Consider the following 57,671-nt stretch of genomic DNA (forward strand, 5'->3'; position numbering starts at 1 on the left):
CCTCAACACCCCACCCCAGCCACACCTACCCCTGCCGGTACACCTCCACCCCGTCCTTCACCGTCGACAGCACCGTCAGCCCCGCCAGATCCTCGTGCGCACAGGTCAGCGGGTCCCGGTCGACAACGATGAGGTCGGCCCGCAGCCCGGCGCGGATCCTGCCTTTGTCCGCTTCCTCGCCGTACTGGTACGCAGCTGCGCTGGTCACCGCGCGCAACGCCTCGTAACGGTCCACCGACTGCTCCGGGCCGACAAGTGTGCCCCGCGAACTCCGCCTGGTCACCGCTGTTGCAACCGAGACCGGCATGTCCGGATCGGTGACCGGCGCATCCTGGTGGAAGGTGACCGCTACTCCCCTGTCGAGGGCGGAACGCACCGGGGAAATCCGCCGACCACGCCCGGGCCCGAGGTTGCGTAGGTGGGTGTCCCCCCAGAACCAGACATGTCCCACGAAGAATGATGCGATCATCCCCAGTGCCGGCATCCGGTCCAGCTGGTCGGCGCGTACCGTCTGGGCGTGGATCATCACCGGACGCAGTGACGCCGCCCCCGGATGAGACTCCGCCACATGGGCGTAGGCGTCGAGGAACTGCTCCGAGGCGGCGTCCCCGTTGCAGTGCGCGAGCACCTGATAGCCACTGTCCACCGCGCGGGCGATGAGACTGCCGACCTGGTCGTCCGGCAGTGCCGGATAGCCGCACTGGCACCGTCCCGGTTCCTCGTGCTGGTGGTCCGCAGCAGCTTCACTTTCAGCACCACCACCCGAAGCAACCTCTTCCTCCGGCTCATAGGGTTCCGACAGCCATGCCGAGCGAGCCTGCGGCGAGCCGTCGAGGATCAGTTTGCAGCCGCCCAGCCTGACCCGCCCCTCATAGCTGCCGATGCGCTCGGGATGAGCATCGAGGACGTCCAACCCACCGGTGGTGACGATCGGGTAGGCCACCACATCCAACGCGAGATCACCGTCCTCACCGGCGGCGATCAGGGCGTCCACCTCCTCGGGCGAGGCCGCGCCCTCCTGCACCGTGGTGATGCCTCGGGAAAGGTACTCACGCTGGGCGGTGAGAATCGCCTCCCGCTGGTCCCCCGGACTCCCGGGGCTCAGCAGCGACGGTCCCGTCTCCCCGTCTCCACCGGCGGCGGCGAGTCCCTCGGCCAGCACCAGCATCGCGGAGATCTCCTCTACGTACCCGTCCGGGGTCACGCGATCGTCCTCTCGACCGAACCGGCCGCCGTCGGGATCCGGCGTTCCGGACGTGATCCCCACCAGTTCCAGCACCACCGAGTTCACCACCAGCATGTGCGAGGAGCGGTGCACGGCGATGACAGGCACCGTGGTGCTCACCCGGTCGAGATCGTGCCGGGTGGGATGCCGGTAGCCGGGCAGATTGTTGTGGTCGTAGCCCAGACCGACCACCGGCGAGGCATCCTGTGCAGGACGCCCGACAAGCCGTTCGGCCAGCGCGTCGACGATACCGTCGATGTCCGTACAGTCGCGCAGATCGACCTGGCGCGCTGCCTTGCCGTAGCTCATGAAGTGCCCGTGGGCGTCAATGAATGCCGGCAGCAGGACACGCCCCGCCAGGTCCACCTCATCGACCTCGCTGCCCGCGTCCCCGAACCGCTGCCGGGCCGTGACGAGATCACCGACGTAGACGATCCGGTCACCCTCGGTGACCACGGCCTCCACCGGGGTGGCCGGTGCCTCCCCACCGGTCGCAGCGTCCTCATCCATCGTGATGACCGTGCCGGAGTGGTAGAGCGTCGCCATGTCAGTTGCCTCCCGTCGGTGCGGTGTCGGCGGCCGGTCGGCCCACCGTGGATGCCGCGTCGACCCCGGTCTCCGGGACGTCGTCTGCGACAGCCTCCGGTGTTCCAGCGTCCTTCGGCGTCCCGGTGAGACGGTAGGACGCCCGGTCGAAGTCCCCGGCCCAGTATGCCAGCAGCAGATAGCCGAGCAGACACACGGCGATGAGCACCACGGCCAACGGAGTGGACAGTGCCCCTGCGAAGACCGCCGAGACGATGATCACCACCGGAAACACCACCTGCTCCGGCAGGTTCATCAGTCCCATCTCCGCGCCGGTCGGCGTCCGCAGTGACGGGTCCACGATACGGACCAGCGCCAGCCCGGTCGGAGCTGTGCCCGTACCCGTGCCGAAGACCCCGAGAGTCCGCTCGAAATCATGGTCACTGCCGTAGTGCTTCCCGAGGTACACACTGATCAGTAGGGTGACCGCAGAGACCACGACCGTGACGACGAGGATCGGGACGATCCAGTCCACCACCACGGACAGCTGCACCGCCATGAACGCGGTGACCACGGTGAAGTCGCTGAACAGACCGGTGATCCGCCGCTGCAGCCCCGGGTCGATGATGTGGGCGGCCCCGGCCCTGCCCAACAGCCAGCGCAGCAGATAGGCGGCGAACAGACCGTTCATGAACATCATGCCGCTCATCGTCTCACCGACGAATCCGGGGATCAGTCCGAAGAGTGCGGAGATACCTGTGGCGCCGAGGTAGCAGACCCCGACGATGGACAGGGCGAAGCCGAGGGACTCGATGCTGCCGGAGAACGTGGTTTCCCGGCCCATGGATTCGGCGTCGTCCCCGGGGCCGTGGAGTCCCCGCTTCGTGAACCCGGTGATTCCCACCGTGTGGTGCGTCGCGTCACGGGAGATTCCGCGTTTGGCCAGTGGCACCCCGATGAGGAATGCGGCGAGGAAGCCGAGGGAGGCGAAGGTCAGCCCCACGCTCACCGCCTGGTCCCAGCCCTGGTCGGCGAAGATCGCCCCGAAGGTCGCGGCCTGGCCCGGCCCCTGGGCGAAGCCGAACGCGGCCATGAGCCCGTACTCCGCGGGCATGCCGAACACGCTGCCGAGGGATGCCACGACCCCGACACCGATGAGCTCCTGGACCGCGAAGAGGACGACCCAGGTCAGGCCCATGGCCCAGGCACCGCGCAGCAGCGGCGACTGGGGCACGAAGCGGCGCCGACCACGGCGACCCGTTGTTCCACTCCCCTGGTCCGGATCCGGGGACGCCGGCGCGGCGGTGAGCCCGATGGAGATGAAGGTCAGGGTGAACAGTTCGATGGTGATGTTGCCGAACAGGGTGGCGTCCACCCCGTCGATGGCCGACCCGAGGCCGGCGTTCATGACGACCGTGCCGAGTACACCGGCGATGACGATGGCCGGGACGAGATTGTTCCGGAACAGTGGTACCCACCGGCGCAGCAGCACCCCGGCGCTGCACAGTGCTCCGACGAGCGCGAGTGCGATGACCCCGCTCATGACGGCGTCGCCTCCGGATACGTGAATGTCATCGTGTGCCCCTCTCGTTGTCGGTGGGACACGGGTCGTCCGTGCCCTGCGTGAAATTCAGCGTGCCAGAGGCATCCGTCGAGACAGGCACGATACTTGCAGGATGAATCACTGTCTGGACGCGTCACGCTGCTACGCTCCATTTCATGACTGAAAGCACATCTCCGGCAGACAACCCTGCCCCCACCACCGTCGCCACCGGCATGACCTTCACCGAGTGCCCACGCTGGCACGGGGGCCGCTGGTACTTCGTCGACTTCTACAGCCACCGCGTCCTGTCGATGGAGGCCGACGGGGCTGACCTGCGCACCGAGCTCACCGTCCCCGCCCAACCGTCGGGCCTGGGTTGGCTACCGGACGGGCGCCTGCTCGTGGTGTCCATGAAGGACCGGAAGATCCTGCGCCGCGAGGCCGACGGCACCGTCGTCGAGCATGCCGACCTCAGCGACCTGGCCGCCTACCCGCTCAACGACATGGTCGTCGACGAGGTGGGGCGCGCCTACGTCGGCAACTTCGGCTTCGACCTCATGGCCGGGGAGGACGCCGCCCCCACCCCGCTCATCCTCGTCGACACCGACGGGTCGGCCCGGCACATCAGCGAGCCGCTGTACTTCCCCAACGGATCCGTCATCACTCCGGACGGTAAGACCCTCATCGTCAACGAGACCTTCGGCAACCGCGTCAGTAGCTTCGACATCCTCGAGGACGGTTCGCTGGGCCCGCGCCGCGACTGGGCGGTCTTCGGCCCGCTGTCGGAGAACCGGAACCTCGACGTCGTCGAGGCGCAGTCCGTGGTCTCCGCAGATGGCTGCGGTCTGGACGCCGACGGCAACCTATGGGTGGCGGACGCCCTGGGTGGCCCTACCCTGCTCGTCGCCGAGGGTGGCGAGATCCTCCGGCGCGTGAGCCTCGACTCCCCCGTCTTCGCCTGCATGGCCGGCGGGCCCGACGGCAGGGACCTCTTCCTCTGCTGCGCACCCGACTTCGACGAGAAGCGGCGCTCAGCGACTCCGGAGGCCACGGTCCGCCTCGCCCGGATCACCACTCCCCACGGCGGGCGTCCGTAAACCGGTCCCCGGCCCCGGCCCCCAGGCGCCGATGCGCCTGCAACAGGCCCCCGCCTACTCCAACCCCCAGTTCCACCCCGCCGTCGCGGTACGCAGGTGGGCGTAGGACCGCACCGTCCGCCCGTTGAACGGTGCGGAGGCCGGGGCCGTCCCGGGAACGGTCCAGGTCGGCGGCGCGTCCTCGCCGGAGAGCGTCCACGCCGCCTGACGGGCGGCACCCAGGGCCACGTACTCCGCAGGATCCGGGACCAGAACCTCCACCCCGAAGATCGAAGGGGCGATCGCCCGCACCGCCGCCGACCGGGCACCGCCGCCGATCAGCAGTACGCGGCGCACCTTCTCCCCCGTCGCGCCGACGAGCGCCTCCACCGCGTCCTTCATCGAGCAGAGCAGCCCCTCGACCGTCATCCGGGCGAAGTCCTCCCTGGTCGTGGCGGTGGTCAGCCCCTGGATGATGCCGGTGGCGTCCGGTCGGTTCGGCGTCCGCTCCCCGTCGAGGTAAGGCTGCAGAACAAGACCACCGGCGCCGGGAGCGGCGTCCAGCGCCAGCCGGTCGAACTCCTCCCAGTCCACGCCCAGCAGGCGGCGTCCCAGATCAAGGACGCGGGCCGCATTCAACGTCGCGACCAGCGGCAGGTACCTCCCCGAGGCGTCGGCGAAGCCGGTGACCACGCCGGCGGAATCGTGGACACTGTCCTCAACCACCGCAGACGCCACCCCGGAGGTCCCGATGGAGACACACACGTCCCCGGGACCGAGCCCCAGACCGAGGGCCGCGCCCTGGTTGTCCCCCGTGCCCGGCGCGATAACTGTCCCCCGCGCCGCAGCCCCGGCACACACCGACGCCGCGACAGTGCCCAATGCCTCGTTCGGCGCGGCGAGGTACGGCAGGTCGACGGGATGCCCCAGGGCACTCTCGGCGAGCTCCGGCAGCCACCGGCGCTCCCGGGTGCTGTAGTACCCGGTTCCGGACGCCTCCCCGTGATCGGTCGCGGTGACCAGCCCACCGGACAGGAATCGCGTGAGGTAGTCGTGCGGCAGCAGGACCGAGGCGGTGCGGGCGGCATTCTCCGGCTCGTGGTCCCGCATCCACCGCAGTTTCGTCGCGGTGATCGAGGCTACGTAGCGACTGCCCGTGAGATCGACGCAGGCCGCAGGCCCACCGAGCTCCTCGATGAGCTCCTCGGCGGCGCGGGCGGACCGGGTGTCGTTCCACAGCAGGGCGTCCCGCACGACCTCGCCTGACCCGTCCAGGGCGACCATGCCGTGCTGCTGGCCGGCGACGGCGACGGCGTCCGCCTTCTCCAGCAGTCCGGCGGTGGCGGTCTGCATCGCGTCAATCCAGGCCCGGGGATCGACCTCCGTGCCCTCGGGATGGGTGGCGCGACCCTCACCTACGACCTCGCCGGTGGCGGCGTCGACGAGCAGCGCCTTGCAGGACTGGGTGGAGCTGTCGATTCCCAGGACGAATGCCATCAGAGTTCCTTTCCGGTGGTGTCGGTGTCCCCGACGATGTGGACGTTCGCGCCGGACGCCCGCAGCCGTTCCCGGTCGGCCTCGGAGGTGTCCGCGTCGGCGACGATGTGGTCGAAGTCGCTGAGATCGGCGACCTTGAACAGTCCCGGGGCGTCGAACTTCGTCGCGTCGACGAGCAGGACCTTGACCAGGCCCAGTGCCACGAGGGCGCGCTTGGTGTCCGCGGCCTCGACGTCGGGGTGGAACAGGGCGGTGCCGTCGGCGGTGGCGCGCAACGAGGTCGTCGAGACGAAGGTGATGTCGGCGGACAGCTGGCAGAGCTGCTCATTGGTGCCGGCCCCGAGGAAGGAATCGGTCTCCGGGATGTACTGTCCGCCGCAGGCGATGAGGCGGATCCCGGTGACGCCGCTGCGGCGGGTGTGGTTGTACATCGCGGCCAGGGAGTGGGTGATCAGCGCCGAGGGGTGCCGGTCCGGAAGCAGGCCGACGAGCGGTTCGAGGGTGGTCGAGTCATCGACGGCGACCACGTCGCCCTCCCCGATGAGTTCGGCGGCCCGGGTGCACAGCGCCGTCTTGGTGTCCCGGCGTAGTTGGCGGCGCTGGCCGACCGCCAGCTCACTCATCGAGGGGCTGACCGAGCGCGCTCCGCCGCGGACCCGCTCCAGCAGATGGTCTGCGGCGAGGGTGTCGAGGTCTCGGTGGACGGTCATCTGGCTGACGTCGAAGTGCCGGGCGAGTTCCTCGATGCGGGCGGTGCCGTGCCGGGTGACGTAGGCGACGATGTTCTCCCGTCGTCGGTCGGGCCCGGCGACGCTGGCGGGTTGTGACATGGGGTACACGCTACCACGGCGCCATGTGATCTGACCTCACTTTTCAACATAACCATGTGATTTTGCGTGACTTTTCCACACATACGCGGTACATTTAGCCGCATTGCGCACCAAAAGTTGTGACGTGCGCCCCATACCCTCCCCTGGAGCACAGGAGAACACATGACCTCACCACAGCCCCTCCTCGACCGGCTCGGCATACCCCGCGCCCTCATCTGGGGATTCATCGGCCTCACCCTGTTCATGATCGGCGACGGGGTCGAGACCAACATCCTCGAACCCTTCCTCCGCGACGACCACGGCTTCTCGACCTCCCGGGTCGGCACCCTCGTCACCGTCTACGGCATCGCCGTCGCGATCGCCGCCTTCTTCGCCGCCGCGCTCTCCGACCTCTGGGGTCCACGCCGCGTGATGGCCCTCGGCGCGGTCGTCTGGGTGGTCCTGGAACTCACCTTCCTGCTCGTCGCCCTGACCACCTCGAATGCCCCGCTGATCTTCATCACCTACGGACTCCGCGGCTTCGGCTATCCGCTCTTCGCCTACGGTTTCCTCGTCTGGATCAGTGCCGTGGCCCGCCCCGAGGACCGGGCCACCGGCGTCGGCTGGTTCTATGTCGCCTTCTCCGCCGGCCTGCCGACCCTCGGCGCCCTCGTCGCCACCATCTCGCTCAATGTCATCGACCTGGACTTCTACCAGACCCTCTGGGTCTCTCTGGTCCTTGTCCTGGTCGGCTCCACCATCGTCTTCGTCGGGGTCCGCGAACCCCGTGGACGCCGTCCACTGGTCGACAACCCCGAGGAGGTCAGCGCGACGCTCTCACGTGGCGTCCGCCTGCTGGTCACCGACTCCCGCTTCCGCTATGTCACCGCGATCCGCACCATCAACTCGGTGCCGACCTACGCCATGGCGGTCTTCTTCCCCGCCTACTTCACCGACGATCTCGGCTGGCGACTCGGATGGTTCCTCATCCTCACCACGGTGATCTACGCGGTGAACCTCCCCTTCAACCCGCTGTTCGGACGCATCGGTGACCGCTACGGCTGGGCGCGCACCATGTTCTGGTGCGGCGCGGTGCTCTGCGCCGTCGCACTCGGGCTGGTCTACTTCACTCCGCTCGTCGGCCAGGCGCTCGGGCTGCCCGATCCGGTGACCTACGGCATCACCCTCGCCTTCGGCGCTGTCTTCGGTATCGGACTGGCCGGGTATGTCCCGCTGTCCGCCATCGCCATCTCCCTGGATCCCGAGCACCCGGGTGCCGCGATGGCGACCTACAACCTCGGCGTCGGCGCGGCGGTGGCCGTCGGCCCCCTGCTCGTCGCTGTCTTCCTGCCGCTCGTCGGCCCCACCGGACTCACCGTCATCATGATCGGCCTCTACTTCGTGTCCGCCTGGATGTCGACCCGTCTCAAGGGCACCCAGCCCGGCTTCGACGGCACCCCCGTCCGCGTCGCCCACGCATCCGAATCCACCTCCGCATCCGAACCCTCATCCGCACCCGACAAGGAGAACATCCAGTGAGCACCCCGACCACCTCCACCCTCCCCCACCTCGGCACCGCGACCCTGGACGCCGTCGCCGCGACCGGGGCGGCCGTCCCCGCCTACGACCGGGCCGCCGTCACCCCGGGCATCGTCCACATCGGCGTCGGCGGGTTCCACCGGGCCCACCAGGCGATGTACCTCGACCGACTGATGAACCAGGGCCAGGCACTGGACTGGGGCATCGTCGGCCTGGGCGTCATGCCCTCCGATGTCCGCATGCGCGATGCCCTCGCCGGCCAGGACCACCTCTACACCCTGACAACCAAAGCACCGGACGGCATCGAGGACGCCCGGGTCATCGGCAGCATCATCGACTACGTCTTCGCTCCGGACGACCCGGCCGCCGCCGTCAACCTGCTCGCCGACCCGCAGATCCGCATCGTCAGCCTCACCGTCACCGAGGGCGGATACAACATCGACCACGTCACCGGCGAGTTCCTCCACACCTCGGAGCACATCGCCCACGACCGGGCCGAACTGCAGGCCGGACGCCACAGTGACCTGCGGACCTTCTTCGGGCTCGTCACCGCCGCCCTGGCCGTACGCCGCGCCGCAGGGATTCCGCCGTTCACCGTCATGAGCTGCGACAACATCCAGGGCAACGGAGAGGTGGCCCACCGCACCTTCCTCGCCTTCGCGGCGTCCGTGGACGCGGAGCTGGCGACCTGGATCGAAGAGAACGTCGTCTTCCCCAACTCCATGGTCGACCGGATCACCCCGGAGACCACCGACGCCGACCGCGCCGACGTCGCCGGACACGGGTACACGGATGCCTGGCCGGTGGTGTCCGAGGACTTCACCCAGTGGGTGCTGGAGGACCGTTTCACCGCGGGGCGTCCCCCCTTTGAGAAGGTCGGGGTCGAGGTCGTCGAGGACGTCGTCCCCTACGAACTGATGAAGCTCCGGCTGCTCAACGCCTCCCACCAGGGTCTCTGCTACTTCGGTCACCTCGCCGGGCACCGGATGGTCCACGAGGTGATGGCGGATCCCCGCTTCGCACGGTTCCTGCTAGCGTACATGGAGAATGAGGCGACCCCCACACTGCGTCCGCTGCCCGGGGTGGACCTGGACGCCTACCGACACACCCTCATCGCCCGGTTCGGCAATGTCGCGGTGAAGGACACGGTCGCGCGGCTGTGCGCCGAGAGCTCCGACCGGATCCCGAAGTGGCTGCTGCCGGTCATCCGGGAGAACCTCGCTGCAGGACGCCCCGTCGACCTCTCCGCGGCGATCGTCGCCTCCTGGGCGCGCTATGCCGAGGGCACCGACGAGCAGGGCAGGCCCATCACGGTGGTCGACCGGATGGCCGACCGTCTCACGGCGTCCGCGTCCCACAACCACGAGGACGCACTGGCATTCCTGCGCGACCGTGAGGTTTTCGGCGATCTGGTGGATTCCCCCGACTTCACTGCGACGTACACCCGGACACTGGCATCGCTGCACACCGACGGAGCGGAGGCGACGCTGGACATGCTGCTGGGAAGCTAGACAGTGAGGAAGTGCACAGTGTTCATCCTTGTGTGACCGGCGGCCCCGGTAGTACGTTCAGGAACGGTCACCACCCGAAAGTGAAGGAAGCATTTCCTTATCCAACGCTTCCCGATCTTCCCCATGAACGTTCTGTCCATGCCCTCCCCACACTGAAAACCCACGAAGGATCTCCGTGCTTCTCCGCTCCCTCGCCCGCTCGACCAGTCCGCTACGCTCCCCGCGCACCGGCCTCACCGCCGTCGTCGTCGCCGCCAGCCTCGTCATCGCCGGCTGTTCCTCCGACGACGACAGCGACTCCAGCTCCAACACCTCTGCCGACGCTGATTCCGGCAACGACGCCTCCGAGGTCACCATCAGCCACGTCTACGGCGAAGACACCTACCCCACCAACCCGGAGACCGTCGTCGCCATCGGCACCGCCGTCGACAACCTCCTCGCCCTCGGCATCACCCCGGACGCCATCGTCGAACGCCCCGATGACAAGGACGCCGCCTGGAAGAACGACCAGCTCGAAGACGTAGAGCGTATCCCCCTGTCGGACCAGAACGTCCCGCTGGAGGAGATCGCCGCGCTCGAACCCGACCTCATCGTCGGCGACCTCTACCGCATTCCCGAGGAGGCGTACGACGCACTGAAGGACGTCTCCCCGGTCCTGCCCGGTATCGACCAGACCGCAGACTGGGAACCGCAGCTGCAGGCGCTCGGCAAGATCTACCAGAAGGAGGACGAGGCACAGCAGGTCATCGACGACGATGAGCAGGCTTTCGCCGATGCCCGTGAAGAGCTCTCCGGACTCGAGGGCAAGACCGCCCTGACCGTCCAGGACCGTGGTGGCCAGTTCGGCGTCATCGCCGACCCGGACAATATCGCCAACAGCTTCTACTCCCGGCTCGGCATGACGCTGCCCGAGGCCTTCACCGACGGAACCCTGCAGGTCGAGAACGGCCGTGTGATGATCTCCTACGAGCGGGTCGATGACCTCTCCGCCGACTTCATGGGCATGTACGCCACCGAGGGCATGGACAAGATCCGCGCGATCGCCGGCTACGACAAACTGCCCCAGGTCGAGTCCGGTGCCGTCGTCGAGGACGACAAGTCGGTCATGGCCGCGCTGAACATCCCCTCCTCGCTGTCCAACGCCTGGCTGCTGGACACCATCAAGGACCAGCTGAAGATCGCGGCGGAGGCCTGAGCCCCAGGCCTCTTCCTGGTTACTGGACGAGGCGTCCTTCCTGGTCGAACTGGTAGGTGCGCGCACCGGAGAGAATCATGATGAACTCGACGAACGCCCAGATCGCCACGGCGGTGATGAGGAGTCCGGCGGCGATAAGCAGCACGACACCGAGGCCGATGAGGCCGTCATTGTCGTCGTAGCGGTAGTAGCCGTAGCCGGAGGACGTGGTGACCCAGTCACTGTTGGCGTCGATACCGGCGCCGATACAGACGAAACCGACGATGAGGCCGACCCAGCCCACCACGGTCATGACCAGCTGGGCGACGGACTTGCCCGTCTTGCCGAAGTAGAAGTTGTGGGCACCGAGGCTGCCGAGGAAGAACGCCAGCAACGCGCCGACGATCTTCGTCTTCGGGGAGACCGGGACATTCGGTGGGAAACCGGGCCCCGCGTAGCCCTGAGCGGGGTACGCGCCACCGGGGTACCCGGGCTGTGCGTAGCCGGGAACGACGTAGGCGTTCTGCGGGTAGGCACCCTGCTGGGGATAGCCGGCCTGCTGCGGATAACCGCCGGGGTTACCGGACTGCTGGTCAGCCTGGAAGCCCCCCTCGTTCTGCACCTTCTCGAACTCGTCGGAGAAGGGCGACTGCGGGAACTGCTCGTCGTCCCGGTTGGTCGACGGTCCTGGATCAGTCACGGTGGGCTCCTCTGGGGTCACGTGGGTTCACTGCGGCGGGAAACGTGCGATGTGCCCGCTCATCGTAACGGATGGCACCGCCCCCCTGGGCCAGCATCGTCTAACGCAGCACAAGACCCTTGTCGTCGGTGGCGTACCCGGCCGATCCGGTGAGGATGAGGATGAACTCGACGAAAGCCCAGATGCCGATCGCGGGGAACAGGACGTAGAGCGTCCCGAAGATCATGATGAGGCCCATGGCGAAGAGAGCTTCGTTGCCGTTGTCGTAATAGTAGGAGGAGCCGGTGTCGTAGTTCGCGGCGAGGATGATGCCGACGACGATGAAGATCCAGCCGAGGATCACCAGCAGCAGCTGGGCCAGGGCCTTGCCGTTCTTGCGGAGATAGAAGTTGTGTCCGCCGGCCCAGCCGAGGAAGAACGCCAGCACCGCGGCAGTGGTCTTCGACTTCTCTGAGAAGCCGGGGTGCCCCGGGTACATGCCGTAGGCCGGGGCTGCAGCGTACTGGGGATACTGGCCGTACGGGGCATTCGGGGCATAGGGCGGGTAACCGGCGGGGACGCCCTGCGGCGGGTACTGCCCGTAGGCCGGCTGCTCCGGATACTGACCGTACTGCGGGTACTGGCCTGCCTGGCCTGCCTGGCCACCGTCGTCGGCCGGCCGACCGTCACTGCTGTTCCAGGTGCCCGGATCGGTCACGCGGTTCCTCCTGTGGTCCGGCACCGGCCGATGGGGGGGGGAGGCCGGCGCGATTGACCTGTAGCTTAGCGTCCCGGACTTCCGCTGAGAGTCAGCGCCACGTCAACCTCTGCTGACTGATCGCAGATGACGGATCCACCGTCATCACGAGGTGCTCGGGAACTGGCCCTACCCGGTTCAGTTGTAGTGCCGACAGGTCGCCCAGATCGACCCAGAGCGACTTCCCGCCACTACAACCGAACATGAAGAGGGTGGCAGAGGTGCGCGAACAGCGGCAGAGATGCTCATCGTCTCAGCGGGCTCCGGCCGACCGGAGAACCTGCCCTGCTGCACGGACCACCGCCGACTGTCCGGTCTACCAGACCGGGCCCCGCGACACAGCGGGAAAAGACGCACACTCTGTCGTGTAGCCCCGTTGACCCCCGTCGTTGACCCCCGTCGCCGCCGGGCGACAACCGAAGAAGAGAGGGCCGGGAAACCCGACCCTCTCTCCACATTCGTCAACCCCCTACCAAGGAATCATCCGAAAGGAGCCACCCGACCTCACGAGCCAGGCACTCAAGAAACAGTCTACACATATCTCCCCCTCAGTGCAGAGCGGCATTGGACACAGTTATTACCACATAGTCATTTATGAAAGTGACACCGTCTCACCCCCGGACCATCCCCCGTCTCCCCGCCGGAAAACTCCCACTGCCAGCGAACTGACAGAATTTCCATGTTTTTAACAGGTGTACGCTCCTTACCGCGCGAACGCCCTATACGCTGTCTGCTCATGGACACACTCAATGACTGGCTCGGCGACGCCGACTCCTTTGTCTGGGGCCCCTGGTTCCTCATCCCCCTGCTGCTCGGCACCGGCCTCATCCTCACCATCCGGCTGAGGGGGGTGCAGTTCCGAAAGCTCTTCCCTGCCCTCCGACTCGGCCTCCTCGACCGCAACGACGACGGCGGCGAAGGTGACATCTCCCAGTACCAGGCTCTGACCACCGCCCTGGCCGCCACCGTGGGCGTGGGCAATATCGTCGGTGTCGCCACGGCGATCTCGATCGGTGGCCCCGGCGCCCTGTTCTGGATGTGGATCACCGGTCTGCTCGGCATGGCGTCCAAGTACTCCGAGGCGTTCCTCGGTGTCCGGTACCGCATCGCGGACGCCAAGGGCAACATGTCCGGCGGCCCGCAGCGCTACCTCGAGCGCGGCATCAAGGGTCCCCTCGGCAAGTTTCTCGCCTGGTTCTTCGCCATCGCCGCGGTCATCGCGTCCTTCGGTATCGGCAACATGACCCAGGCCAACGCGGTCTCCGCGAACCTGGAGGAGTCCTTCGACATCGACCCGACGGTCTCCGGCATCATCATGTTCATCTTCATCGGTGCTGTCCTGCTCGGCGGAATCCAGTCCATCGGCAAGGTCACCTCGGCGTTCGTCCCGCTGATGATCGTCATCTACATCATCGGCGGCATCGTGGTGCTGTGCATCAACGCCGGCGAGATCCCCCACGCCTTCGGCCTGATCTTCTCCGACGCTTTCTCTGGGACCTCCGCGGTCGGTGGATTCGTCGGCTCCGGCATCCTCCTGGCCCTCCAGATGGGTGTCGCCCGCGGTATCTTCTCCAACGAGTCCGGCATGGGTTCCGCCGCTGTCGCCGCCGCGGCCGCGAAGACCACTCACCCGGTCCGCCAGGGCCTGGTCTCCATGACCCAGACCTTCATCGACACCATCATCGTCGTCTCCTTCACCGGTCTGGTCATCATCAGCTCCGGTGTCTGGGATCAGGGCGAGGACCGCGCCGGCCTGATGACCTCCGACGCATTCAAGGAGGCCCTCCCCGGCGACTGGGGTGGCCACATCGTGACCATCTCCATCGTCTTCTTCGCCTTCTCCACGATCCTCGGCTGGTCCTACTACGGTGAGCGCAACGCCCAGCGCATCTTCGGTTCCCACGCCACGGTCCCCTACCGTGCGATCTTCACCTGCGTGGTCGTCGTCGGTGCCACCATGGAACTCGACATGGCCTGGACCTTCTCCGACCTCGCCAACGGCCTCATGGCACTGCCGAACCTCATCGGTCTGATCATCCTCTCCGGACTCATCGCCCGCGAAACCAAGGCCTACCTGGACTTCGACCCGGAGCTCAAGGCGTCCGCCAAGGATGTCGAGAAGTTCCTCATCGACTCCAAGTCCACCTGGTCGATGCACAGTGCCATGGACAACCAGTCGATGCGCTGACCGTCAACAACTGACGCCAGAATCTGAGAGGCGGTGACCGGGTTTCCCGGTCACCGCCTCTCGTCGACCGGGGTGCGCAGCACGGTCAGCGCGGTGGCCAGACCCGCGTAGTTCGTCACCAGCATCACCAGTGCCACGCATTCCCGGTCACTGAGGAAGGATGCCAGGCGCCCCCACGCCGGGTCGGAGACATCCCCGAACTGGACGATCTCGTCGGCGACGTCGAGCATCGCTCCGCGTCGACCGTGGAATCCGTGACGTCCCGGTTCCCAGCCCTCGTCGATCCTGGTCGCCGCGGCGATGTCCCCCTCGATCAGCCCCGCCTTCTTCCCCAGTGCGGTGTGGTGGTCCATCTCGTAGTCACCACCGGAGTTGCCCTTCAGCGCGGCGACCCGCAGGATCACCAGCTCCGACTCCGCCCGACCGAGCGCCCCGAAGGGCATCATCGTCGCCGAGTACGCCAGCCACGGTGGCAGCATGCGCCGCACCCGGCCGATGGTGGCGAAGACTCCGAGGGACTTCCTGCCCTGGACCCTCGCCCCGATCCGCTCGACGGCGTAGTTCAGTGGTCCGAGTTCACGCAGCCCCGGCCGCTTCTCCCCTGGACGTCGTGGCTCATCCCGTGAAACAGTCATGCCCCGACGCTACCGGAGACTTACTTCTTCGTCTGGTCTTTCTCCCCCTCGCGCAGGGTGAGCACGTCCACGCCGTCCTCGGTGACGACCATGGTGTGCTCCCACTGGGCGGTCCACTTGTGGTCCGTGTTCTGCACGGTCCAGTCGTCGTCCCAGATGGTGTAGTCCAGAGCGCCGAGGTTGAACATCGGCTCGATGGTCAGCGTCATCCCCGGCTCCAGGACGGTGTTGTACGCCTCTTCGTCGTGGTGGACGATGATCAGTCCGTTGTGGAAGGTCGGGCCCACACCGTGTCCGGTGAAGTCGCGGACCACGTTGTAGCCGAAGCGCTTGGCGTAGGCCTCGATGACGCGGCCGATGATGCTGACCTCGCGTCCCGGTTTCACGGCCTTGATGCCACGCCACATGGCGGTGTAGGTCCGGTCAACGAGCAGCTGGTGTTCCTCGGAGACCTCACCGGCGGTGAACATGGCGGAGGTGTCGCCGTGCACACCGTTCTTGTAGGCGGTGATGTCGATGTTGACGATGTCGCCGTCCTGGATCACCGTGGAATCCGGGATTCCGTGGCAGACGATCTCATTGAGGCTGGTGCACACGGACTTCGGGAAGTGCCGGTAGCCCAGAGTGGAGGGGTAGGCGCCGTGGTCGCACATGTACTCGTGGGCGATCCGGTCGATCTCGTCGGTGGTCACACCGGGGGCGACGGCGGCACCTGCGGCAGACAGGGCGTCCGCGGCGATCTTCGAGGATTCACGCATCGCCTCGACGACCTCGGGGGTCTGCACCCACGGCTCACCGACGTTCTCCTGCACCTCGTCCTTCCAGGCGTACTCGGGCCGCTCGATGCCCGAGGGAACGGTACGGACAGGGGTGGGGACGCCGGGGGTCAGTGGTGCTCTAGTCATGGGCACCGAGCCTACTCGCCGTCGAGTGCGGCGAAGAACTGCCGGGTCACCTCGACCGAATGCTCGGATCCACCGCCGCCGACGATGAGGGTGGCGAAAGCCAGGTCATCCCGGTAGCCGGTGAACCAGGCGTGGGAACCGCCGTTGAACTCCGCCTCACCGGTCTTGGCGTAGATCTCGCCGGACCCGGAGATCGCCGAACCGGAACCGCTGGTCACCACGGCGCGCATCATGGACCGCAGGTTGTCCAGCACCACCGGGTCGAGGGGTTCACCGGGCTTGGCGTCCTTCCCGTCGGCGTCCTTCGTCGCACCCGCCTCGGTCTGCAGCAACGTCGGGACCGGAGTGCTGCCGTTGGCGGCGGTGGCCGAGACCAGGGCCATGCCGAAAGGGCTGGCCAGGTCGAGGCCCTGGCCGTAGCCGGCCTCGGTGCGGTCCAGGGGAGTCTCCCCCTCGGGCACGGACCCGGTGATCGTGGTCAGCCCGGGGATCTCGTAGTCGCGGCCCAGGCCGAAGCCCTCGGCGGTCTCCTTGAGCTTGCCCTCGGGCAGGTTCGTGGAGACCTCGGCGAAAGTGGTGTTGCACGACTGCGCGAAGGCGTTGGACAGTGTGGTGTTCCCCAGGGAGAACCCGTTGTAGTTGGTGACGTTGCGGCCGTAGAGGTTCAACGTCGACGGGCAGCCGACAATCGTCCCCTGGTCCAGGCCCTGCTCCGCCACACCGGCGGCCGCGGTGATGATCTTGAACGTCGAGCCCGGCGGGTACTGGCCGGACAGCGCGAGATCACCCTCCTTGTCCGCCTCCGGGGTCTGCGCGACGGCGAGGATCTCACCGGTCGACGGACGCATGACGACCATCATCGCCTTGTCCTCGGCACGGGTGTCCACCGCCTGCTGCGCGGCATTCTGCACCTTCTTCGACAGGCTGACCTTCACCGCGGACGCCGGGGACGCCGCCGAGGAGTCCACCGTGCCGACCGCAGCACCACCCGAGGTGGCCTTGACGATCTCCCAGCCGTCGTCGCCCTTGAGGTCATCACCGACAAGTTGGGAGACACGCGACATGATGTCCGGTGCGAAGCCCGGGTCCGGGCGCACCATCGCCGGTTCGTCGTTGAACTCCACCCCGTCGACCTCACCGAGGATGTCCCGGACCTGCGTGCCGACCGGGTCGGCGAGGACGGCGACGGAGTAGACGCCACCTTCGACCCGGGCGTCCTTCGCCACCTCGTCGGGGTTGATGGTCGGCACCGACTCGTCGCGGGAATGCGCCGATTCAAGGGCGGCGTTGATCTTGCGCATGGTGGACTGCAGGTCGGTGAGGCTGTCGTACTTGTCGGTGTCGACCTTGATCCGCCACTGCAGCCCCGGGGTGAGCAGCACCGCCCCGTCGGAGCCGACGACATCGGCGGTCGTCGCCTCAACCTTGCGCAGTTCAAGGTGCTGGCCGTTGCCGAGATCGGGGTGCAGGACCGAAGGCACCCAGCGCACCGACCAGTCGTCACCGGTCTTCGTGGCGGTGAGGGTGGCGTCGTAGGTGAAGTCGCGCTCGCCAGGCAGGTCCCAGTCGAGGGTGTAGGACGCGGTGGCAACCTGCCCGTCGGTGCTGACATCGTGCAGCGTGGCGTCCAGCGACTCGGCCTGCAGGCCGTTCCAGGTGGCGTCGATGTCGGACGCCGCGTTCTCCGTTGCGTCCGTGGCCCCGGACGCGCCGTCGACGTCGCGGTCTTCGAGAGCGTGGAGGAAATCACCGACGGTATCGTCGGCACTATCGGGACGCGGGGTGCAGGACGCCAGGCTCACCACCAGTCCCAGAGAGACGACGGTGGCGGCGACAGGAGCGGCGACCGTGGTCGTCAGGGCACGGGCCCGCCGACGGTTGCGGCGGGGAAAGCGGGTAGGGCGCATGCTCACCGAGATTACCAACGGGTCGCCGTGACCTCGGGATACCGCGCCGGTGGATCCGGTATGGGCGTCAGAACAACTGCACCGGGTTGATCACGTCGGCGACGATGACCGTGAGACCGAAGACGAGGAGGATCGCGGCGACGGCATAGGTCACCGGCAGCAGACGGGTGTAGTCGGCCGGGCCGCCGGGTTCCAGGCCCCGACGACGGCGGAACCAGTCACGGATCTTCTCGTAGACGACGACGATCGCATGGCCACCGTCCATCGGGGGCAGCGGCACAAGGTTGAAGGCGGCGAGGAAGAAGTTGAGGTTCGCCAGCAGCAGCAGGAACGCCATCCACTGGTCGTGCTGGACGAGCTCGCCGCCGGCGCGGGACGCCCCGACGACACTCACCGGCGAATCATCGGCACGGTCGGCGCCGAAGATGGACTCCACCACCGGCCAGTACCGTGCCGGCAGGTCGACGAGCGCCTTGGCGGTCTCGGTGACGATGTAACCGGAGTAGTGCACTGTGCCGGGGATCGCGGTGAGGACGTTGTAGTCCACCAGTTCCGCGTTCGGGTTGTCGATCCGCATGCCGATGGCACCGGTGAGCACGGCGTCGCCGGACTGCGTCTGGCGTTCTACGACCTCCACCTGGAGGTCAAGGCTGATCTCCTGACCGTTACGCTCGACGGTGGCCGGGACAGTGACCCGGTCGCCGGCGACGGCGCCGCCGGAGGCTGCGTCAGACCCGACGGTGTCGAGCTCCTCGACCATCGCCGGGAAGTCATCGACATCGACCCCGTTGACGGAGGTGACCTCGTCACCGACCTTCAGTCCGGAATCCGCGGCCGGACCCGCGCCCTCGCAGTGTCCTGCACCGTCGTCGGCCTTCGCGTCCTCGATGCTGGTCGGGGTGCACATCGTCTCCGCGACGACCGCGGGTGCCGGGTCATTGGAGGTCTGCGGCAGGCCCCAGGTCACGGCGACGCCGAAGATGATCGCCATGGCCAGCACGATGTTCACCGCGATGCCGGCGAGCATCACGAGGATGCGCTGCCAACCTGGCCGGTCGACCATGAGGTACGGCTTCTCGTCCTCGGTGTACGGGTCAAGGGCGGTCATGCCGGCGATGTCGCAGAAACCGCCGAAGGGTACGGCCTTGAAGCCGTACTCGGTGTGCCCCTTCTTCTTCGACCACAGGGTGGGGCCGAAACCGATGAAGTAGCGGCGCACCCGCATGCCGAAGCTGCGGGCGGCGACCATGTGTCCGGCCTCGTGCAGGGCGATGGACGCGGCGATTCCCACCGCGAAGAGGAGGACGCCTATCGCGTAAGCCACGACGCCATCCTTTCGTGTGCGGCGGCGCGGGCGGCACGCTCAGCCTCCAGCACATCGTCGAGGTCACGGGGTCGGGTGGTGAAGCGCGAGCAGTCGTCGAGGACGGCAGCGACGGTATCGACGATCCGCGGGAAGCTCAGTGTCCCGGCGAGGAACTCGACGGCGGCTTCCTCGTTGGCGGCGTTGTAGACCGCGGGCATGCAGCCCCCGGCCGAGACCGCGTCACGGGCGAGCCGGACGGCGGGGAACACGGCGTCATCGAGTGGTTCGAAGGTCCAGGTGGACGCCTCGGCGAAGCTCAGCGGTGTCTTCGCACCGGGCACGCGGCCCGGCCAGCCCAGTGCCAGGGAGATCGGCAGACGCATCGACGGGGTGGACGCCTGGGCGATGGTCGCACCGTCGGTGAAGGTGACCATGGAGTGCACGGTCATCTCGGGGTGAACAGTGACCTCGATCTTCTCCGCGGGCACATCGAACAGCAGGGATGCCTCGATGACCTCGAGCCCCTTGTTCACCATCGTCGCATTGTTGAGGGACTTCATCTGACCCATCGACCAGGTGGGATGGCACTTGGCGTCCAACGGGGTGACCGGTTCGAGCTGCTCGCGGGTCCAGCCGCGGAACGGCCCGCCGGAAGCCGTGAGGACCAGGGACGCCACCTCCTCGCGGGTACCGGCACGCAGACACTGGGCGATGGCGGAGTGTTCGGAGTCCACCGGCACGAGCTGGCCTTCCGAGGCGGTGTCCAGCACCAGATCGCCGCCGGCGACGAGAGACTCCTTGTTCGCCAGGGCCAGGCGCGCGTCCCCCTGGAGTGTGGCGAGGGTGGCGTCGAGGCCGAGCGATCCGACGAGGGCGTTGAGGACGACATCGCAGCCGTACTCCCCCGCCTCCTCGACAAGGGTGCGGGGCGAACGGGTGCCGCGGATGACGTGTCCGTCGAGTTCCCGGTCGAGCATGTCGGCTGCGACATCACTGGCCACCGCGACATGCGAGGGGTCGAGACCGAAGCTCCGAACCTGGTCGAGGAGAAGCTCCGGACGGGACCCCTGGGCGGACACACCGACAAGTTCGAACTGGTCGGGGTTCTCCGCGATGATGTCCAGGGCCTGGGTGCCGATGGATCCGGTGCTGCCGAGCACCACTACACGCGTTTTCACCCGGACCATTGTTCCACGGATGGCTGCCGGGAACCTGTGAAGGGGGCAGGTTGGCCGGTTGCCGCGCCGCTCTCCCCGGGGTTCTCCCGACTGTTCCCCGTGGTTCCCCGTGGTTCCCCCGTGGTGCCCCCGAAACGCCGGGTGGTGTTCGTTCCCGGGCCCGTCATGTGTAACAATAGGGGCACTAAATCTGGCAGGTGACTACTGCCACGTACTTCAGGAGGATCTCGAAGTGGCTGACCACGGCACTAAGGTCGAAGTGTACAACGGCGTTTCCACGGAGGATGAGCCCTCCGCCGCCTGGGGCTGGCACCAGTTCCCGCGCAAGACCACGATCATCATCGGTTACGTCGCCGGAATCTGCATGTTCGGATTCCTCTTCGGTAACCACCACGGCAAGGTCGAGGACATCTACATCGTCGTGATCGGCCTCGCGATCCTTCTCGGTGTGACGCTCTACGCCCGCAAGTCTTCCCCGAACTGGAAGCCCCGTGCCGCCCGCACGACGGTGACCTCCCACAACAAGCCGGTCGGCCACATCGAGCCGGTCTGGACCGAGGACCAGCGCAACCTCACCGGTCGCTACGCGGACCTCACCACTGCCGAACTGCGTTCCTGGAACCTCCCCGGCGTCGGTGTCGACGGTGTGGAAGACGTCCCCACCCCGCCGCACGGTCTGGCCCACCACAAGTAGGCCCCCGGATAGGCCGGTCGGTTCTCCGTCACCGGCCGGACCCCGTCACCCCGCCCGCTGCACTCCGCAGCCGGCGGGGTTTTTCGTGTGCCCCAGCCCCCACGACCAGACCTTATGGCTCTGTCCTGTACGGAAGTAGTGTCCACAGGTCGCTCCTACAATGCCCCGGTACGGAAGTAGTGCCGACAGGTCGCCCGGAGTCAGAGTATTCGCCCCCTCGGGACTACTTCCGGACACAGTGGACGCTTCCGGACACGGTGGACGCTTCCGGACACGGTGGGCTGATGGACCGCTTCCCCGACCCCGGATGCGGAATATCGCACCTGCCGATCACTCACTTCAGGTAAGTGTCCTGGTCACCTCGAGCGCGATCCAGGGGCAGGTGCGATACTCCGCTGTGCCAGCAGCATTCAGAGCAGCCGATGTCCGGGACGGACTACTACCGCTCCTCGGCGGCGAGCTGACCACAGGCCGCGGCGATCTCCTGGCCACGGGTGTCTCGCACGGTACAGGCCACACCCTGCTCATTGACGCGACGGACGAACTCGTCCTGCACCGGCTTCGGCGAGGCGTCCCACTCCGACCCCGGGGTCGGATTCAGCGGGATGAGGTTGACGTGGACCTGGTTGCCCAGCTTCTTCTTGAGCCGCTTTCCCAGCAGGTCGGCACGCCACGGGTGGTCGTTGACTTCCTTGATGAGCGCGTACTCGATCGAAACTCGGCGTCCCGACTTCTCCGCGTAATAGGCGGCGGCGTCAAGCACCTCCTCGATGGACCAGCGGTTGTTGACCGGGACGAGGGTGTCGCGCAGTTCATCGTCCGGGCAGTGCAGGCTGACAGCCAGGCGCATGTGCATGCCCTCGTCGGCCAGTCGGCGGATCGCCGGGGCGAGGCCCACGGTGGAGACGGTGATATTGCGCTGGGAGATACCGAAGCCCTCCGGCGACGGCGAGGTGATCCGCTTGATGGCGGCGACGACGCGCTTGTAGTTGGCCAGCGGCTCGCCCATGCCCATGAAGACAATGTTCGACAGTCGACCTTCGCCACCCTCGACATCACCGTCGCGCATGGCCTTGGCCGCGGCGCGGACCTGCTCGACGATCTCGCCGGTGGACAGGTTGCGGTCAAGTCCGCCCTGGCCGGTGGCACAGAACGGGCAGGCCATACCGCAGCCGGCCTGGGAGGAGATGCACAGCGTCGCCCGGTCGGGGTAACGCATGAGCACGGACTCGAGCAGGGTCGAATCGTGCAGCTTCCAGAGGGTCTTGCGGGTCTGTCCCTCGTCACAGGAGATGTGACGCACCGGATCCATCAGCGTGGGGAACAGGGTGTCCTTGACCGTGGCGCGGAGATTCTCCGGCAGATCGGTCATCGCCGTCGGGTCGCCCTCGAGGCGGCCGTAGTACTGGCGGGCGATCTGGTTGGCGCGGAAGCCAGGCAGGCCGGCGTCCTTGACGGCGGCCTTGACCTCGTCGTCGGTGAGGTCGGCCAGGTGGGTCGGGGGCATGCCGCGGGTCGGGGCGCGGAACTGCAGTTGTACGGGTTCAGCCATGATTGGCCCATTATTGCACCTCACCGTGGGTTCGGACACATCGTGGGATGTGCCGCACACAGCGGACCCCGCAGGACGCCTATGATGGGGCGCCATGAAGAACAAGGACCAGGAGCTGCCCGAGGGCCAGCCCACCGACGCTGACTTCACCGACTCCACCGTCTCCGCAGGGTCTCCCGACTCCCCGGAGTTCCTCGACGGCTCCAGGCCGCAGGACGCCACCGACCGGGACGCCACAGACGCCTCTGGGGCGGAGGCACCGGAGACCTCTGACACCGAGGATGCTACGCCTGTGCCGACAGGCCACGACGTGACCCGCACAGTCGCGGGGTCGACGTGGGTGGCTCTGATCATCGGTGCGGTGATCCTGGTTCTGCTGCTGGTGTTCATCCTGCAGAACGGTGACAGCACCGAGCTCAATGTCTTCTTCTGGACCTGGAACTTCCCGATCGGGGTCGGGATGCTCATCGCCGCGGTCGGTGGCGCACTGGTGGCGGCGAGTATCGGTACGGTCCGGATTTTCCAGCTGCGCCACCAGGTCAGGAAGGGAAAGTAACGCCCCTGCCCCGGGCGTCACGCACGGGTGTCACGCACGGGTGTCAGGACAGGGCGCTGAGCATGATCCAGGTCAGCATCGCGGCGGGCAACATGCCGTCGATGCGGTCCATGATTCCGCCGTGTCCGGGGATCATCGCAGACATGTCCTTGATGTCCAGGTCCCGCTTGAACTGCGACTCCACCAGGTCGCCCAGGATCGCGCACAGGGACAGTCCGGCGCCGAAGCCGAGGCCCAGCAGATAGTGCACGGGGTCGTCGTACTTCAGCAGGGTGACCATGACAATCACGCCGACGACCGAGGCGAAGATCACGGACCCGGCGAAGCCCTCCCAGGACTTCTTCGGGCTGATCGCCGGTGCCATGGGGTGGCTGCCGAAGAACACACCCGAGGCGTAGCCGCCGACATCGGAGGCGATGACGCAGAGCATGAACGAGACGATGAAGGCCCAGCCGGAGACGTCGTCGCGGGAGATCAGGGAGAGCATAGCCCCGAACCCTCCGCACAGCGGGATCCAGACGAGCACGAAGACGGAGATGCCGGCGTCCCGCAGCCAGTTCTCGGGCTTCACCGTCCGTCCGTGGTGGAACAACCGGGCGACGACGGTCACCAAGGCCGACACCCCGAAGGCGGAGAGCAGACCGGTCGCGTTGAAAGGCCAGGACAACCAGATCATCGCCTGACCGCACAGCAGCAGGACGGGGAACTGGACGTCGTAGCCGTTCTCACCGAGGCGTCTGGTGACCTCCCAGGTCGCCAGGCCCATGGCCACGGCGATGAGCGGGTACCAGGCGTAGGGGATCACCAGACAGGCGATCACCAGCGCGCCGAGCCCGACGCCGACACTGATGGCGACGGGCAGGGACCGTCCGGCGGAGTTCTTCGGCTGCGGAAGGTGGATCCGGCCGGAATCAGGATGGGAGTCCACTAGACCTCCATCAGTTCCTTTTCCTTCGACGATACGACCTCGTCGACCCGGGCGACGTAGCCCTGGGTGATCTTGTCCAGCTCCTTCTCGGCTGCCTGGACCTCATCCTCGCCGGCATCGCCGTCCTTCTGGATCTTCTTCAGGGCGTCCATGCCCTTGCGACGGATATTGCGGATGGAGATCTTGGCGTCCTCCCCCTTGCCGCGGGCGACCTTCACGAGATCCTTACGACGCTCCTCGGTGAGCTGCGGGATGGTGACGCGCAGCACCTGGCCGTCATTGGTGGGGTTGACGCCGAGGTCGGAGTTGCGGATCGCGTTCTCGATCTCCTGCATGACGGACATCTCGTAGGGCTTGATGATGAGCATCCGCGGCTCCGGGACGCTGATCGTGGCCATCTGGGTGATCGGGGTGCGCATGCCGTAGTACTCGGCGAAGACGCCGTTGAACATGGCCGGGTTGGCGCGACCGGTACGGATGGTGGTCAGATCCTCCCGCACATGGTCCACGGAACGGCTCATGTGGTCTTCGGCGTCGAGCAGGGTGTCGTCAATCATGGGATGGTCCTCGTCCTCGGTAAGATTTTCTACGGTGAATGTACCAGGTTGCCGGGTTCTCCCCGGCCGGAAGTGCGTCCGTCAGCCCTGTGCGGAGGGGGTGGAGACCAGGGTGCCGATGCGCTCACCGGCCACCGCGCGGGCGATGTTGCCCTCGGTGAGCAGGTTGAAGACGAGCATCGGCATCTCGTTGTCCATGCAGAGGCTGAAGGAGGTGGCGTCGGCGACCTTGAGGCCGCGCTCGATGACCTCGCTGTGGGTGATCTCGGTGAAGAGCTCGGCCTCCGGGTTGGTGCGGGGGTCGTCGGAGTAGACGCCGTCGACCGCCTTGGCCATGAGGAGGACCTCACAGCCGATCTCCAGGGCGCGCTGGGCGGCGGTGGTGTCGGTGGAGAAGTAGGGCAGGCCCATGCCGGCACCGAAGATGACGACGCGCCCCTTCTCCAGGTGACGCACGGCGCGCAGCGGCAGGTAGGGCTCGGCGACCTGCGCCATGTTGATGGAGGTCTGGACGCGGGTGTCGATGCCCTGCTTCACGAGGAAATCCTGGAGAGCCAGGCAGTTCATCACGGTGCCCAGCATGCCCATGTAATCCGAGCGGGCCCGGTCCATGCCGCGCTGCTGGAGTTCGGCACCACGGAAGAAGTTGCCACCGCCGATGACCACGGCGACCTCGGCGCCGGTGCGGGCGACCTCGGCGATCTGACGGGCGACATTCTCGACGACGTCCGGATCGACGCCCACGTTGCCACCACCGAACATCTCTCCCCCGAGCTTGAGCATGACCCGCTTGAAGCCTGGTCGTCGTTCGGAATTCTCGCTGGCAGTCACCGTGGGGTCTCCTTGGGGATCGAGGTCAGGATTGTGGGTAGGGCACATAGTCCGGTCGCCCAGTCTAGCCTGCCGCCGACCCACCCGTGCGACCGCCACCGGGGTTTCCGTGCATCCCTCACCGCATACGACAACGCCCGCCGCCCCCGGGTTTCCGGGTGGCGGCGGGTGTGGCGGAGAGCCGTCAGCGAACTACTGCTGGCCGACCTCGAAGCGGACGAACCCGGTGAGGGTCACGCCGGCCTCGTCGAGGACCTGCTTGACGGTCTTCTTGGACTCCGTGACGGAGGGCTGGTCCAGGAGGCAGACATCCTTGTAGAAGCCCTTGAGGCGGCCTTCCACGATGTTCGGGATGATCTTCTCCGGCTTGCCCTCTTCGCGGGCGGTGGCGGCGGCGATCTCGCGCTCCTTGTCCTTGACCTCGTCCGGGATCTCGGCGTCGGTCAGGTACTGGGCCTTGAGCGCGGCGACCTGCATGGCGGCGCCCTTGGCGGCAGCCTCGTCGTCACCGGTGTAGGCGACGAGCACACCGACGGCCGGCGGCAGGTCGGCGGAACGGTGGTGCAGGTAGACGGCCACGTTGTCACCCTCGAGGGTGACGGCGCGACGCAGCTGCAGCTTCTCACCGATCTTGGCGGAGAGCTCGTCGAGAGCCTCCTGGGCGGTCTTGCCGTCGACGGTGGCGGCGGCGAGCTCCTCAGCGGAGTTGGCCTTGGCCTCGGCGGCGGCCTCGGCGACGCGGTTCGCGAAAGCGATGAACTCGTCGGTCTTGGCGACGAAGTCGGTCTCCGAGTTGATCTCGACCATGGTGGCGCCGGAAACGGCGATCAGGCCCTCGGCGGCGGTGCGCTCAGCGCGCTTTCCGACGTCCTTGGCGCCCTTGATGCGCAGGATCTCGACGGCCTTGTCGAAGTCGCCCTCGGCCTCGTCCAGAGCCTTCTTGCAGGCCATCATGCCGGAGCCGGTGAGCTCACGGAGCTTCTTGACATCAGCAGCGGTGTAGTTCGCCATGTGCGGCGATCCTCCTTGTACGTGGTTGGAAGGTCGGGGTGACTGGTTTGTCCCCGACCGGTACTACCGGGTGGGGGGTACTACTCGGCGGAGGGGGTGGCCTCTTCGGCCTTGACCTCAGCCTCGGCGATCTCGGCGGCCTTCTCGGTCTCGGCCCGCTCGGCTTCGACGACGATCTCGGCGACCTCGGCGTCACCGGCGGTCTCCTTGGCGGCGGCGGCCTGACGCTCGGCGCGGACCTTGCGGCCCTCCTCGACGGCGGAGGAGATGACAGAGGTCAGCAGGTTGGTGGCGCGGATGGCGTCGTCGTTGCCCGGGATCGGGAAGTCGACGACGTCGGGATCGCAGTTGGTGTCCAGGATGGCGACGACCGGGATGTTGAGCTTCTTGGCCTCGGCGACCGCGATGTGCTCCTTGTTGGTGTCGACGATCCACAGAGCGGAGGGGACCTTGGACATGTCGGCGATACCGCCCAGGACGCGCTCGAGCTTGTTGCGCTCGCGGGTCAGCATGAGGACTTCCTTCTTGGTGCGACCGGCGTAGCCGTCCTCGGCGGACTCCATGGCCTGGAGCTCCTTGAGGCGGTGCAGACGCTTGGCGACCGTCTGGAAGTTGGTGAGCATGCCACCGAGCCAACGGTGGTTGACGTAGGGCATGCCGACTCGCTCGGCCTCGGAGGCGATGCCTTCCTGGGCCTGCTTCTTGGTGCCGACGTAGAGGATGTTTCCGCCGTGGGCGACGGTCTCCTTGACGAACTCGTAGGCCTCGTCGATGAAGGTCAGCGTCTGCTGGAGGTCGATGATGTAGATGCCGTTACGGTCGGTGAAGATGAAACGACGCATCTTCGGGTTCCAACGACGGGTCTGGTGACCGAAGTGGACGCCGGCGTCCAGCAGTTCGCGCATGGTGACAACAGCCATGTTGTGTCAGGGGAGCTCGCTGCCGTGGGGCACTGTGACAGTGCCTGGCGCCTCTCCCCTTCCTCGCTTTCAAAAGTTTGGGGGTGACGGTTTTCTCGGCCGGGTACGCCGCGTCCTCGTGACGTGGTCGTACATCGGCTGACCTGGCAGGTATCCCGGATTGTCCCCGCCCAGTAAACCCTCCTTGAAGCAGGAGGGCACCGTTGACGGACGGGCCTTGTTCGGATCACGCTGAACCTGCGCGATGTCAGTACACCTGGACCTGTGTCCGTGATTGGTGCGGTACCTGCGCCGACCGGCCTCTGCGTGTGAGGAGACGACCTGCGCGACAGTCCCGCCGACCACCGGCCGGGCATACTGCAGGGTGCGACATTACCTGGCTTCCCGCGATTAACCAAGTCCCGGTGACTGTCCTGTGGACGACGTCTCAGCGGTTGTCCACATTTCGCTGACCCCCTGGTGACGGGGGACGGCGGCCGCGACGATGGACGGATGACAACGAAGACAGTCGACACCGTACCTCGGCTCGCCGCTGCACTCCTCAGCACCGCACTGTCCGTGGGCCTCACCACCGTACCGACCGCCGCCGCGCCCGAGTCTCCACCGGGCTCTCCACCGGGCGCGAATCATCTGCGTCCGGCGCCCGGTGCAGTCCTGGTGCCGGCGGACATCCCCGAACAGAACTGGCTGCCCGGCCACCGCGGCGTGGATCTGGACGCCTCGCCCGGGCTACCGGTCCGGGCCAGCGCCGCGGGCACGGTGCGCTTCGCCGGGGTGGTCGCGGGGACGCCGACCGTGTCCGTCGACCACGGGAACGGCCTGCGCACCACTTATGAGCCCGTACTCGCCCAGGTACGCGCCGGTGAGCAGCTGGGTCGTGGCGACGTCCTCGGCGTGCTGGCCGGCAACTCCTCACTGCCGGAGACCGCCCGGCGTGATCCGGGCCTGCACTGGGGTGCGGTGCTCGGCCCACCTGCCGAGGACGCCGAGCACTACATCGACCCGATGACGCTGCTGGGCCCCGTGCAGGTCAGGCTCTGGCGCTGAACACCCTGGAGCCCTGACTCAGTCCTGGGACCCGGACCGCGGATGCGCCTGCTTGTAGACCGCGCGGAGCCGTTCGGTGCCGACGTGGGTGTAGATCTGCGTGGTGTTCATCGAGGTGTGCCCCAGCAGCTGCTGGACCACGCGCAGGTCCGCTCCACCGTCGAGGACGGCGGTGGCGGCGGAGTGCCGCAGTCCGTGTGGGGCGATCTCGGGGACGCCGGCCCCTCCGGTGGCCCGGTGGACGACGGTGCGGACCTGTCGGACGTCTATGCGTCCTCCCCGGGCACCGAGGAACAGTGCCGGTTGTGCTGCCCGTATTCCGCCGGTCGTCGGCAGCATCCCTGGGCGCACCGCCAGCCATTCACGCAGTGCGTTCTCCACGGTCGGGCCGAAGGGGACGACGCGGGTCTTGTCGCCCTTGCCGACCACCCGGAGACTGCGGGCGCCGGGATCGCCGTTACCACCCAGATCGTCGACATCGGCACCGGCGAGCTCGGAGACGCGGATACCGGTGGCGTAGAGGACTTCGAGCATCACCCAGTCACGGATGTCCTTCGGGGTCGGGCCGGTGTCGCCCTCGGTGGGTGAACGGTGGGCATGTGCCCTGGCCTGTTCCAGGACGCCGCCGACCTGGTCCTCCCGCAGCACCCGGGGCAGGGTGCGCGAGGTTTTCGGGGTCTGCAGTCCGGCGGCGGGGTTCACCTGCAGAGCCCCGGTGTGGACGAGCCAGGCGCCGAAGCCGCGCAGACTGGAGGCGATGCGGGCGAGGGTGGCTTTCGCGTCCCCGTTCTCCACGGCCCAGTCCAGGACGTCGCGGCAGTGGTCGAGGGTGAAGCCGTCGAGAGTCCCGACCCCCTCGAAGGCGGCACGCAGGTCAGCCCCGTAGGCGCGGACAGTGTTGGCCGAGCGCCCTTTGACCAGGTCGAGGTACTCCAGGTAGCCGTCGATGGCCCCGGCCATGTCGCTGCTCCCACTGGAACTCATGTCATCACAGTAGACCACTGATGCAGTCGGGATCGCCGTACCACCGTCGGAGGTTGTCCTCTCCGGTGTCGTAGCGGGTACTCATCAGCCCTCAGCCCTCCTTGACCTCGGCGTCCCTGTCATCCCTGGGTGTCGTATCCGTCGTAGATCATCCCGGTTGTGCTTCCCGGTTCTCTCCCCCCCATCCCCGTCACCTGTCGTTCTTCACCCACCGGTCACCGTTGCGCACGACGAGGCCCGTCCCCTCCAGTTCACCGACGGTGCGCACCACCGCCGCGACCGGTAGTCCGATCTCCGCGGCGATCTGGTCGAGGTGCCCGGTGTCGTCGGTGGCGATCCCGCAGGCGTCGAACACGGCTAGCTGGTCCCGGCTGAGCTGCTGGACGGGGCTGGCGGCGAACTCCAGGTCGAGCTGCCTGTCCGGGTCCACGGAACCGATCGGCTCGATGATCTCCCGGACTTCCGCGGTCGTGGTGACCAGCGTCCCCGCACCGTCCCGGATCCGCTTGTGACACCCGACGTACTCCGCACTGTCCACCGGCCCGGGCAACACCATCACCGGCCGGAGCATCACATCGGCCCAGTTGGCGGTGTTCACCGCACCGGAGCGGTGCCCGGCGGCGAGCAGTACCGTCCCACGGGTCAGGGCGGCGACGAGCCGGTTGCGGGTGAGGAACCGGTAGCGGGCGGGACGGGTCATCGGCGGGTACTCCGTGACGACCAGTCCGGTCTGCGCGATGCGGCGGAACAGGTCCTCATTCGACCGCGGATAGATCTCCCCCGGTCCACTGGCCGCCACGGCCACCGTCGCACCGGAGGCCTCCAGGGCACCGCGGTGGGCGGCGGTGTCGATCCCGACCGCCCCGCCGGACACGACCGTGTAGCCGGCCCCGGCGAGCTCCCCGGCGAAGCGGTGGGTGGTGCGGTTGCCGTAGGACGTCGACGACCGTGTCCCCACCAGAGCCACACTGCGCTCCACGGTGGACGCCAGCTCCGCCGGTCCACGTCCCCACAGGGCGAACGGCCGGGCCGCACGGCGACGGACCCCCGGCGCGTCCCCGGACTCCCCCGGCACCGCACCGCCGGAGAGCACCGGCCCGTCCAGGTCACCCGTCGCCCCGAAAGACTCCTCGAGCCGACGCATCGGCCACTCCGGGTCGTCCGGGGTGATCAGCCGCCACCGGTTGACCCGCGCCCACTGCAGGTCCGCCTCCGCCTGCTGGCTGATCTGTGCGGTCTTCTCCGCGGTCAGCCCCTGCAGTCCCGCCGGCAGCGAGACATCCCCCTGCCGCAGCATCTCGACCAGCCGGATCACCCGGGCGGGTGCGGTGGTGTCCCCGTCCGGCCACAGCAGCCGCACCACATCAGTGCGGGACGCCTCCACCAGGCGTCGCAGTACCGCCCAGGCCAGCAGTCGTTCCGGATCCCGCTCTGCCCTGGCCTCGTCAATATCCACCACGGTCACTGTCCTGCCCCTCCACTGTCCCGGTGAACATGTCCACCGCGTCCATCACGTCCCCGACCCCCGGCCGGTCCTTTCCTGCGAGATCCGCCAGCGTCCACGCGACGCGCATACTCCGGTCCACCCCACGCTGCGACAGCACCCCGCGGCGCAGCTGGTCCTCCAGGACCAGCATCGCGGCGTCCTCGGCGGGGAACTCCCGGCGCAGCACCGGGCCCGGCACGTCCGCGGTCGTCCGCCAGGACGGGTCGTCTCCCCTCACCGACCAGCGGGACGCCGCCCGGGCCCTTGCGGCGGACACCCGCTCACGCACCACCGCCGAGGATTCCCCGGTCTCCCCGGCGACGGATGCCGCCCGGTTACCACCGGTGGTGGCGATGATGTCGATCCGGTCACGCAGCGGACCCGAGATGCGCTGCAGGTAGCGGTCGCGTACCCCGCCCCGGCAGAGGCACTCCGCAGATTCCTCTGCCCCGCACGGACACGGGTTCGAGGCGATGACCAGCTGGAACCTGGCGGGAAGCACGAGGGTACGGCGCACCCGTTCCACCGACACCGTGCCGCGTTCCATCGGTACCCGCAGTCCCTCCAACACACTCCGTGACACCTCCGGCGCTTCGTCGAGGAAGAGGACGCCGTGGTGGGCCAGACTCACCGCCCCGGGTCGGAGGCGCCCGGATCCACCACCGGTCAGCGCGGGCAGGGTCAGTGACGGATGAGGTGCCACGAACGGCCTGGTCCGCCGCCAGATCCCGGCGAGATCGCCCTTCTCCGCGGCGACGGAGTGCACTGCCGCGGCCTCCAGCTGTTCCTCGTCGTCCAGCGGCGGCAGGATCCCCGGCAGCCGCTCAGCGAGCATCGATTTTCCGGAACCCGGCGCACCCGACAACCACAGGTGGTGCCCGCCGGCCGCGGCGGTCTCCAGGGCACGGCGGGCCACCGACTGTCCGGTGACCTCACACAGGTCGGGAACTGTCGCCCCGGTTCCCGCCGCAGGCTCCGGCGCGATGAGCCCGGGCTCCTGTCCCACAGCCCAACCCACCAGCTGAGTCAGGTGTTCCAGCCCGCCGACCCGGATCCCCGGCACCCGTGAGGCTTCGGCGAGGTTGTCGACCGGCACGGCGAGACGCCCCACCCCGGCTTCCCGCGCGGCCAGCACCATCGGAAGGACGCCAGGCACACCACGTACCGTGCCGTCGAGCCCCAGTTCCCCGACCACGGCGGCGTCGGCGAGGTCGTCCGGGTGGACCACCCCCTGGGCGGCGAGGATCGCCAGCACCATCGGCAGGTCGAAGCCGGACCCGGTCTTCGGCACCGACGCCGGGGACAGACTCACCACCACCCGCGACTTCGGCCACTGCAGTCCACTGTTGATCACCGCGGAGCGTACCCGGTCGCGGGCCTGGACGACGGCGGCATCCCCCAGTCCGACGATGTTCATCCCCGGCAGCCCGCGGCTGATGTCGCAGTCGACGGTGACGGGGATCCCGGTCAACCCGTCGAGCCCCACGCTGCGGGCCTGCCCCACCCGCACCAGCGAGCGGTTGCTGACAGTGGTCATCACTCCACCCCTTCGTAATGGGTGAGCTCCCCGGCGGTGATGTCGAGAACGTCGAAGCGCAGGGTGCCGGTCCGGTGCTGCGGGTTCCTGTCGAGCCACCGGGTGGCGGCGGCCCGCATCGCCCGCAGTTTCGCCGGGGTGACCGCCTCCGCCCCGACGCCGTAGCGGTCGTCGAGCCGCCACTTCACCTCGACGAAGACAAGTGCCGGATGGTCCGGGTGGTCAGGTGGGGTGTGCAGGATGATGTCCACCTCGCCGCGGGTGGTGAAGTAGTTACGGTCCAGCAGAACGTAGCCGCGGGCGGTGAACCAGGCGGCGGCCTCGTCCTCCCCGGCGGCTCCGACAGTGCGCAGGTTACGGGAGCGCGACGGGTTGATCGGGTCGCGTGCATCAGAAGTGTCTCGGGTCATGGAGGAACTGTGGCACAGTACCGGGACGTTCCCGCCGTGGAAAAAGACGAAAGCCCAGGACCCTGTGGATAACTCGACCCCTGTGGACAAACTTCTCCCGGGCCGGTTGTCCCCTCCTGTTCCCCGCGGTAACCACGGTGAACTAAGGTGAGGCTCGCCATTTTCTGCCCCGCCCCGCACACAGGAGTGACATGACGACCACCGTCGGCGAAGACAGTACCGACAGCACAGACGCACAGATCCGGATCCTGCTGACCGTCACCTTCATCACCATCCTGGCCCAGATGTCGCTGAGCCCGGTGATCGCCCCGCTGGCCCGCAATGTCGGTCTGGCGGACTGGCAGGTGGGTGTCACTCTCAGCGCCGCCGCCCTGATGGTCGCGCTGACCAGCCCCGCCTGGGGACGCCGCTCCCAGTCCGCCGGCCGACGCAGCGTCCTCACCGCCGCACTGTCCGCTGCGGCGGTCGCCACCGCCCTGTTCGCCCTTGTCGCCGGACTCGGCATGACCGGCGTCATCGGCGGAGTCGGACTGTTCCTTCTCTTCCTCCTGCTGCGCGGTGTGTTCTTCGGGGCGGCAATGGCCGCGGTTCCGCCGACCGCCCAGGCCGCCATCGCCGATGTGACCACCGCCGCCGACGGCACCGTGGACAGCGGTGCCCGGGTGAAGGGTATGGCCAGACTCGGAGCGACCCAGGGTGTCGGTCAGGTCGTCGGTTCGGCGGTCGGTGGACTGCTCGCGATCTTCGGACTCATGGTTCCCCTGGTCGCTGTACCCGTGCTCCTGGTCGCCGCCGTGGTTCTCGTGAGAACCCGGCTGCGGCCCCAGGCGCCCACCGAGTTGATGAAGCGTCCCTGCACCGTCCGGCCCACCGACCCGCGCGTCCTGCCGTTCCTGCTCTGTTGTTTCGGCATGTACCTGGCCCTCGGCTTCATCCAGATCATCATCGGGTTCCTGGTCCAGGACCGGCTCGATGTCACTGATGACCGGGCCGGACTGCTCACCGGCCTCGCACTGCTGGTCGCCGGTGCCGGGGTGGTCGTCTCCCAGGCCGTCATCGTGCCGCGCAGCGGATGGGGCCCGGGGACGCTGCTGCGCGTCGGGGCGTCCACTGCGGCGGTCGGTTTCCTCCTGCTGGCCCCCGCCGTCTCCTCGGTCCCCCTGACCGCGGTCCTGCTGTACGTCGGTGTCGGCGTGGTGGCCCTCGGTATGGGCACGGCGACGCCCGGGTTCACCGCCGGTGCGAGTCTCCAGGTCACCCCGGCTGAACAGGGCGGGGTGGCCGGTCTGGTCACCGCGTCCATGGGTCTGACGATGGTGATCGCCCCCACCGCCGGTACCCTGCTCTACGAGCTCGGCGGATCGGTCCCGGTGATCGCCGGAGCCGTCGTCACGGCGCTCGTCGCCGTCGGGGCAATGGTCAGTCCGCGGCTGCGCGCGGCGTCCTCCCTGAAGGCGCCGGAATCTACTCCGGCAGCCTGAGGTCAGGCTTGTCGAGTTCCTCGATGTTGACGTCCTTGTAGGTGATCACCCGGACGTAGCGGACGAACCGGGCGGGACGGTACATGTCCCACACCCAGGCGTCCGACATACGCACCTCGTAGTAGACCTCGCCGCCGGAGTTCCGCGGGATCAGCTCGACCGCATTGGCGAGGTAGAAGCGCCGCTCCGTCTCGACGACGTAGCTGAACTGACTGACCACGTCGCGGTACTCGCGGTACATGGACAGCTCGACATTGGCTTCGTAGTCCTCAAGATCCTCGGCACTCACGGTGTACGGATCACCCCTTCTGCTGGGTCGGCTGGGTCTGTTGGCTTTCACGCCACCGCGCATGTGCGGCGGCCACGTTCGAGTAAGTGTATCGGTGTTCCGGGGTCCCGCCGAGCAGGCACACCGACTCCATGTGCGCGGCGGTCCCGTAGCCCTTGTGCCCGGCCAGGCCGTAGCCGGGGTACCGAGAATCCAGGTCGACCATCATCCGGTCGCGGCTCACCTTCGCCAGCACACTCGCCGCCGAGATACACCGGCAGATCAGGTCCCCCTTGACCACCGGCAGGTGTGGCCGGGTGAAGCCGTCGATCTTCATGGCATCGGTGAGGATGTAGCCGGGACGCACGTCCAGCCGCGCCACCGCCCGGCGCATCCCGCCCAGGTTGGCGTGCTGGATGCCCCACTCATCGACGTAGGACGCAGGGACGTGCACGACCGCATAGTCCACGGCCAGATCCACGATGATGTCGAAGAGCCTGTCCCGTTTCTTCGCGGTGAGCTTCTTCGAGTCCGTGAGGCCGTCGAGTTCCGGCAGCGGCCCCGGCGGGAGGATACAGGCGGCGATGGTGACCGGTCCACAGCAGGCGCCGCGTCCTGCCTCGTCGACGCCGACGACCGGGTCGAGTCCGGCTTTGTGTACGGCCCATTCGAGGGTGCGTCCCTCCGGCATGGAACGCACCGGGTGCACCTCCACTGTCGCGCTCACCGGAGCACCTACTTCTGGATGTCGGGGTCGTCGACGCTGCCGAGCCGGCTGAGCGGCCAGACCTTGCCCTCGACCTTGCCGACGACATTGTCGACCGGAACGGTGCCCTGGAGTTCGTCGCCGAGGTGGTAGCGGGAGTCGCCGGAGTTGGTGCGGTTGTCGCCCATCATCCACAGGTTGCCGTCGGGGACGGTGACCGGACCGAAGTAGGCACCGCCGCAGACGTCGGAGCCGGTGACCGGGTCGACCGGGTAGGCTGCCGGGTCCTGGACGTAGGAACTGTCGACCTCCTTGCCGTCGACCATGATCCCGGGGTCGCCCTCGAGGCACTGGACGGTCTGACCACCCGTGGCGATAACACGCTTGACCAGGGTGTTCTCATCAGGCGCGAGGATGCCGATATAGGACAGGCCGGTCTGGATCCCGCGGGTGACGCTGTTGTCGGAACGCTGGGAGACGTACCTGTCGTTCCAGGAGTCCGGGCCGACGAAGACGACGACGTCCCCCGGCTCCGGGTCGCCGCCGAACCGGTAGGCGAGCTTGTTGACGAAGATGCGGTCACCGGTACAGCCCTCACAGCCGTGGAGCGTGGGCTCCATCGACTCCGAGGGAATCTGGTAGAGGCGTCCGACGAAGGTGTTGAACAGCGCCAGCAGCGCCAGAGCGACGACGAGGATGATCGGGAACTCGACCCACCAGGGGTACGTCCGCTTCTTCCCCCGTCGCTCCTCCTCCGCCCGCCGACGGGCGGCGACCTTCTCCTTCTCCGTCAGGGGTCGGTCGGTCGCTGCTGACGATGCTGGCACCGAATCACCGGAGTCACCGGCGGATCCCGGGTGAGAATTGCTGGCGTGGGTCACGTAAATGACAATATCAGCCGACTCTGTCAACCCCCTGTATGCGAGGCAGGACCGGCGGGTCAGAGCGGGATTGACGCGGACAGGTATGACAGAACCCCGCCCGGCGGATGTCCGTTTTCAGGACGTCCTGCCGGACGGGGTCTGTACAGAAGGTGCTCGGTCGAAGACCCGGTGGCGCCTAGCGGCGCTCCTTGATCTTGGCCTTCTTGCCACGCAGCTCGCGCAGGTAGTACAGCTTCGCGCGACGAACCTTACCGCGGGTCAGGACGTCGATGTGGTCGATGTTCGGGGAGTGGACCGGGAAGGTACGCTCCACGCCGATGCCGAAGGAGATCTTGCGGACGGTGAAGGTCTCGCGGATGCCGGAGTTCTGGCGGCGGATGACGACACCACGGAACACCTGGATACGGCTCTTGGAGCCCTCGATGACCTTGACGTGGACGTCAAGGGTGTCGCCGGGACGGAAATCCGGGATGTCGGAACGCAGCTGAGCGGCGTCGACCTTGTCGAGATAGTGCATGTGGCACTCCTGTTTCTTTTCGATCGGACAGAGGACTCACGACGCCACCGGTGTCCACCGGCGGTCGGCGCGTTCGTGCCCACACCATTGAGTTTTCGTGCGCATGACACGCAACCGGTCAAGTATGCCAGCGGGTGGAGGTCGGGATCAAATCTTCCCTGCCCGACGCAGTGCGTCCGCCATCGATCCGGACGCGGCGGGGGCCGCTCCCCTGCCACCCTGTCGACCGCCCTGTCGACCGCCCTGGTTCTGTCGACCCTGTCCTCGCTGGCCGTCGCGGCGTCCACCGCCGTTGCCACCGTTGCCGCCACGACCACCGCGGCTACGCTGCGCCGGCTTCCCGGGCTCATCGGTGAGCCGGAGAGACAGCCCGATGCGCTGACGCTCCACGTCGATCTCCATGACCTTGACCTTGACGACCTGACCGGTGCGGACAATCTCGTGCGGGTCGTTGACGCGCCGTTCAGCCATCGCCGAGACATGGACCAGGCCGTCCTGGTGCACTCCCACGTCCACGAAGGCGCCGAAGGCGGCGACATTGGTCACCGTGCCCTCGAGCACCATGCCCGGGGTGAGGTCGGAGATTTTCTCGATCCCCTCTGCCAGGGCGGCTGTCCTGAACTCCGGACGCGGGTCACGGCCCGGCTTGTCCAGCTCGGCGAGGACGTCGGTGACGGTGGGTACGCCGAAAGTGTCGTCGGCGAAATCCTCCGGACGCAGCTCCGACAGCACCCGGGTGTTGCCGATGAGCTCGGCCACGCCCACCCCGGTGCGCTCGGTGATCCGCCGGACCAGCGGGTAGGCCTCGGGGTGCACCGCGGAGGCGTCCAGTGGGTCGGTCGCACCGCGGATCCGCAGGAAGCCGGCGCACTGCTCAAAGGCCTTCGGTCCCAGCCGGGAGACGTCCTTGAGCTGACGGCGGGAGGTGAACGCGCCATTGTCCTCACGGTGGTGGACGATGTTCTCCGCGAGGGTGGCGGTCACCCCGGCGACCCGGCGCAGCAGCGGTGCCGAGGCGGTGTTGACGTCCACGCCGACGGAGTTCACCGCGTCCTCGACGACGCTGTCGAGGCTGTCGGCCAGCATGACCTGGTTGACATCGTGCTGGTACTGGCCGACACCGATGGACTTCGGGTCGATTTTCACCAGCTCGGCCAGCGGGTCCTGGAGCCGGCGTGCGATGGACACTGCACCACGCAGCGAGACGTCCATGTCGGGGAACTCGTCGGCGGCGAGCTCGGAGGCGGAGTACACCGAGGCACCGGCCTCGGAGACGACGACGGGGGTCGGACGCCGGCCGGTGGCGGCGGAGACCTTCTCGGAGATCTCACGGGCCAACTTCTCGGTCTCACGGGACGCGGTGCCGTTGCCGACGGCCATGAGGTCGACGCCGTCCTTCGCACAGATCCGGGCGAGAGTGTCGACAGACTGGTTCCACTTGTTCTGCGGCTGGTGCGGGTAGATGACGACGGTGTCGAGGACCTTGCCGGTCGGGTCGACCGCAGCGCACTTCACACCGTTGCGGTAGCCGGGGTCCAGGCCCAGGGTCGCACGCTGTCCGGCGGGTGCGGCGAGCAGCAGGTCGCGCAGATTACGGGCGAAGACATCGACTGCCCCGGCGTCCGCCTTCTCCTTGAGACGCATGCGCACATCCACACCGGAGGAGATCTGCAGCTTCGTACGCCAGCCGTAGCGGACGCACTCGGCACGGAACTTGTCGGCGGCGTCCCCCTGCGGCTCAAGACCACGGGCATTGGCGATCATGCCCTGGTAGATCTCATCCTCACCCGGGTCGAGGGTGAGCTGGAGGACGCCCTCGGATTCACCGCGCAGCAGCGCGAGGATGCGGTGGGACGGCAGTGCGGTGAAGGGCTCGGAGAACTCGAAGTAGTCGCGGTACTTCTGGGCCTCGGTGGAGTTCTGCTTCCCCTCGACGACACCGGCGGTCATCGCGCCGGTGGTGTAGAAGCGCTCGCGCACCTCGCCGACCAGGTCGGCATCGGTGGAGATCTCCTCCAGGACGATGGCACGCGCACCGGTGAGCACCGCCTTGGCATCATCGAATCCCTCGGTGATGTAGGACGCCGCCAGCTCGGCGGGATCAGTGGTGCAGTCGCCGAGCAGCAACTCGACCAGCGGCTCCAGACCGGCCTCCCGGGCGATGGTGGCCTTGGTGCGGCGGGTGGACTTGAACGGCAGGTAGAGGTCCTCCAGCCGGGCCTTGGTCCCACAGCCGAGGATGAGGTCCCGCAGGTCGTCGGTGAGCTTTCCCTGCTCCTCGATCGCGGCGAGGACCGTGGCCTTACGGGCCTCCAGTTCCCGCAGGTAGGTCAGCCGGGTCTCGAGGGTGCGCAGCTGCGCGTCGTCGAGACCTCCGGTGACCTCCTTGCGGTAGCGGGCGATGAAGGGCACGGTATTACCCTCATCGAGCAGGTTCACGGTGGCCGACACCTGCGACTCGGAGACCCCGAGTTCGCTGGCGATCGTCCTGATCACTGCTGTGGTCATCTGTCCGTTGATCTCACGTCCGGTCATTCGGACCACTGTAGCCGGGGCACTGAGGGGTCAGAACGGGAGGCCGGTCTCCCCCGCCGGCTTCGCCGTGGCCGCCGCCTCAGCCTCCGCCTTCTCCTCCGCCTTCTCCTCCGCCTTCTCCTCAGCCTTCTTCTTCGCCGCACGTTCGGCCCGGCGCTTCGCCCGCTTCCCAGCGTCCTCCCGTGCCTTGACCGCGGCTGCCTCACGCCGGCGGTCCGCCTCCTCTTCCCGCTCCAGGGACTGCTCCCGCAACCGGCCCAGTTCCTCGACCACCGCGTCCGCCGCCCGGTCGACGATGTCGCGGAGTTTGTGGACGGTCACCGACGGTGACGGGGCGACTGTGCGGGAACCGTCGACCGAGGACAACCGTCGCGGGGTGGACCGCAGCCAGTCGATGACCTCTCGTTCCACGGCCTGGTCGATATGGGAGCAGCGCCCGTTCTCCGGCCGGGGCAGCGGGTGGTCGTACTTGTTGTACGCCTCCTCGTGGTGGCGCTCACTCCACCGGTCGTCATGGTCCTCCTCCCCCGTCCAGTCCGGCACCGGTTCCCCTGCCTCGGCCGCCTCGTGTGCGACCTTCAACCGTTTCTCGCGTTCGGCCTTCCGTTCCTCTCTCCGGAGGATCTGGTCGTCGATCTCGGTCCGCACCCCGGGATGCCGGTCCAGCCGACGCCACACGGTGTCGAGGTGGTCGATGGTCATCCGGCCGTCGGCCAGTGCCTCGGAGTACAGCACCGGCATCCGCCAGGACATCTCCGTGGTGTGCCGGAACCGTGCGACATAGGCCGTTCCCCGGCCCCGCACCGCCTGTTCCAGGGCTGACCGCTCCACCGAGGAGCGGTCGCTGACGTAGGCGTCCGCCATCCGCAGTTCTGCACGGTTGAGCGGGTAGACGGTGATCTCCTCGATGGTCGGATGGTCGACCGGGTTCTTGTACAGCATGGCTGGGCCCCTCCCCGCCCCCTGCCGGACCGTCCGGTTCCCGGGGCGTGGGAGCCGACACTAGCCTGCCGGGAGGACGCCACCATCGGCCTCAGACCTGAAAGCCCAGGACCCTGTGGATAACCCGGGGGCTGTGGACTACTTTTTCTGTGCCGGATCCGACCAGGTCACAGCCTTGTCAAGGTCACGGAGCGTGGCCCGGTCCTTCTTGTCCAGCTGGCCGGTGGCCTCCTGCGCCTCGACCAGTTCCGGACGTACGCTGAGGGTCCGGTGCAGTGACTGGTCACGACGCCACCGGTCGACCTTCGCGTGGTTGCCGGAGGTGAGAACCTCGGGTACCTCCAGATCCCGCCAGACCCGCGGCTTGGTGTAGCTCGGGCCTTCAAGCAGGCCGTCCTGGAAGGAATCCTCCTCGTGGCTGGCCCGGTTGCCGAGGACGCCGGGGATCAGCCGCACCACGGCCTCGGCGATGACGAGCACCGCAACCTCGCCACCGATGAGGACGTAGTCACCCAGTGAGACCTCCTCGACCCGGTAACGCTGCTCCGCGTCGGTGAAGACCCGCTGGTCGATGCCCTCGTAGCGGCCACAGGCGAAGACCAGCCGCTGCGCCGAGGCCCACTGCTGCGCCATCTCCTGGGTGAAGGGACGTCCGGCCGGGGTCGGGACGATGAGGACGGGGCGGTCGGGGCGGTCGTCATCCTGCGGCTCCCCCGCGGCGTCCTTCGTGGTCTCCTGCGCTGTCTCCTGCGCTGTCTCCTGCGCTGTCTCCTGCGCTGTCTCCTTGCCGGCGCGGAGGCCGGACCGGACATGCGGGGACGCCGAGGCCAGCAGTGCGTCGTCAGCGACCGGCCCTGTCAGGGCAGCGACGTCGTCGAGCGCCGGACCCCAGACCTCCGGCTTCATGACCATCCCCGGGCCACCGCCGAAGGGCGTGTCGTCGACGGCCTTGTGCACGTCATGGGCCCAGTCACGCAGATTATGGACGCCGACCTCCAGGATGCCCCGCTCAATGGCACGCCCCAGCAGCGCATGCCGCAGCGGGTCGAGGTACTCGGGGAAGATGGTGACGACGTCGATACGCATTGCACCGATCATAGTGACCGGTCACTGCAGTTCGAGCAGCCCCTCCGGCGGGGTGACGACCAGTGCGCCGTTGTCCACGTCCACGATGGGGACGATGGCGTGGCGGAAGGGCACCAGGATGGTGGCCCCGGCGGTGGGGAGGTCGGTGTCGGCGTCCACCGCGATCTCCAGCAGGGTGCCCGCCGGGCCGTGGGTCACACCGGCGACCTCGCCGATGTCGACCGGCGCGGGCTCCGCCCCCTCGTAGGCGCGGGCGTTGGCGGTCTCGGCGTCCACCGGGCCACAGTTGAGGACGCGCAGCCCCTCGAGCTCGTGGTCGTAGTAGCCCTCGTCGTCCTCGTCGAAGACCGGCGGGGCGAAGAAGCGCATACCGCGCAGAGACTCCGCGGCTGTACGGTCAGCGACCTCCTCGAAAGTGACGAGCAGGCGACTCTGGTGGGGCCGCACCGACTTCACCGTGAGAGTGGTCTCCTTGCCGGAGCGCCCTCCCCGTGCACTTCCCCCCTGGCGCCCGGTGAGTGCCGTACCCACGGCGAAGCGGGTGGACGGGTCATCGGTCGTGGCGTCGACGACGAGTTCGCCGCGCACACCGTGCGGCTTGATGACCCGTCCGATCTGCAGTTCTGTCATGCACTACAGACTAGATGACGCCCTGGGCGATCATCGCGTCGGCGACCTTCTTGAAGCCGGCGATGTTCGCGCCGACGACGTAGTCGCCTTCGACACCGTACTCGCCGGCGGTACGCGCGGTGTTCTTGAAGATCTTGCGCATGATGTCCTGCAGACGCTTGTCGGTGTACTCGAAGGACCAGGAGTCACGGGAGGCGTTCTGCTGCATCTCCAGGGCCGAGGTGGCGACACCACCGGCGTTGGCGGCCTTGCCCGGGGCGAAGTCGATCTTGCGCTTCTGGAAGACCTGGACGGCGTCGTGGGTGCAGGGCATGTTCGCACCCTCGGCGACGTACTTCACACCGTTGTCGGCGAGCATCTGGGCGGACTCGCCGTCCAGCTCGTTCTGGGTGGCACACGGCAGAGCGACGTCAGCCTCAAGCTCCCAGATGTTGCCGCCCTTGTGGAAGGTGGCGCCGGAAACTTCCTTGGCGTAGTCGGACACACGCAGGCGACGGACCTCCTTGATGTCCTTGAGCAGCTCGACATCCACGCCGTCGGGGGTGAAGACGTAGCCGGAGGAGTCGGAGAAGCCGACGACAGTGGCGCCGAGCTCCTGGGCCTTCTCGATGGCGTAGATGGCCACGTTGCCGGAACCGGAGACGATGACCTTGGAGCCGTGGAGGCGCTCGTGACGGGCCGCCATCATCTCCTGGGTGAAGTACACGCAGCCGTAGCCGGTGGCCTCGGTGCGGACGAGGGAGCCACCCCACTGCAGGCCCTTGCCGGTCAGGGTGCCGGACTCGTGACGGCCGGTCATCTTGCGGTACTGACCGAAGAGGTAGCCGATCTCACGGCCACCGACTCCGATATCACCGGCGGGGACGTCGGTCTTGTCGCCGATGTGGCGGTGCAGCTCAGTCATGAAGGACTGGCAGAAGCGCATGATCTCGAGCTCGCTGCGGCCCTTGGGGTCGAAGTCGGAGCCACCCTTGCCGCCGCCGATGGGCAGGCCGGTGAGGGAGTTCTTGAAGATCTGCTCGAAGCCGAGGAACTTGATGATGCCCAGGTTCACCGACGGGTGGAAACGCAGACCACCCTTGTACGGGCCGAGGACCGAGTTGAACTGCACACGGAAACCACGGTTGACCTGGACGTTGCCCTGGTCGTCGATCCACGGGACGCGGAAGATGATCTGGCGCTCCGGCTCGGCGAGGCGCTCAATGAGGCCCTGGTCGGCGTAGTGGGGGTCCTGCGCGAGGACGAAACGGAGGCTGTCCAGCACCTCGGAAACGGCCTGGTGGAACTCAGGCTCACCGGCGTTGCGCTGGAGGATCTTCTCGTAATAGCCCTTGACTGTGGATTCGACGTCCATCGTGCTCCTTCAGTGTAATTCTGCAGTGTCGTCCGGTATTGTCATGCCGGGGAAACATTCGTAACGTCCCCGTAACAAGAAACCTTAGACAGTTTACCGGTAGGGCACTCGGCCTGAAATGTAACCGCAATCTCCGGCCCTCCGTTTTACGCTGCCGTAACAATTGATCCACTGGATGAGATTTCGGGGGTGGCCGGGGACCATATTCGGGGGCGGATCATCGGAACCCTGAAACATTCGGCCGGGATGCACCCCGTCCGACACCGGCTGACGGCCAACCCCGGCGTCCCCGTCGGACCCCCGGTCCCGCTACGGCCCGGCGCAGCGCCCCACGGCGTCCTCCCCCACCCCGGAATGCAGAAAACCCCGCCTCCGCACACGATGTGCGGCGACGGGGTCTGATGCCGGAGTGGACTACTCCGCGGACTCCTCGGCGGGAGCCTCTTCCTCAGCGGCGTCAGCAGCCTCGGCCTCAGCGGCAGCCTTGGCCTCGGCGGCAGCCTTGGCCTCGCGCTTCTTGGAGGTGATGGCCTCGGCGGTCGGGCCGTCGGCGGCCTCGGCGAGAGCGGCGTTGAAGAGGTCCAGCTTGGACGGCTTCTCCTCTGCCACCTTCAGGGTGCCCTCGGCACCCTCGATGCCCTTGTACTTCTGCCAGTCACCGGTGACCTTCAGCAGAGCGAGGACCGGCTCGGTCGGCTGGGCGCCGACGGACAGCCAGTGCTGGGCGCGCTCGGAGTCGATCTTGATGACGGACGGCTCGGCCTTCGGCTCGTAGGTACCGATGTTCTCGATGACCTTGCCGGAGCGGCGGGTGCGGGCGTCGGCGATGACGACGCGGTAGTGCGGGGTCCGGATCTTACCGAGACGCTGGAGCTTGATCTTGACGGCCATTGCTGGTCCTCTTTCTTTTCAGACGGTCACCGGGCAGTGCTGACACCCGCTGCCCACCTTCACGGTGCGGCACCGGGCCGGTTCAACCCTTGGATTTATCCTGCGCGTGACCACCGGCCGACCATGGTCGGTGACGGTGTTACGCAGACCGCTCAACACTACCCGAGGGAAGTGCCCGGAACCAAACCTGACCAGCCCCGGCTACTCCCCTACTTCTTGCCGAAGTCGAGATTGTCGAGGTCGACGTTCTCGAACCCCGGGGGCATCTGCTGCTGCATCTTCTGCAGGTCGGCCATCGACGGCATACCGCCCCCCATACCCGGCATTCCGCCACCCATTCCGGGCATGCCCGGCATACCCTGCGGCATGCGCTGCTGACCGCCGCCCTTCTTCGCGGGCTTGCGCTTGCCGTTCTTGCCCTTGCGCCCCTTCGGCTTCTTCTTCGTCGCCGAACGGTTCATGCCGCCCATGCCCATCTGCCCGGCCATCCTGCCCATCATCTTCTTCGCTTCGAAGAAGCGGTTGACCAGCTGGTTCACCTCGGAGACTGCGACACCGGAACCGTTGGCGATGCGCTTACGGCGCGAGGCGTTGAGGATGTTCGGGTCCTGACGCTCCGCCGGGGTCATACCGCGGATGATCGCCTGGATGCGGTCGAGCTGCCCCTCGTCGACGTTGTCGGCCATCTGGCTCATCTGCTTGCCGCCGGGCAGCATCTTGAGGACGTTGCCCAGCGGACCCATCCGGCGGATCATCATCATCTGCTCGAGGAAGTCCTCGAGGGTGAGTTCGCCGGACGCCATACGCTGGGCGGCGGTCTCGGCCTTCTCCTGGTCCATGACCTGCTCGGCCTGCTCGATGAGGGTGAGCACGTCACCCATGCCGAGGATCCGGTTGGCCATACGGTCCGGGTGGAAGACGTCGAAGTCCTCGAGCTTCTCACCGGTGGACGCGAAGAGGATGGGCTTGCCGGTGACCTCACGGATCGACAGGGCGGCGCCACCACGGGCATCACCGTCGAGCTTGGTGAGGACGACGCCGGTGAAGTCGACACCGTCACGGAAGGCTTCCGCGGTGGTGACGGCGTCCTGACCGATCATCGCGTCGATGACGAAGAGGACCTCGTCGGGGTTGACCGCGTCGCGGATGTTCCGCGCCTGGGTCATGAGCTCCTCGTCGATGCCGAGGCGACCGGCGGTATCGATGATGACCACGTCATGCTTGGTGCGGGCGGCCTCCTCGATACCGGCCTGGGCCACGGCGACCGGGTCACCGTGACTGGTGCCCATCTCGTGGTCGAGGGAGTCGAGCGAGGTGCCCGGGTCAGGGGCGAAGGTGGTGACGTCGGCGCGCTCACCGACGATCTGGAGCTGCTGGACCGCGCCCGGACGCTGCAGGTCACAGGCGACCAGCATCGGGGTGTGCCCCTGCTTGACCAGGTGCTTGGCCAGCTTTCCGGCCAGCGTGGTCTTACCGGCACCCTGCAGACCGGCGAGCATGATCACGGTCGGCGGGTTCTTCGCCAGGTTGAGCCGACGGGTCTCACCGCCGAGAATCTCCTTGAGCTCCTCGTCGACGATCTTGATGACCTGCTGGGCGGGGTTGAGTGCCTCGGAGACGACGACACCGTTGGCGCGCTCCTTGACCCGCTTGATGAAGCCACGGACCACGGTCAGCGAGACATCGGCCTCGAGCAGGGCGAGCCGGATCTCCCGCGCGGTGGCGTTGATGTCGGCTTCGGTCAGCCGGCCTTTGTCCCGCAGCCCCTTGAGGGCGCCTGCGAGGCGGTCTGACAAGGACTCAAACACTGTGGAACTACTCCCTTGGGACTACAGATTTCGGACCCCACCACAGTACCCGGTGTCGACGGGGCGGCACATTCGGAGGGGCCGGAAGTTGCGCCATCATCACTCATGGACCCGGGTCTCAGCCATCGGAGAAGGACACCGACCCACCAGAACCCGGCACAGATCCCGCGAACTGCGTGGTTCGCGGGATCTGTACCGGGTTCCGGTGGTTTCACGGGCCCGACAGGAGGCCGGGTGCGGAGCGTCAGCCCTTCGTGGCGACCCCCGCTGCGTCCTGCTCAGCCTCCAGGGCGGTGAGGTCACCGTCGTCGGAGTAGGCCGACTCGGAATGCAGGACGGAGTCGATACCGGCGACCTCGTCATTGCCGGAGATACGCCAGCCCATGGTCTTCTTCAGGATGATGCCGATGACAGCGGTGACGATCGCGGTGTAGACCAGCGCGACCACGGCGATGACGATCTGGACGATAAACAGCTTGAAGCCGTCTCCGCCACCACCGGTGAGCAGGCCGTCGTCGGTGGCCAGCAGGCCGATACCGACGGTGCCCCACAGGCCGGCGACGAGGTGGACGCCGACGACGTCGAGGGAGTCGTCGAACTTGAACTTGTACTTCAGGCCGACACCCACCGCGGCGAGGGCACCACCGACGGCACCGAGGATGATCGCGGTGACCGGGGTGAGGTTACCGGCGGCCGGGGTGACCGCGACCAGACCGGCGACGACACCGGACGCCGCGCCCAGGGAGGTGACGTGCTTGTCACGCAGCTGCTCGACCAGGAGCCAGCCGAGCATCGCGGCACAGGTGGCGACAGTGGTGTTGAGCCAGGCCAAGCCGGCGTCCCCGTTGGCGCCGAAGGCGGAACCGCCGTTGAAACCGAACCAGCCGAACCACAGCAGAGCCGCACCGAGCATGACCAGCGGGAGGTTGTGCGGACGGGCGTCGGACTTCATGAAGGAACGGGAGCGGCCGATGATCAGGGCGAGGATCAGGGCGGCCATACCGGCGTTGATGTGGACGACCGTACCGCCGGCGAAGTCGATCGGGGCGATGTCCGCCTCACCGTCGGTGCTGCCGAACATCATCGCGGCGATGCCGTCCTCGGAGTCGGACAGGAAGCCGCCACCCCAGACCATGTGTGCCAGGGGGAAGTAGGCCAGGGTGACCCAGATGCCGGCGAAGACCATCCAGGTGGAGAACTTCACGCGGTTGGCCAGGGAGCCGGAGATGATCGCCACAGTGATCACGGCGAAGGTCAGCTGGAATCCGATGTCGATGACATTCGCGTACCCGGCCGCACCCACGATGTAGTTACCGGCGTCATCGGTGATCGAGTCCTTCAGCCCGAAGAACTCGAAGGGGTTGGCGAACCAGCCGCCCACCGATTCGGTGCCGTAGGACATCGACCAGCCCCAGAGGACGTAGATCACGCCCACCAGTCCCAGGGTGCCGAAGGACATCATCATCATGTTGATCGCGGACTTCTGGCGGGACATGCCGCCGTAGAACAGCGCGAGCGCCGGGGTCATGAGCAGCACGAGAGCTGCACTCATCAGCATCCAGGCAGAGTCACCGGTGGCGGTCACCATTTCCTCTGGGGTCATTGTCCATCTCCTCGGGATCGTTAGCGCCGGCGTCGGCTACCGGCCACAGGAGACAGTCAAATGCAGCCGTGTTTCACGGGTCCGCCCCTGAAGATTTCGTACACGTGAAATGAGACGAGGCCGCCGTTACAGGATCGTTTCCTGCGACGGCGACCTCGGTCACGCATCTGACATCAGGGCCTGTCAGGCCCCGGGACTGCTACCCCAGCAGCGCATCCACGAAGCTCTCGACCTCGAAGGGGGCGAGATCGTCCGCGCCCTCTCCCAGTCCGACGAGCTTCACGGGGACGCCGAGTTCCTCCTGCACCTGGAAGACGATGCCTCCCTTGGCGGAGCCGTCGAGCTTGGTCAGGGCGACACCGGAGATGTCGACGACGTCGCGGAAGGTACGGGCCTGCATCAGGCCGTTCTGCCCGACGGTGGCGTCGAGCACGAGGATGACCTCGTCGACCTTGGCCTTCTTCTCGACGACACGCTTGACCTTGCCGAGCTGGTCCATGAGGCCGACGGAGGTGTGCAGGCGTCCGGCGGTGTCGACTACCACGACATCGACTCCCTCGTCGACGCCACGGGCGACGGCGTCGAAGGCGACGGACGCCGGGTCTGCGCCTTCCTTGCCACGGACGGTCTCGGCACCGACGCGGCGTCCCCAGGTCTCGAGCTGGTCGGCCGCGGCGGCACGGAAGGTGTCGGCCGCACCCAGCAGGACGCTGTGCCCCATGCCGACGAGGACGCGGGACAGTTTGCCGGTGGTGGTGGTCTTGCCGGTGCCGTTGACGCCCACCACCATGATGACGGCGGGCTTACCGTCGTAGGGCATGGCGTGGATGGAGCGGTCGAGTTCGGGACGGGCGGCCTCGATAAGGCACTCGCGTAGCATCGCGCGGGCCTGGGCCTCGCTCTCGACACCCTCGGTGGCGATCCGGTCGCGCAGCTTCTCGACGACGGCGACGGTGGTCTTGGTACCGAGATCGGCCATGATCAGCGTGTCCTCGATCTCCTCCCAGGCGTCCTCGTCGAGGTCGCCGGCGGACAGAATACCGAGGACGCCGCGTCCGATGACGTTCTGGGACTTGGAGAGGCTGCCGCGCAGTCGGCCGAGACGACCCTCGACCGGGGCGATCTCCTCGACCGGTGCAGCTGCGGGAGCGGACCCGGGACTCGGTTCGGGTTCAACCTCGGGCTCCGACTCTGCCTCAGGCTCGGGCTCCGGCTCGGGCTCCGGCTCGGCTTCCGGCTCGACAATCTCAGGCTCCGGTTCCTGCTCAGCCCCAGGTTCTGCCTCAACAGGCTCCGGCGCTGCCTCCTGCTCAGGGGCAGGCTCGGGAGTGGGTTCCGGCTCAGGCTCGACCTCGGGCTCTGGCTCCGGGGTGGGCTCCGGAGCAGGCGTCGGCGCCGGCTTTTCCACCGGCTCCTTCTCCGGGCTCTTCCCCTCGGCGATCTTCTGCGCCTCATCGGCGAGCCCGGTGGCGGTACCGGCGCTGAAGTTGAATCCGCCCTTGGCCTCATAGTCCCCCGAGGTCGGCTTCTTCTGTTCCAGCTCCTCCTTCTTCTCGAAGGAGACCTGTTTGGTCTTCCCCCTGCGCAGCCCCAGAACGACAAGCAGCGCAATGATGACGAGGACTGCGACGACGGCGATGATGATCCAGGTGACCGAGTTCATGTCCCCCAGTGAATCAGAACACGCCCCCACGCGGCCACAGCACCCCCACACTGGCAGGTCACTCACTGCACCTGGGCCCACTGCGTCATGCGTTCCTCTCGGGCGTCATGAGAGAATCCCGGTTCAACGGGCTTTTGCGCGAGTTTCTCATGACGCCGCCCCAGCAATCCCACCCGGCACTCCCACCCTGCAGGCTCTCAGAGAATCAGGCCCGCCCGCGGGGCGTCCTCGGCTCACGCGGGGTGCGCGGCTGACGCGGACCACGCGGCTGGCGGGCGACGCGCCCTGCGGCAGCCTCCCCGGCACCGTCTGAGGACGCGGACGCGGCGTCCACCACATCAGCGGCACTCAAAGCTGCCTCGGCACCCTCCGCAGCGTCTGCACCCTCCGCAGCTTCTGCAGCGTCTGCAGCGTCCGACGCGTCCGACTCCGGATCGTCCGGTCCGAAGACACCGAGCACCATGGCGTCGGCGGCGACGAGGTCACCGGTGATGAGGTCCGGGACGATGCGCGCCAGCTGCGCCCACCCCACATACGCCGAGGTCAGCTGACCGGGCGCACCCAGGCGACCATGGGCGCGCAGGCGCGCGGCCATCGCCAGGATCATGCTGATCACCGGAGCCAGAGCCCACCGGTTGTCCGGGTTGTCGGTGTCGACGTTGTCCAGCTTGTCGAAGCGCACCCGCGCCGAGGTGAACAGCTGACGGTTGGTCTGACGGATCCGACGCAGCAGCGTCAGAGCGACCCGCAGCAGCTCCGGATCAGCCAGGATCTCATTGAGCTCCTCCCGCTGACGGAAGGTCTCGAAGACGGCGATGAGCCTCGAGTTCTCCTCCGACAGCGCGCCGGGCACCACCTTCGAGCCGGCGAAGAAGGCACCGAGGACCGCCTCCTGCTGCTCCGGGGAGAGCTGGGCGATCTGCACCGTCGTCGCGTCGATGCAGGAGGTCTCCAGGGTCGCGTCGCGACCGGATTCGACGGTACGGGCCAGCTCGGCACCACCGACGGTGGTCAGCCGCTGGCCGATCTCGCGACGCGCGGCGGTGTCCTCGTCGTCGGTGGCGGCCAGCTCACCGAGGATCTCCAGGGCAGCGATCCAGGCGACACCAGGATTCGGGTCGGCCTCGTCGGTGCGCAGCGGTGCGTGGACCAGGCCGGAGAGGATGAACTGCGCCGGCCGGTCCGTGGAGGGCACCAGCGACCGGGACATCGCCCGCAGTGACTCCCGCGGGTGGCGGGACAGGGCGGCACGCATGGACTCGCCCGCGGCGTCCGGCGCTCCACCGGACAGCCAGCCGGCCAGCACATCCCACAGGGTCGTGAGGACGTCGATGTCGTCGGGGGCCTCGTCGGATTCACCCGCGAGGAAGGCGGACAGCCGGGTCCACGGGCCGTCCTCGTCGGGACGCGCGTGGCCGGGGGCCTCGACACGGATCGCCGCAGGCCCGGGCGTCGCCGGGGCGTGCAGGCCGCTGAACCGGTCACCGGCGAACAGCTGCACCTTCAGTGGGCCGGCGTCGCAGAACTCCGCCGGCACCGTGGCCGTCGCGCCGCCCTCGGCGAACATGACGGTGACCGCGGACTGCCACGGTGCGGTGAGTTGCCACACCCATGCGCCGACGGGCCGGTCGGTCAGGGCGACCGGCGTCGGAGTCACCGTCAGCACACCGTCGACGAGCTCGGCGGTCCGTTCCACCGAGGGGGTGAAGGACGCCAGGCGCACCGAGTGCTTCCGGCCGTCGGCGATGAACTCCAGCTCGCAGGAGCCTTCGCGCAGCATCGCCAGCGACCCCGCCAGCGGCTTGAGGGAGATGGACCAGGTCACGGCGTCAACGGTCCCGAGACGCAGGGTCCGCACCGCGCTACCGTGGTGGTCGCGGATGACCAGCACGGGCTTTTCGACGGGCAGACCGGGGCGGATCCGGAACCGGGTGGTGGTGTCCACGGCGTCCGCGGAGAGCACCATGGACTCGGTGCGCCACATCGGGTCCTCGCCGATGAGCGGCAGCTGGTAGCGCAGCCGCGGCGGTTCGACGACCAACGGCAGGGCGTCGCCGGCGTCGGTCTCGGCGATGACCTGGACCTGCTTCTCCCCCGGCCCCAGATCCACGGAACCGGCGATGATCAGCGGCTTGTCGCCGCCGCGGAAGTTCACGGTCACCGGAGACAGGCCGGTGAGACGGGCCAGGCGCGGCGATTCGGGTGCCTCGACCTGGAGACCTTCGACGATGGCGTACTCGTGGCGGAAGGACTCGTTGCGCGGGCCGCGCATGCGGACCAGGTACTCACCCACCCAGGGGGTGTCGTAGGCCTCCGGGTCGAAGACATCGAACAGGCCACCTTCGGCCGGGACTTCCAGCGGCTCCTCCTCGGTGACCTCTTCGCCGGTCTCGTCGGGGCCCGCCCAGGAACTCACCGACAGGAACCAGATCTCCGGGGCCCCGGAGACAGTCGGCGGGAACACTGCCTGCAGGCTCTCGGTGTGCACCGGCAGTCCACCGAGGGAGCGCACACCGGGGGCCGGATCGTCGGGCTCGTGGAAGACGACGCGCTGACGGGGGTCGACGCACCGGATCTTCCCCATCGCCGGGCGTGCCACCCCGGGTCGGTCGATGTGCAGGGAGACGGCGTCCGCCAGGTCGATGTCACGGATCACCCAGCCGTCCCACGTCTTGACGGGACGTTCGGCGATCACGGGAAGCGGCACGTCACGGACGGCGTCGACGGCGGTGGCGTCCGCCGGGCAGACGACGAGGACGCGGTCATGGTGCAGGGACACCCGGTCGGTGAGGTCCTTGCCACGCCGGGTGAAGACGAGCGCCGGGTCGGTCTCGTCGACCCCGTTGACGACCCAGGAGTCGTCGTGGGTCAGATCGCGGACGCCGATCTCGCGGACCGGATGGCGCACCGGGATGTCGAGGATACCGGTGACGGCACTGCCTGGGACATCGGCGCGACGGGTACGGAATCCGGCCGGACGGCCCTCGATGTCGACGTGCCAGCGGACCTCACCGTCACCGTCCTCCGCCAGGGGGACCTCGGGCAGACGCAGTACGGTGCGCTGGCGGGCCAGGTCGAGGGCCAGACGCGGCCGGTCTTCACGGGAACCGACACCGACACGGTGACGCCGGGCGGTGGTACCCGCGGGACGCTCGGAGAGTTCCTCGATGACGTCCTCGAGGATCAGCGGCGGGACGCCGTCCACGGCGTCTGCCTCCAGGCCGTGCCGCCAGTGACCGGGGTGTTCGGCGACATAGCGGACGACGCGCACGACCGGGGCGATGAGGTCGGCGGCCAGTGCGGGCAGTACCGCACACATCGGGCCGGCCTGCAGCGACTCGGTCGCCAGGACAGCGGCCACGGCAGCTGCTTCGGCGTCCGCGTCCTCCTCGGCGATGCCGTCGAGACGTCGGGTGTCGATGAGCTCGATGAGCTCGGGGATCCAGTCGGTGGCCAGACCGATGTGGGCGAACAGTCGGCCGGTCTCACCGTCGGATCCGGTCGCGGCGATGTCCACCGGGTCAAGGCCGGCGGCGGTGAGCAGATCGGCGTAGGTGTCGGGGCTGACCAGGGCGATGCGCTCCGGGGTGGGTTCCAGTCCGAGACCGGACCAGAACTCGGCGGAGAGTTCCGCGACGGTGTTCAGCCGTGCGGCACGGAACAGGAGGGTGGAGGCGGTCAGTGCCGGGCAGGTGGCCAGCAGCGCCGCCTCATCCCCGCCTGCGTCGATCTGCCGGGACAGGAAGGTGCCGTAGAAGGTGGTGAGCCGTTCGAGTTCGTCGCCGTTGATGTCGAGGCGGACGAAGATGGCGGGGTCACCGGGGAGCTCGCCGAGACGACGGGCGAGATCCACCTCGGTGCTCGAGGCCCAGGCAAGGAGGGAATCGGACAGGTCTGCAATTGGGCTCGGTGCACTCACGACGACCCATTCTAAGGGGTCTCGACGACCACCGCGTCATCGGGCACGGCCTCCATCGGGTGCATGCGCTGGGAGATGACGCGGGTCACCCCGTCGCCGCGCATCGTCACACCGTAGAGCACATTGGCGATGTCCATCGTCGGCTTCTGGTGGGTGATGACGATGAGCTGGGAATCGCGCCTGAGCTCCAGGAACAGGGCGATGAGGCGGCGCAGGTTCACGTCGTCGAGGGCGGCTTCGACCTCGTCCATGACGTAGAAGGGGCTGGGTCGGGCGCGGAAGATCGCCACCAGCAGCGCCAGGGCCGTCAGCGACTTCTCGCCACCGGACAGCAGCGACAGCCGCTTGACCTTCTTGCCCGGCGGACGGGCCTCGACCTCGATACCGGTGGTGAGCATGTCGGAGGGGTCGGTGAGGATCAGGCGTCCGGCGCCACCCGGGAAGAGGGTGTCGAAGACCCGTGGGAACTCCGCCTCGACATCGGTCCACGCGTCGGTGAACAACTGGAGGATGGTGGAGTCCACGTCCCGGATGACGTCCTCCAGGTCGGCGCGGGCACGCTCGACATCGTCGAGCTGGGTGGCGAGGAAGCGGTGACGTTCCTCCAGCGCGGAGAACTCCTCGAGGGCCAGGGGGTTGACCTTGCCGAGGTTGCGCAGGGACTTCTCGGCGGCGGCGAGTTCCTTCGCCGCGACATCCCGGTCGAAGTCCTCGCCGGGTGCCTCGGCGAGCAGCTGGGGTGCCGTCATGCCGAGCTGGTCCATGGCCTGGTCGAGGGCCTGCTCGAGGCGCAGCTGCGCCTGGGAGCGGGCGATCTCGGCCTGGTGGGACTTGTCGGTGAGGTGGTTGAGCCGCAGGGTCAAGGTGTTGACCTTGTCCTTACTGCGTGCAAGGGTCTCCTGCCACTGCCGGTGCGCTTCCGCGGTCCGGGTGCGGGACTCTGCCGCCCGGTTCAGGGCGTCCTTCAGCCGCAGGTCGACGCGCTGCGCCTGGGCGTGCACCACGCCGGCGCGCTCCCGGGCGGCCCGGCGTCTCGCCGCCGCACGTTCGAACTGTTCGCGGGCGGACGCTTCCTGGCGGGCCTGCCGGCGCAGCCCCTCGGCCCGGCCGCGGTGGGACCCGGCCCGTTCCTCGGCGGTGCGCAGTGCCAGGCGTGCCTCCATCTCCATGGCCCGGGTCTGGGTCAGCGCCTGGGCGGTGGAGTCCCGCTCGGCGGTGGAAGGTTCCTCGCCGGTGTCCTCGGAGCCGACGCGGGCGAGCCGGTCGGCGACCTCGTCGGCCTCTGCGGCGAGCTTTTCGCGTCGCTGTTCAGCCTCATCGCGGTCAGCGGTCGCCCGGGCGAGCAGGCGTCCGGCCTGCTCGGCTGCCCGGGAGGACGCCTCGGCGCGCCGTTTCGCCGCAGCCAGGCGTCCCTCATGGTCCCGGACGGCGGCCTTGGCGGACGCGGCGGCGGTGCGCAGTTCCTCGGCGGTCTGCTCCGCCCCGCGTAGTGAGGCCTGCAGGTCACCGAGTTCACTGCGCAGGTCATCGACCTCGACGGTGGCCTCGGTGATACGGGTCGACAGCTCGACCGGGGTGGCCCCACCGGAACCGGCCGCGATCCAGCCGGTACCCAGCAGGACGCCGTCCCTGGTCACCGCGCGCAGCCGGGGATCGGCGGTGACGACGGCGCGTCCGGCGTCCACCGAATCCACCGCGACGACATCGACGAGCAGTGACGTGACCGGTGTGACGACCTCGGCGGCGATGTCGAGGTGGTCAAGCAACCAGGTTGCCCCGGAGACCTCCGCCAGCGCCTGGGAGTCCAACCGCCAGGGTGAACCGTCCGAGCCCTCGCCGGTCGCGCGGACCAGGGTGGTGCGTCCCTCCCCGGCGTCCACCAGGGCGGCGACGACCGCGGCGACGGCCTCCCGGTCCGCGGAGCCGACCAGCCCCTCGGGCAGGACGGCGGCGACGGCGGCGGCCCAGCCGTGGTTGACGGTGACCAGACCGGCCAGCGGGCGGGGTTCGGCGTGACCGAGCTGCCTGGCGGTCTTCACCGCCACCGCCCCGCCGTCGGTGGGACGCAGCCGGTCGCGCCAGCCGTCGATGCGGGCGTCGAGGGTGGCGAGCTTCTTCTCCAGCTCGCGCTCGGTCTTCCGCAGTTCGGTGACGCGGGTCTCGGCACCGGTGGATTCCTCGGCGGCCCGTGTCGCAGCCTCTGCCAGTCCTTCCCCGGCAGCCTCGATCTCATCGAGTGCCTCGACCGCCTCGGCGACTTCGGCACCGGTGGTCTCCTCGATGGACTCGCGGTGCTCGGCGACGGTCTGCTCGAGTCGGGCGATCTCGTTGTCGAGCGCGGAGCGGCGCTGTTCCAGGGCGTCCTGCTGGGCGAGCAAGCGCACGATGCCTTCCCGACGGTCGGCGATGGCGCGGACCTGGGCGAGATGTTCGTGCTCCGCCTCGCGGGCGGCCTCGGCCCGGTCCTCGACCTCCTCGCGGACCTCGCTGAGCCGCTCGGTGGCGATCTCCACTTCCTCGTCGAGGGTCGCCTGCTCCTCCTCGGCGGCCTCGGCACGGGCGATCAGGTCATCGGGGTCGGTGCCGGTCCAGGTGTCCGACATACCGGACTCGGAGGCACGGTCGGCGGCGATACGCAGGGTCGCGGCGTTCTTCTCCGCGATGGTCGAGAGGGTGAACCAGAGGTTCCTGGCGGATTCGGCGTCCTCCAGGGCGGTGCGCAGTTCCTCCTCGGTGACCGCGAGTTCCCCGGAGTACTCCTCCAGCTCGACGCGCACCGCGTCGGTGTCGGCGGTGAGGACGGAGAGTTCGGCGTCCGCTTCGGTGAGCTGGTCGGTGAGCCGGCGGACCTTGTCGGCGGCGAGCAGCAGCCGGTTGTCGCGGATGGTGGCCTGGACCCGCTCGGCCTTCTGTGCGGCCTCGGCCTGCCGGGCCAGTGGCTTGAGCTGCTTGGCGAGCTCTTCGGTGAGGTCGTGGAGGCGGTCGAGGTTGCCCTGCATAGAGACGAGCTTGCGCTGCGCCTTCTCCTTGCGGCGGCGGTGCTTGAGGACGCCGGCCGCTTCCTCGATGTAGGCGCGACGTTCCTCGGGCCGGGACTCGAGGATCTGGGAGAGGCGCCCCTGGCCGACGATGACGTGCATCTCGCGGCCGATGCCGGAGTCCGAGAGCAGTTCCTGGATGTCCATCAGCCGGGCCTTCGCCCCGTTGATCTCGTACTCGGACGCCCCGTCGCGGAACATCCGTCGGGTGACGGACACCTCGGAGTAGTCGATGGGCAGTGCCCCGTCGGAGTTGTCGATGGTCAGCGTGACCTCGGCACGGCCGAGGGCTTTACGGTCACCGGCGCCGGCGAAGATGACGTCCTCCATCTTGCCGCCACGCAGGGTCTTCGCACCCTGCTCCCCCATCACCCAGGCCAGCGCGTCGACGACATTGGACTTGCCGGAGCCGTTGGGCCCGACGACGCCACAGATCCCCGGCTCGAACTTCAGGGTCGTCGCCGAGGCGAAGGACTTGAACCCCTTGAGGGTCAGTGACTTCAGGTGCATGGGGCAGGTCGGGGCTTTCGGTGTTCGCGAGGCAGTACAGAACAGATGATGACTATGCCATCCTACCTGCCCGTTCCGCGTTCCCGGTCAGGCCACAAGCTTGTCCCGTAGAGCATCCACTGTCTCGTCACCGAGGTTGAGCCCATCGGTCAGATAGCGGTCGATTCCTCCGTACTGCGCGTCCATGGCGTCTAGCCCCGCCTCAAGAAAGTCCGGACTGACACCGAGGAGCACGCGATACGATGCGGCCTCCGCGTCACCCTTGTGTGCCTCAATCTGGTCGACGGTGGCTGCCACACGATCTCTGGTGTAGTCATTCGTCGCGGTGTAGTTGGCAATCACATCCTCCCTCGACACTCCTGACGCGAGTTGCAGCACTGCCGCGACCCAACCCGCCCGGTCCTTACCGGCGGTGCAGTGGAAGAGCACCGGCCCATCCGACTCAGCGACGGCGGTGATCACCTTGCCGATGCCTTCACGCATCGTGGCGTCTTCGACGAACTGGACGTTCGCCTGCCGGAGCATCTCCCTTGCCTTCTCCGGAGTCGACAAGTCCAGGTCAGATTGCTGATTGGCCGCATTCTCCGTGTCTCCCAGGATATTGATATTCCTGTACTCGGCGCCCGCGGGAACCCGGTCCGGTGTCTCCGCGATCTCTTCCGAGGTACGCAGATCAATGACGGTTCCCACCCCGAGACTCTCCACGGTGGACAGGTCCGCATCAGAAAGGTCAAGTACATTGGACCGGTAGACGACACCGGGCCGAAGTGTCGCGTCACCGGCCGCGTATGCCTCAGTGATACCGGCGACGTCGCGGAAGTTGTCGGCAGAGGAAAGCCGAGGAGTGTCCAGGACAACAGGTGTAACCG

General features: G+C 67.7%; 46 protein-coding genes (1 of these 46 running past the window's edge). 9 read left to right on the forward strand and 37 right to left on the reverse strand.

Features of this window, described 5'->3' with window-relative positions; translation table 11 throughout:
- Nucleotides 1-25: 25 nt before the first annotated feature.
- Nucleotides 26-1,771, reverse strand: coding sequence for an amidohydrolase (locus Q0A27_RS00845; protein WP_291473192.1), 1,746 nt, complete (start codon nucleotides 1,769-1,771; stop codon nucleotides 26-28).
- Between the two features lies 1 nt (nucleotide 1,772).
- On the reverse strand, nucleotides 1,773-3,293 hold the full coding sequence (locus Q0A27_RS00850; protein ID WP_291473193.1) for a hypothetical protein: 1,521 nt from the start codon (nucleotides 3,291-3,293) through the stop codon (nucleotides 1,773-1,775).
- Between the two features lie 176 nt (nucleotides 3,294-3,469).
- On the opposite strand from Q0A27_RS00850, the gene Q0A27_RS00855 reads away from it, so the two are divergent.
- Nucleotides 3,470-4,390, forward strand: a complete 921-nt coding sequence (locus Q0A27_RS00855) for an SMP-30/gluconolactonase/LRE family protein (RefSeq protein WP_291473194.1) — start codon at nucleotides 3,470-3,472, stop codon at nucleotides 4,388-4,390.
- 54 nt (nucleotides 4,391-4,444) lie between these two features.
- Here Q0A27_RS00855 and xylB read toward each other — a convergent pair whose 3' ends face one another.
- Nucleotides 4,445-5,866: a xylulokinase gene (gene xylB, locus Q0A27_RS00860; RefSeq protein WP_291473195.1), complete on the reverse strand. Its 1,422-nt coding sequence runs from the start codon at nucleotides 5,864-5,866 to the stop codon at nucleotides 4,445-4,447.
- Nucleotides 5,866-6,696, reverse strand: a complete 831-nt coding sequence (locus Q0A27_RS00865) for a DeoR/GlpR family DNA-binding transcription regulator (RefSeq protein ID WP_291473196.1) — start codon at nucleotides 6,694-6,696, stop codon at nucleotides 5,866-5,868. Before Q0A27_RS00865 ends, xylB begins: the two co-directional genes overlap by 1 nt.
- A 162-nt stretch (nucleotides 6,697-6,858) precedes the next feature.
- Here Q0A27_RS00865 and Q0A27_RS00870 point away from each other — a divergent pair, with 162 nt between their 5' ends.
- The 3 genes from Q0A27_RS00870 (at nucleotide 6,859) to Q0A27_RS00880 (ending at nucleotide 10,920) form a co-directional block, all read left to right on the forward strand.
- Nucleotides 6,859-8,214, forward strand: a complete 1,356-nt coding sequence (locus Q0A27_RS00870; protein ID WP_291473197.1) for an RbtT/DalT/CsbX family MFS transporter — start codon at nucleotides 6,859-6,861, stop codon at nucleotides 8,212-8,214.
- A complete protein-coding gene (locus Q0A27_RS00875; protein ID WP_291473198.1) occupies nucleotides 8,211-9,725 on the forward strand; it encodes a mannitol dehydrogenase family protein in 1,515 nt (504 codons plus the stop codon). Before Q0A27_RS00870 ends, Q0A27_RS00875 begins: the two co-directional genes overlap by 4 nt.
- Nucleotides 9,726-9,900: 175 nt before the next feature.
- Nucleotides 9,901-10,920, forward strand: coding sequence for an ABC transporter substrate-binding protein (locus Q0A27_RS00880; RefSeq protein WP_291473199.1), 1,020 nt, complete (start codon nucleotides 9,901-9,903; stop codon nucleotides 10,918-10,920).
- Between the two features lie 19 nt (nucleotides 10,921-10,939).
- Here Q0A27_RS00880 and Q0A27_RS00885 read toward each other — a convergent pair whose 3' ends face one another.
- Entirely contained in the window at nucleotides 10,940-11,599 is a 660-nt protein-coding gene (locus Q0A27_RS00885; protein WP_291473200.1) for a TM2 domain-containing protein, read from the reverse strand.
- A 100-nt stretch (nucleotides 11,600-11,699) separates the two neighbouring features.
- Nucleotides 11,700-12,296: an NINE protein gene (locus Q0A27_RS00890; RefSeq protein WP_291473201.1), complete on the reverse strand. Its 597-nt coding sequence runs from the start codon at nucleotides 12,294-12,296 to the stop codon at nucleotides 11,700-11,702.
- 775 nt (nucleotides 12,297-13,071) lie between these two features.
- Between Q0A27_RS00890 and Q0A27_RS00895 the strand changes: the two genes are divergently transcribed.
- Nucleotides 13,072-14,523, forward strand: coding sequence for a sodium:alanine symporter family protein (locus Q0A27_RS00895; RefSeq protein ID WP_291473202.1), 1,452 nt, complete (start codon nucleotides 13,072-13,074; stop codon nucleotides 14,521-14,523).
- A 50-nt stretch (nucleotides 14,524-14,573) separates the two neighbouring features.
- Here the strand turns inward: Q0A27_RS00895 and Q0A27_RS00900 are convergent, their stop codons facing one another.
- The 5 genes from Q0A27_RS00900 to dxr all read right to left on the reverse strand — a co-directional run bounded on the left by Q0A27_RS00900 (nucleotide 14,574) and on the right by dxr (nucleotide 20,463).
- A complete protein-coding gene (locus Q0A27_RS00900) occupies nucleotides 14,574-15,158 on the reverse strand; it encodes a carboxymuconolactone decarboxylase family protein (protein WP_291473203.1) in 585 nt (194 codons plus the stop codon).
- Between the two features lie 20 nt (nucleotides 15,159-15,178).
- Nucleotides 15,179-16,063, reverse strand: coding sequence for a type I methionyl aminopeptidase (gene map, locus Q0A27_RS00905; protein WP_291473204.1), 885 nt, complete (start codon nucleotides 16,061-16,063; stop codon nucleotides 15,179-15,181).
- 11 nt (nucleotides 16,064-16,074) lie between these two features.
- A complete protein-coding gene (locus tag Q0A27_RS00910; RefSeq protein WP_291473205.1) occupies nucleotides 16,075-17,970 on the reverse strand; it encodes a penicillin-binding transpeptidase domain-containing protein in 1,896 nt (631 codons plus the stop codon).
- 67 nt (nucleotides 17,971-18,037) lie between these two features.
- Nucleotides 18,038-19,294, reverse strand: a complete 1,257-nt coding sequence (locus tag Q0A27_RS00915; RefSeq protein WP_291473206.1) for an RIP metalloprotease — start codon at nucleotides 19,292-19,294, stop codon at nucleotides 18,038-18,040.
- The gene (gene dxr / locus Q0A27_RS00920) at nucleotides 19,279-20,463 is read right to left on the reverse strand and encodes a 1-deoxy-D-xylulose-5-phosphate reductoisomerase (RefSeq protein ID WP_291473207.1); all 1,185 of its coding nucleotides are present in this window, start codon (nucleotides 20,461-20,463) and stop codon (nucleotides 19,279-19,281) included. Before dxr ends, Q0A27_RS00915 begins: the two co-directional genes overlap by 16 nt.
- A 223-nt stretch (nucleotides 20,464-20,686) precedes the next feature.
- Here dxr and Q0A27_RS00925 point away from each other — a divergent pair, with 223 nt between their 5' ends.
- The gene (locus Q0A27_RS00925) at nucleotides 20,687-21,148 is read left to right on the forward strand and encodes a DUF2631 domain-containing protein (RefSeq protein WP_291473208.1); all 462 of its coding nucleotides are present in this window, start codon (nucleotides 20,687-20,689) and stop codon (nucleotides 21,146-21,148) included.
- A gap of 439 nt (nucleotides 21,149-21,587) precedes the next feature.
- On the opposite strand, the gene rlmN is transcribed toward Q0A27_RS00925, so the two are convergent.
- A complete protein-coding gene (gene rlmN, locus Q0A27_RS00930) occupies nucleotides 21,588-22,700 on the reverse strand; it encodes a 23S rRNA (adenine(2503)-C(2))-methyltransferase RlmN (protein WP_291473209.1) in 1,113 nt (370 codons plus the stop codon).
- A 94-nt stretch (nucleotides 22,701-22,794) separates the two neighbouring features.
- Here rlmN and Q0A27_RS00935 point away from each other — a divergent pair, with 94 nt between their 5' ends.
- Entirely contained in the window at nucleotides 22,795-23,256 is a 462-nt protein-coding gene (locus Q0A27_RS00935) for a lipopolysaccharide assembly protein LapA domain-containing protein (protein ID WP_291473210.1), read from the forward strand.
- 43 nt (nucleotides 23,257-23,299) lie between these two features.
- Here the strand turns inward: Q0A27_RS00935 and Q0A27_RS00940 are convergent, their stop codons facing one another.
- The 5 genes from Q0A27_RS00940 to rpsB form a co-directional block, all read right to left on the reverse strand.
- Nucleotides 23,300-24,184 (reverse strand): phosphatidate cytidylyltransferase, encoded by an 885-nt coding sequence (locus tag Q0A27_RS00940; RefSeq protein ID WP_291473211.1) that lies wholly within the window; start codon nucleotides 24,182-24,184, stop codon nucleotides 23,300-23,302.
- Nucleotides 24,184-24,741 carry a ribosome recycling factor gene (gene frr, locus Q0A27_RS00945; RefSeq protein ID WP_291473212.1) on the reverse strand — a complete coding sequence of 186 codons (558 nt, stop codon included), beginning with the start codon at nucleotides 24,739-24,741 and terminating at the stop codon, nucleotides 24,184-24,186. The genes Q0A27_RS00940 and frr overlap by 1 nt, the downstream gene beginning before the upstream one ends.
- A gap of 81 nt (nucleotides 24,742-24,822) precedes the next feature.
- Nucleotides 24,823-25,620 carry a UMP kinase gene (gene pyrH, locus Q0A27_RS00950; protein WP_291473213.1) on the reverse strand — a complete coding sequence of 266 codons (798 nt, stop codon included), beginning with the start codon at nucleotides 25,618-25,620 and terminating at the stop codon, nucleotides 24,823-24,825.
- 144 nt (nucleotides 25,621-25,764) lie between these two features.
- A complete protein-coding gene (tsf, locus tag Q0A27_RS00955; protein ID WP_291473214.1) occupies nucleotides 25,765-26,583 on the reverse strand; it encodes a translation elongation factor Ts in 819 nt (272 codons plus the stop codon).
- Nucleotides 26,584-26,663: 80 nt separating this feature from the next.
- The gene (rpsB, locus tag Q0A27_RS00960) at nucleotides 26,664-27,503 is read right to left on the reverse strand and encodes a 30S ribosomal protein S2 (RefSeq protein WP_291473215.1); all 840 of its coding nucleotides are present in this window, start codon (nucleotides 27,501-27,503) and stop codon (nucleotides 26,664-26,666) included.
- Nucleotides 27,504-27,995: 492 nt separating this feature from the next.
- On the opposite strand from rpsB, the gene Q0A27_RS00965 reads away from it, so the two are divergent.
- Nucleotides 27,996-28,550, forward strand: coding sequence for a M23 family metallopeptidase (locus tag Q0A27_RS00965; protein ID WP_291473216.1), 555 nt, complete (start codon nucleotides 27,996-27,998; stop codon nucleotides 28,548-28,550).
- An 18-nt stretch (nucleotides 28,551-28,568) separates the two neighbouring features.
- Here the strand turns inward: Q0A27_RS00965 and Q0A27_RS00970 are convergent, their stop codons facing one another.
- The 4 genes from Q0A27_RS00970 to Q0A27_RS00985 form a co-directional block, all read right to left on the reverse strand.
- Nucleotides 28,569-29,510 (reverse strand): tyrosine recombinase XerC, encoded by a 942-nt coding sequence (locus tag Q0A27_RS00970; protein ID WP_367273298.1) that lies wholly within the window; start codon nucleotides 29,508-29,510, stop codon nucleotides 28,569-28,571.
- 214 nt (nucleotides 29,511-29,724) lie between these two features.
- Nucleotides 29,725-30,990 carry a DNA-processing protein DprA gene (gene dprA, locus Q0A27_RS00975; RefSeq protein WP_291473218.1) on the reverse strand — a complete coding sequence of 422 codons (1,266 nt, stop codon included), beginning with the start codon at nucleotides 30,988-30,990 and terminating at the stop codon, nucleotides 29,725-29,727.
- Complete coding sequence (locus Q0A27_RS00980) at nucleotides 30,980-32,557, reverse strand: YifB family Mg chelatase-like AAA ATPase (RefSeq protein ID WP_291473219.1); 1,578 nt, start codon at nucleotides 32,555-32,557, stop codon at nucleotides 30,980-30,982. The genes dprA and Q0A27_RS00980 overlap by 11 nt, the downstream gene beginning before the upstream one ends.
- Nucleotides 32,557-32,967 carry a YraN family protein gene (locus Q0A27_RS00985; RefSeq protein WP_291473220.1) on the reverse strand — a complete coding sequence of 137 codons (411 nt, stop codon included), beginning with the start codon at nucleotides 32,965-32,967 and terminating at the stop codon, nucleotides 32,557-32,559. The genes Q0A27_RS00980 and Q0A27_RS00985 overlap by 1 nt, the downstream gene beginning before the upstream one ends.
- 191 nt (nucleotides 32,968-33,158) lie before the next feature.
- Between Q0A27_RS00985 and Q0A27_RS00990 the strand changes: the two genes are divergently transcribed.
- Nucleotides 33,159-34,448, forward strand: a complete 1,290-nt coding sequence (locus Q0A27_RS00990; RefSeq protein ID WP_291473221.1) for an MFS transporter — start codon at nucleotides 33,159-33,161, stop codon at nucleotides 34,446-34,448.
- Here Q0A27_RS00990 and Q0A27_RS00995 read toward each other — a convergent pair.
- The 16 genes from Q0A27_RS00995 to Q0A27_RS01070 form a co-directional block, all read right to left on the reverse strand.
- On the reverse strand, nucleotides 34,432-34,737 hold the full coding sequence (locus tag Q0A27_RS00995; protein WP_014010227.1) for a DUF2469 domain-containing protein: 306 nt from the start codon (nucleotides 34,735-34,737) through the stop codon (nucleotides 34,432-34,434). The two genes, Q0A27_RS00990 and Q0A27_RS00995, sit on opposite strands and share 17 nt — an antisense overlap.
- A 10-nt stretch (nucleotides 34,738-34,747) precedes the next feature.
- Nucleotides 34,748-35,407 carry a ribonuclease HII gene (locus Q0A27_RS01000; protein WP_291473271.1) on the reverse strand — a complete coding sequence of 220 codons (660 nt, stop codon included), beginning with the start codon at nucleotides 35,405-35,407 and terminating at the stop codon, nucleotides 34,748-34,750.
- Between the two features lie 44 nt (nucleotides 35,408-35,451).
- Nucleotides 35,452-36,216 carry a signal peptidase I gene (gene lepB / locus Q0A27_RS01005; protein ID WP_291473272.1) on the reverse strand — a complete coding sequence of 255 codons (765 nt, stop codon included), beginning with the start codon at nucleotides 36,214-36,216 and terminating at the stop codon, nucleotides 35,452-35,454.
- A 265-nt stretch (nucleotides 36,217-36,481) separates the two neighbouring features.
- Nucleotides 36,482-36,823 (reverse strand): 50S ribosomal protein L19, encoded by a 342-nt coding sequence (rplS, locus tag Q0A27_RS01010; protein WP_291473222.1) that lies wholly within the window; start codon nucleotides 36,821-36,823, stop codon nucleotides 36,482-36,484.
- A gap of 147 nt (nucleotides 36,824-36,970) precedes the next feature.
- Nucleotides 36,971-39,358 (reverse strand): Tex family protein, encoded by a 2,388-nt coding sequence (locus Q0A27_RS01015; protein WP_291473223.1) that lies wholly within the window; start codon nucleotides 39,356-39,358, stop codon nucleotides 36,971-36,973.
- 30 nt (nucleotides 39,359-39,388) lie between these two features.
- The gene (locus tag Q0A27_RS01020) at nucleotides 39,389-40,300 is read right to left on the reverse strand and encodes a hypothetical protein (RefSeq protein ID WP_291473224.1); all 912 of its coding nucleotides are present in this window, start codon (nucleotides 40,298-40,300) and stop codon (nucleotides 39,389-39,391) included.
- A 138-nt stretch (nucleotides 40,301-40,438) separates the two neighbouring features.
- Entirely contained in the window at nucleotides 40,439-41,386 is a 948-nt protein-coding gene (trmD, locus tag Q0A27_RS01025; RefSeq protein ID WP_291473225.1) for a tRNA (guanosine(37)-N1)-methyltransferase TrmD, read from the reverse strand.
- 21 nt (nucleotides 41,387-41,407) lie between these two features.
- Nucleotides 41,408-42,016: a ribosome maturation factor RimM gene (locus Q0A27_RS01030; RefSeq protein ID WP_291473226.1), complete on the reverse strand. Its 609-nt coding sequence runs from the start codon at nucleotides 42,014-42,016 to the stop codon at nucleotides 41,408-41,410.
- A gap of 10 nt (nucleotides 42,017-42,026) precedes the next feature.
- Nucleotides 42,027-43,370 carry an NADP-specific glutamate dehydrogenase gene (gene gdhA / locus Q0A27_RS01035; protein WP_291473227.1) on the reverse strand — a complete coding sequence of 448 codons (1,344 nt, stop codon included), beginning with the start codon at nucleotides 43,368-43,370 and terminating at the stop codon, nucleotides 42,027-42,029.
- Between the two features lie 414 nt (nucleotides 43,371-43,784).
- A complete protein-coding gene (rpsP, locus tag Q0A27_RS01040) occupies nucleotides 43,785-44,261 on the reverse strand; it encodes a 30S ribosomal protein S16 (protein ID WP_291473228.1) in 477 nt (158 codons plus the stop codon).
- Between the two features lie 209 nt (nucleotides 44,262-44,470).
- Entirely contained in the window at nucleotides 44,471-46,069 is a 1,599-nt protein-coding gene (ffh, locus tag Q0A27_RS01045) for a signal recognition particle protein (protein ID WP_291473229.1), read from the reverse strand.
- A 244-nt stretch (nucleotides 46,070-46,313) separates the two neighbouring features.
- Nucleotides 46,314-47,672: an ammonium transporter gene (locus tag Q0A27_RS01050; protein ID WP_291473230.1), complete on the reverse strand. Its 1,359-nt coding sequence runs from the start codon at nucleotides 47,670-47,672 to the stop codon at nucleotides 46,314-46,316.
- Nucleotides 47,673-47,871: 199 nt separating this feature from the next.
- Entirely contained in the window at nucleotides 47,872-49,335 is a 1,464-nt protein-coding gene (ftsY, locus tag Q0A27_RS01055) for a signal recognition particle-docking protein FtsY (protein WP_291473231.1), read from the reverse strand.
- A gap of 205 nt (nucleotides 49,336-49,540) precedes the next feature.
- Nucleotides 49,541-53,254 (reverse strand): hypothetical protein, encoded by a 3,714-nt coding sequence (locus tag Q0A27_RS01060; RefSeq protein WP_291473232.1) that lies wholly within the window; start codon nucleotides 53,252-53,254, stop codon nucleotides 49,541-49,543.
- Between the two features lie 11 nt (nucleotides 53,255-53,265).
- A complete protein-coding gene (gene smc, locus Q0A27_RS01065) occupies nucleotides 53,266-56,802 on the reverse strand; it encodes a chromosome segregation protein SMC (protein WP_291473233.1) in 3,537 nt (1,178 codons plus the stop codon).
- Between the two features lie 87 nt (nucleotides 56,803-56,889).
- Nucleotides 56,890-57,671: the 3' portion of a tyrosine-protein phosphatase gene (locus Q0A27_RS01070; protein WP_291473234.1), read on the reverse strand. It continues 112 nt past the right edge of the window; only the last 782 of its 894 coding nucleotides appear in the window; its start codon lies off the right edge, out of view; its stop codon occupies nucleotides 56,890-56,892.

It is taken from the genome of Corynebacterium sp., assembly GCF_022712275.1.
In the GTDB taxonomy this organism is placed as follows: Bacteria; Actinomycetota; Actinomycetes; order Mycobacteriales; family Mycobacteriaceae; genus Corynebacterium.

Coding starts and splice junctions, on each gene's coding strand:
- Q0A27_RS00845 (WP_291473192.1), bottom strand. CDS start 1,771: ATGGCGACGCTCTACCACTCCGGCACGGTCATCACGATGGATGAGGAC.
- Q0A27_RS00850 (WP_291473193.1), bottom strand. CDS start 3,293: ATGAGCGGGGTCATCGCACTCGCGCTCGTCGGAGCACTGTGCAGCGCC.
- Q0A27_RS00855 (WP_291473194.1), top strand. CDS start 3,470: ATGACTGAAAGCACATCTCCGGCAGACAACCCTGCCCCCACCACCGTC.
- xylB (WP_291473195.1), bottom strand. CDS start 5,866: ATGGCATTCGTCCTGGGAATCGACAGCTCCACCCAGTCCTGCAAGGCG.
- Q0A27_RS00865 (WP_291473196.1), bottom strand. CDS start 6,696: ATGTCACAACCCGCCAGCGTCGCCGGGCCCGACCGACGACGGGAGAAC.
- Q0A27_RS00870 (WP_291473197.1), top strand. CDS start 6,859: ATGACCTCACCACAGCCCCTCCTCGACCGGCTCGGCATACCCCGCGCC.
- Q0A27_RS00895 (WP_291473202.1), top strand. CDS start 13,072: ATGGACACACTCAATGACTGGCTCGGCGACGCCGACTCCTTTGTCTGG.
- Q0A27_RS00900 (WP_291473203.1), bottom strand. CDS start 15,158: ATGACTGTTTCACGGGATGAGCCACGACGTCCAGGGGAGAAGCGGCCG.
- map (WP_291473204.1), bottom strand. CDS start 16,063: ATGACTAGAGCACCACTGACCCCCGGCGTCCCCACCCCTGTCCGTACC.
- Q0A27_RS00910 (WP_291473205.1), bottom strand. CDS start 17,970: ATGCGCCCTACCCGCTTTCCCCGCCGCAACCGTCGGCGGGCCCGTGCC.
- dxr (WP_291473207.1), bottom strand. CDS start 20,463: ATGGTCCGGGTGAAAACGCGTGTAGTGGTGCTCGGCAGCACCGGATCC.
- rlmN (WP_291473209.1), bottom strand. CDS start 22,700: ATGGCTGAACCCGTACAACTGCAGTTCCGCGCCCCGACCCGCGGCATG.
- Q0A27_RS00935 (WP_291473210.1), top strand. CDS start 22,795: ATGAAGAACAAGGACCAGGAGCTGCCCGAGGGCCAGCCCACCGACGCT.
- frr (WP_291473212.1), bottom strand. CDS start 24,741: ATGATTGACGACACCCTGCTCGACGCCGAAGACCACATGAGCCGTTCC.
- pyrH (WP_291473213.1), bottom strand. CDS start 25,620: ATGTGCCCTACCCACAATCCTGACCTCGATCCCCAAGGAGACCCCACG.
- tsf (WP_291473214.1), bottom strand. CDS start 26,583: ATGGCGAACTACACCGCTGCTGATGTCAAGAAGCTCCGTGAGCTCACC.
- rpsB (WP_291473215.1), bottom strand. CDS start 27,503: ATGGCTGTTGTCACCATGCGCGAACTGCTGGACGCCGGCGTCCACTTC.
- Q0A27_RS00965 (WP_291473216.1), top strand. CDS start 27,996: ATGACAACGAAGACAGTCGACACCGTACCTCGGCTCGCCGCTGCACTC.
- Q0A27_RS00970 (WP_367273298.1), bottom strand. CDS start 29,510: ATGGCCGGGGCCATCGACGGCTACCTGGAGTACCTCGACCTGGTCAAA.
- Q0A27_RS00980 (WP_291473219.1), bottom strand. CDS start 32,557: ATGACCACTGTCAGCAACCGCTCGCTGGTGCGGGTGGGGCAGGCCCGC.
- Q0A27_RS00985 (WP_291473220.1), bottom strand. CDS start 32,967: ATGACCCGAGACACTTCTGATGCACGCGACCCGATCAACCCGTCGCGC.
- Q0A27_RS00990 (WP_291473221.1), top strand. CDS start 33,159: ATGACGACCACCGTCGGCGAAGACAGTACCGACAGCACAGACGCACAG.
- Q0A27_RS01000 (WP_291473271.1), bottom strand. CDS start 35,407: ATGCCGGAGGGACGCACCCTCGAATGGGCCGTACACAAAGCCGGACTC.
- rplS (WP_291473222.1), bottom strand. CDS start 36,823: ATGCACTATCTCGACAAGGTCGACGCCGCTCAGCTGCGTTCCGACATC.
- Q0A27_RS01015 (WP_291473223.1), bottom strand. CDS start 39,358: ATGACCGGACGTGAGATCAACGGACAGATGACCACAGCAGTGATCAGG.
- Q0A27_RS01020 (WP_291473224.1), bottom strand. CDS start 40,300: ATGCTGTACAAGAACCCGGTCGACCATCCGACCATCGAGGAGATCACC.
- trmD (WP_291473225.1), bottom strand. CDS start 41,386: ATGCGTATCGACGTCGTCACCATCTTCCCCGAGTACCTCGACCCGCTG.
- Q0A27_RS01030 (WP_291473226.1), bottom strand. CDS start 42,016: ATGACAGAACTGCAGATCGGACGGGTCATCAAGCCGCACGGTGTGCGC.
- gdhA (WP_291473227.1), bottom strand. CDS start 43,370: ATGGACGTCGAATCCACAGTCAAGGGCTATTACGAGAAGATCCTCCAG.
- rpsP (WP_291473228.1), bottom strand. CDS start 44,261: ATGGCCGTCAAGATCAAGCTCCAGCGTCTCGGTAAGATCCGGACCCCG.
- Q0A27_RS01050 (WP_291473230.1), bottom strand. CDS start 47,672: ATGACCCCAGAGGAAATGGTGACCGCCACCGGTGACTCTGCCTGGATG.
- ftsY (WP_291473231.1), bottom strand. CDS start 49,335: ATGAACTCGGTCACCTGGATCATCATCGCCGTCGTCGCAGTCCTCGTC.
- smc (WP_291473233.1), bottom strand. CDS start 56,802: ATGCACCTGAAGTCACTGACCCTCAAGGGGTTCAAGTCCTTCGCCTCG.